Origin of the sequence: Nocardia sp. NPDC058633 (genome assembly GCF_042717045.1) — a bacterium.
In the GTDB taxonomy this organism is placed as follows: domain Bacteria; phylum Actinomycetota; class Actinomycetes; order Mycobacteriales; family Mycobacteriaceae; genus Nocardia.
The window spans coordinates 1-57,671 of sequence record NZ_JBHXRA010000002.1; the positions used below are offsets into that span (position 1 = coordinate 1).

At 67.2% G+C, this 57,671-nt stretch carries 44 protein-coding genes and 1 pseudogene (1 of these 45 running past the window's edge); 19 read left to right on the forward strand and 26 right to left on the reverse strand.

Going from position 1 to position 57,671, the window contains the following annotated elements; translation table 11 throughout:
• Positions 1-522 (forward strand): diiron oxygenase (locus ACFWUR_RS02255; protein ID WP_378900591.1); only part of this gene is annotated, 522 nt, incomplete at its 5' end.
• A gap of 73 nt (positions 523-595) precedes the next feature.
• Here ACFWUR_RS02255 and ACFWUR_RS02260 read toward each other — a convergent pair.
• Together ACFWUR_RS02260 and ACFWUR_RS02265 are read right to left on the reverse strand one after the other, a co-directional pair.
• The gene (locus ACFWUR_RS02260; RefSeq protein WP_378900594.1) at positions 596-1,396 is read right to left on the reverse strand and encodes a SigB/SigF/SigG family RNA polymerase sigma factor; all 801 of its coding nucleotides are present in this window, start codon (positions 1,394-1,396) and stop codon (positions 596-598) included.
• A 49-nt stretch (positions 1,397-1,445) separates the two neighbouring features.
• On the reverse strand, positions 1,446-1,646 hold the full coding sequence (locus ACFWUR_RS02265; protein ID WP_378900597.1) for a hypothetical protein: 201 nt from the start codon (positions 1,644-1,646) through the stop codon (positions 1,446-1,448).
• Positions 1,647-1,991: 345 nt separating this feature from the next.
• On the opposite strand from ACFWUR_RS02265, the gene ACFWUR_RS02270 reads away from it, so the two are divergent.
• The 3 genes from ACFWUR_RS02270 to ACFWUR_RS02280 all read left to right on the forward strand — a co-directional run bounded on the left by ACFWUR_RS02270 (position 1,992) and on the right by ACFWUR_RS02280 (position 4,693).
• Positions 1,992-2,456 (forward strand): pyridoxamine 5'-phosphate oxidase family protein, encoded by a 465-nt coding sequence (locus tag ACFWUR_RS02270; protein ID WP_378900600.1) that lies wholly within the window; start codon positions 1,992-1,994, stop codon positions 2,454-2,456.
• 13 nt (positions 2,457-2,469) lie between these two features.
• Positions 2,470-2,928 carry a hypothetical protein gene (locus ACFWUR_RS02275; RefSeq protein WP_378900603.1) on the forward strand — a complete coding sequence of 153 codons (459 nt, stop codon included), beginning with the start codon at positions 2,470-2,472 and terminating at the stop codon, positions 2,926-2,928.
• A gap of 235 nt (positions 2,929-3,163) precedes the next feature.
• Positions 3,164-4,693: an aldehyde dehydrogenase family protein gene (locus tag ACFWUR_RS02280; protein WP_378900605.1), complete on the forward strand. Its 1,530-nt coding sequence runs from the start codon at positions 3,164-3,166 to the stop codon at positions 4,691-4,693.
• A 72-nt stretch (positions 4,694-4,765) separates the two neighbouring features.
• Here the strand turns inward: ACFWUR_RS02280 and ACFWUR_RS02285 are convergent, their stop codons facing one another.
• From ACFWUR_RS02285 to ACFWUR_RS02305, 5 genes are all read right to left on the reverse strand, one after another.
• On the reverse strand, positions 4,766-5,440 hold the full coding sequence (locus tag ACFWUR_RS02285) for a TetR/AcrR family transcriptional regulator (RefSeq protein WP_378900608.1): 675 nt from the start codon (positions 5,438-5,440) through the stop codon (positions 4,766-4,768).
• A 71-nt stretch (positions 5,441-5,511) separates the two neighbouring features.
• Entirely contained in the window at positions 5,512-6,396 is an 885-nt protein-coding gene (locus tag ACFWUR_RS02290) for an oxygenase MpaB family protein (protein ID WP_378900611.1), read from the reverse strand.
• 159 nt (positions 6,397-6,555) lie between these two features.
• Positions 6,556-8,109 (reverse strand): fatty-acid--CoA ligase FadD5, encoded by a 1,554-nt coding sequence (fadD5, locus tag ACFWUR_RS02295; protein WP_378900614.1) that lies wholly within the window; start codon positions 8,107-8,109, stop codon positions 6,556-6,558.
• Positions 8,106-8,903, reverse strand: coding sequence for an enoyl-CoA hydratase (locus tag ACFWUR_RS02300; RefSeq protein WP_378900617.1), 798 nt, complete (start codon positions 8,901-8,903; stop codon positions 8,106-8,108). The genes fadD5 and ACFWUR_RS02300 overlap by 4 nt, the downstream gene beginning before the upstream one ends.
• On the reverse strand, positions 8,900-9,886 hold the full coding sequence (locus ACFWUR_RS02305; RefSeq protein WP_378900620.1) for an NAD(P)H-dependent flavin oxidoreductase: 987 nt from the start codon (positions 9,884-9,886) through the stop codon (positions 8,900-8,902). The genes ACFWUR_RS02300 and ACFWUR_RS02305 overlap by 4 nt, the downstream gene beginning before the upstream one ends.
• A gap of 230 nt (positions 9,887-10,116) precedes the next feature.
• Between ACFWUR_RS02305 and ACFWUR_RS02310 the strand changes: the two genes are divergently transcribed.
• Positions 10,117-11,262 (forward strand): acyl-CoA dehydrogenase family protein, encoded by a 1,146-nt coding sequence (locus ACFWUR_RS02310; protein ID WP_378900623.1) that lies wholly within the window; start codon positions 10,117-10,119, stop codon positions 11,260-11,262.
• Between the two features lie 52 nt (positions 11,263-11,314).
• Here the strand turns inward: ACFWUR_RS02310 and ACFWUR_RS02315 are convergent, their stop codons facing one another.
• Positions 11,315-12,817, reverse strand: coding sequence for a flavin-containing monooxygenase (locus ACFWUR_RS02315; protein WP_378900626.1), 1,503 nt, complete (start codon positions 12,815-12,817; stop codon positions 11,315-11,317).
• A gap of 131 nt (positions 12,818-12,948) precedes the next feature.
• On the opposite strand from ACFWUR_RS02315, the gene ACFWUR_RS02320 reads away from it, so the two are divergent.
• On the forward strand, positions 12,949-13,983 hold the full coding sequence (locus ACFWUR_RS02320) for an AraC family transcriptional regulator (RefSeq protein ID WP_378900629.1): 1,035 nt from the start codon (positions 12,949-12,951) through the stop codon (positions 13,981-13,983).
• 102 nt (positions 13,984-14,085) lie between these two features.
• Positions 14,086-15,234 carry an acyl-CoA dehydrogenase family protein gene (locus tag ACFWUR_RS02325; RefSeq protein WP_378900632.1) on the forward strand — a complete coding sequence of 383 codons (1,149 nt, stop codon included), beginning with the start codon at positions 14,086-14,088 and terminating at the stop codon, positions 15,232-15,234.
• Between the two features lie 71 nt (positions 15,235-15,305).
• Here the strand turns inward: ACFWUR_RS02325 and ACFWUR_RS02330 are convergent, their stop codons facing one another.
• The gene (locus ACFWUR_RS02330; RefSeq protein WP_378900635.1) at positions 15,306-17,471 is read right to left on the reverse strand and encodes a 3-hydroxyacyl-CoA dehydrogenase NAD-binding domain-containing protein; all 2,166 of its coding nucleotides are present in this window, start codon (positions 17,469-17,471) and stop codon (positions 15,306-15,308) included.
• Between the two features lie 29 nt (positions 17,472-17,500).
• Positions 17,501-18,715 (reverse strand): acetyl-CoA C-acetyltransferase, encoded by a 1,215-nt coding sequence (locus ACFWUR_RS02335; protein ID WP_378901539.1) that lies wholly within the window; start codon positions 18,713-18,715, stop codon positions 17,501-17,503.
• A 76-nt stretch (positions 18,716-18,791) separates the two neighbouring features.
• Here ACFWUR_RS02335 and ACFWUR_RS02340 point away from each other — a divergent pair, with 76 nt between their 5' ends.
• The 6 genes from ACFWUR_RS02340 (at position 18,792) to ACFWUR_RS02365 (ending at position 24,970) form a co-directional block, all read left to right on the forward strand.
• A complete protein-coding gene (locus tag ACFWUR_RS02340) occupies positions 18,792-19,460 on the forward strand; it encodes a TetR/AcrR family transcriptional regulator (protein ID WP_378900638.1) in 669 nt (222 codons plus the stop codon).
• Positions 19,461-19,647: 187 nt separating this feature from the next.
• Complete coding sequence (gene hpnE, locus ACFWUR_RS02345; protein WP_378900641.1) at positions 19,648-21,057, forward strand: hydroxysqualene dehydroxylase HpnE; 1,410 nt, start codon at positions 19,648-19,650, stop codon at positions 21,055-21,057.
• Between the two features lie 124 nt (positions 21,058-21,181).
• A complete protein-coding gene (locus ACFWUR_RS02350) occupies positions 21,182-22,411 on the forward strand; it encodes an acyl-CoA dehydrogenase family protein (protein WP_378900644.1) in 1,230 nt (409 codons plus the stop codon).
• Positions 22,411-23,559, forward strand: a complete 1,149-nt coding sequence (locus ACFWUR_RS02355; RefSeq protein WP_378900647.1) for an acyl-CoA dehydrogenase family protein — start codon at positions 22,411-22,413, stop codon at positions 23,557-23,559. Before ACFWUR_RS02350 ends, ACFWUR_RS02355 begins: the two co-directional genes overlap by 1 nt.
• A gap of 2 nt (positions 23,560-23,561) precedes the next feature.
• A complete protein-coding gene (locus tag ACFWUR_RS02360; RefSeq protein ID WP_378900650.1) occupies positions 23,562-24,131 on the forward strand; it encodes a QsdR family transcriptional regulator in 570 nt (189 codons plus the stop codon).
• Between the two features lie 14 nt (positions 24,132-24,145).
• Positions 24,146-24,970: an enoyl-CoA hydratase-related protein gene (locus ACFWUR_RS02365; RefSeq protein ID WP_378900653.1), complete on the forward strand. Its 825-nt coding sequence runs from the start codon at positions 24,146-24,148 to the stop codon at positions 24,968-24,970.
• 41 nt (positions 24,971-25,011) lie between these two features.
• Here the strand turns inward: ACFWUR_RS02365 and ACFWUR_RS02370 are convergent, their stop codons facing one another.
• Complete coding sequence (locus ACFWUR_RS02370) at positions 25,012-26,202, reverse strand: MFS transporter (protein ID WP_378900656.1); 1,191 nt, start codon at positions 26,200-26,202, stop codon at positions 25,012-25,014.
• Between the two features lie 231 nt (positions 26,203-26,433).
• Here ACFWUR_RS02370 and ACFWUR_RS02375 point away from each other — a divergent pair, with 231 nt between their 5' ends.
• From ACFWUR_RS02375 to ACFWUR_RS02385, 3 genes are all read left to right on the forward strand, one after another.
• A complete protein-coding gene (locus ACFWUR_RS02375) occupies positions 26,434-27,354 on the forward strand; it encodes a LysR family transcriptional regulator (protein ID WP_378900659.1) in 921 nt (306 codons plus the stop codon).
• Positions 27,355-27,557: 203 nt separating this feature from the next.
• Positions 27,558-28,493: a hypothetical protein gene (locus ACFWUR_RS02380; RefSeq protein ID WP_378900662.1), complete on the forward strand. Its 936-nt coding sequence runs from the start codon at positions 27,558-27,560 to the stop codon at positions 28,491-28,493.
• A 260-nt stretch (positions 28,494-28,753) separates the two neighbouring features.
• Positions 28,754-29,590 carry a metal-dependent hydrolase gene (locus ACFWUR_RS02385; RefSeq protein WP_378900665.1) on the forward strand — a complete coding sequence of 279 codons (837 nt, stop codon included), beginning with the start codon at positions 28,754-28,756 and terminating at the stop codon, positions 29,588-29,590.
• A 7-nt stretch (positions 29,591-29,597) separates the two neighbouring features.
• On the opposite strand, the gene ACFWUR_RS02390 is transcribed toward ACFWUR_RS02385, so the two are convergent.
• The 8 genes and pseudogenes from ACFWUR_RS02390 to ACFWUR_RS02425 form a co-directional block, all read right to left on the reverse strand.
• Positions 29,598-29,894 (reverse strand): transposase, encoded by a 297-nt coding sequence (locus ACFWUR_RS02390; protein WP_378901542.1) that lies wholly within the window; start codon positions 29,892-29,894, stop codon positions 29,598-29,600.
• Between the two features lie 53 nt (positions 29,895-29,947).
• Complete coding sequence (locus tag ACFWUR_RS02395) at positions 29,948-30,739, reverse strand: ABC transporter permease (protein ID WP_378900668.1); 792 nt, start codon at positions 30,737-30,739, stop codon at positions 29,948-29,950.
• On the reverse strand, positions 30,736-31,548 hold the full coding sequence (locus ACFWUR_RS02400) for an ABC transporter permease (protein WP_378900671.1): 813 nt from the start codon (positions 31,546-31,548) through the stop codon (positions 30,736-30,738). Before ACFWUR_RS02400 ends, ACFWUR_RS02395 begins: the two co-directional genes overlap by 4 nt.
• Positions 31,545-32,495 (reverse strand): ATP-binding cassette domain-containing protein, encoded by a 951-nt coding sequence (locus ACFWUR_RS02405; RefSeq protein WP_378900674.1) that lies wholly within the window; start codon positions 32,493-32,495, stop codon positions 31,545-31,547. The genes ACFWUR_RS02400 and ACFWUR_RS02405 overlap by 4 nt, the downstream gene beginning before the upstream one ends.
• A gap of 80 nt (positions 32,496-32,575) precedes the next feature.
• A complete protein-coding gene (locus ACFWUR_RS02410) occupies positions 32,576-38,494 on the reverse strand; it encodes an amino acid adenylation domain-containing protein (RefSeq protein WP_378900677.1) in 5,919 nt (1,972 codons plus the stop codon).
• A gap of 74 nt (positions 38,495-38,568) precedes the next feature.
• Positions 38,569-39,510, reverse strand: coding sequence for a methionyl-tRNA formyltransferase (locus ACFWUR_RS02415; protein ID WP_378900680.1), 942 nt, complete (start codon positions 39,508-39,510; stop codon positions 38,569-38,571).
• A gap of 168 nt (positions 39,511-39,678) precedes the next feature.
• Positions 39,679-39,931 (reverse strand): annotated as a pseudogene (locus ACFWUR_RS02420) (rhodanese-like domain-containing protein); the annotation flags it as partial.
• Positions 39,932-39,943: 12 nt separating this feature from the next.
• Positions 39,944-40,594: a TetR/AcrR family transcriptional regulator gene (locus ACFWUR_RS02425; protein WP_378900683.1), complete on the reverse strand. Its 651-nt coding sequence runs from the start codon at positions 40,592-40,594 to the stop codon at positions 39,944-39,946.
• A 110-nt stretch (positions 40,595-40,704) separates the two neighbouring features.
• On the opposite strand from ACFWUR_RS02425, the gene ACFWUR_RS02430 reads away from it, so the two are divergent.
• Entirely contained in the window at positions 40,705-42,132 is a 1,428-nt protein-coding gene (locus ACFWUR_RS02430; RefSeq protein ID WP_378900686.1) for a cytochrome P450, read from the forward strand.
• Positions 42,129-42,320, forward strand: coding sequence for a ferredoxin (locus tag ACFWUR_RS02435; protein ID WP_378900689.1), 192 nt, complete (start codon positions 42,129-42,131; stop codon positions 42,318-42,320). Before ACFWUR_RS02430 ends, ACFWUR_RS02435 begins: the two co-directional genes overlap by 4 nt.
• A gap of 244 nt (positions 42,321-42,564) precedes the next feature.
• Here ACFWUR_RS02435 and ACFWUR_RS02440 read toward each other — a convergent pair whose 3' ends face one another.
• The 6 genes from ACFWUR_RS02440 to ACFWUR_RS02465 all read right to left on the reverse strand — a co-directional run bounded on the left by ACFWUR_RS02440 (position 42,565) and on the right by ACFWUR_RS02465 (position 48,909).
• On the reverse strand, positions 42,565-42,765 hold the full coding sequence (locus ACFWUR_RS02440) for a hypothetical protein (RefSeq protein WP_378900692.1): 201 nt from the start codon (positions 42,763-42,765) through the stop codon (positions 42,565-42,567).
• An 82-nt stretch (positions 42,766-42,847) separates the two neighbouring features.
• Complete coding sequence (locus ACFWUR_RS02445) at positions 42,848-43,657, reverse strand: ESX secretion-associated protein EspG (protein WP_378900695.1); 810 nt, start codon at positions 43,655-43,657, stop codon at positions 42,848-42,850.
• A complete protein-coding gene (locus ACFWUR_RS02450) occupies positions 43,654-46,128 on the reverse strand; it encodes a hypothetical protein (RefSeq protein WP_378900698.1) in 2,475 nt (824 codons plus the stop codon). The genes ACFWUR_RS02445 and ACFWUR_RS02450 overlap by 4 nt, the downstream gene beginning before the upstream one ends.
• A gap of 62 nt (positions 46,129-46,190) precedes the next feature.
• Entirely contained in the window at positions 46,191-46,664 is a 474-nt protein-coding gene (locus ACFWUR_RS02455; protein WP_378900701.1) for a YbaB/EbfC family nucleoid-associated protein, read from the reverse strand.
• A 7-nt stretch (positions 46,665-46,671) separates the two neighbouring features.
• A complete protein-coding gene (locus ACFWUR_RS02460) occupies positions 46,672-47,013 on the reverse strand; it encodes a hypothetical protein (RefSeq protein WP_378900704.1) in 342 nt (113 codons plus the stop codon).
• A gap of 27 nt (positions 47,014-47,040) precedes the next feature.
• On the reverse strand, positions 47,041-48,909 hold the full coding sequence (locus ACFWUR_RS02465) for a hypothetical protein (RefSeq protein ID WP_378900707.1): 1,869 nt from the start codon (positions 48,907-48,909) through the stop codon (positions 47,041-47,043).
• Between the two features lie 232 nt (positions 48,910-49,141).
• On the opposite strand from ACFWUR_RS02465, the gene ACFWUR_RS02470 reads away from it, so the two are divergent.
• Positions 49,142-50,278: a hypothetical protein gene (locus tag ACFWUR_RS02470; protein WP_378900710.1), complete on the forward strand. Its 1,137-nt coding sequence runs from the start codon at positions 49,142-49,144 to the stop codon at positions 50,276-50,278.
• An 84-nt stretch (positions 50,279-50,362) separates the two neighbouring features.
• Here ACFWUR_RS02470 and ACFWUR_RS02475 read toward each other — a convergent pair whose 3' ends face one another.
• A protein-coding gene (locus ACFWUR_RS02475) for a non-ribosomal peptide synthase/polyketide synthase (protein WP_378900712.1) crosses the window boundary here: on the reverse strand, positions 50,363-57,671 show its final stretch. Its footprint extends 13,436 nt past the window's final position; 7,309 of the gene's 20,745 nt are visible here — the last part of the coding sequence; its start codon lies beyond the right edge, outside the window; it ends in the stop codon at positions 50,363-50,365.

A 57,671-nucleotide genomic window follows, 5' to 3' on the forward strand; every position in this document is an offset into this window, starting at 1 on the left:
GCCCCGGTCGGCGCGCTCATGCCGAACCTGTTCTTCATGGCCGTGCTCGCCGGTGAGGAGCCGATCGACCACATCCAGAAGGACATCCTGCGCTCGGGCGACGACATCCACCCGATCATGCGCGGCGTGATGGCGATCCACGTGGCCGAGGAAGCTCGCCACATCTCCTTCGCCCACGAGTTCCTGAAGAAGAACGTGCCCGCCCAGCCGGCGCTCAACAAGGCTGTGCTCTCGATCGCCATGCCGATCGTGATGTTCATCCTCGGTCGCGCCATCGCGACGCCGCCGAAGACGTTCTTCAAGCAGTTCGACATGCCCGCCGAGGTGCGTAAGGACCTGTTCTACGGTTCCAAGGAATCCAAGCGGACCTTCGCCGACTACTACGTCGACGTGCGCGCGTTGGCCGAGGAGATCGGTTTGATGAACCCGGTCGCGCGCAAGGTGTGGAAGCTGCTCGGGATCGACGGCCCGTCCAGCCGGTACCGTTCGGAGCCTAAGCGCTCCGCGAAGCACGCCGACTGATTCGAAGGGTCGGCAGGGATAGCAGTGGCCCGGTACCCCGTTCGGGGGTACCGGGCCACTGCCATAGCAAGAGTCAGGCCGCGACCGCGCGTTTGTCGTCGGCGGTCTGTGCCCGCAGGTTGTTCAACAGTCTGGTGAGCTTGCGCGACACGCTCATCTGGGAGACGCCGAGTCGTTCGGCGATCTCACCTTGCGAGAGGGTGTCGTAGAACCGCCAGATCAGCAGCTGCTGGTCCTCCGAAGACAGTTGCGCGAGTAGGGGTGCGACGGTGATCGTGTCTTCGGTGAGGCGGTAATGCGGGTCTTCGGCGCCGAAGGTCTCGGCCACGGTCATGCCGGGGTCGCCGTCGTTGTCGCGGGCCGGGGTGTCGAGACTGCGCGTCTGGAACGCGTTGGCCGCGACCAGGGTTCGGGCGATGTCGGTGACCGGAACATCGAGTTCGGTGGCGAGTTCCTGAGCGGTGGGAGCGCGCTGGAGCCGACGGCTCAGCTCTTCGGTCGCCGCCCTGACCTTGCCCTGCAATTCCTTCTCGCGACGCGGCACGTGCACCGGCCAGATGTGGTCGCGGAAGTGCCTGCGTACCTCACCCATGATGGTGGGGACAGCGAAGCCCAGGAACGGTGACCCGGTGGTGACGTCGTAGCGGTCGACCGCCATGACCACGCCCAGGCGCGCGGTCTGGAGCAGGTCCTCGAAAACCTCACCGCGCCCGGCGTATTTGCGCGCGATGTGCTCGGCGAGCGGGAGGCAGATCTCGATGATCTCCTCGCGCAGGGCTTCGTGTTCGGGGCTCCCGGGATCGGTCAGCCCCAACTGCTCGAACAAGGGTTCGGCATGTTCATAGGTGGTGCGGGCGGCGGTGGTGGTGGACATACGGATCAGCTCCTGGCGTTCGACGTGCTCAACGGTGGGAGGAGGTGAACTACAGGGCGTTCAAGCCCAGCATTTTCGAGGACAACATCATCGCCGCACCCAAGCTGACGGCGCCGAAGAGGGCGGCAGGCAGCGACCCCGTCAGGGCGGCCAGACCGAACAGAAAGAACACGCAGGTGACCAACACAATCGCTGCGCTGGTCAGATCCGCGCTCGGAGCGCTCGGCGCCCGATGATCTGAGTCGGTCATAGCTCCAAGGTTGACCACCGCGGAGCGGATTAAACCGGAATCATCTGAAAAATTCGTACGGCAAGACGGATCGGCGAACACGTAGCTGAGCGTGCCGCATCCGTTCGTCACCGACGGATCTCGCTCTGTCCGTTGCCAGTTGGCCGTCGTCGGTCGACGAGGACTACACACTGATCCGGCCTTCGGCCCACGGTGCGTAAAGCTGCCCTTCTGCCAGTGACCGATGACGCCGTCTCACATCACTGTGGCAATCGTGCCGAGCAGGGAGCGCCGCCGGACACGAACGGACAGCGCGGAGGAGGATGAGCGGACAGAGGTTGATGTCCACGACAGGAAGGCGCAGAAATGGGAAGCGACGATCCGACCGTCGAAGAACTCGCCGGCCACGAATGCTGGGCGCTACTTCGCACCGAGGAGGTAGGGCGCCTCGCCGTGTGGGTGGACGACCATCCGGAAATCTTCCCCCTCAATTACGCGGTCGATCACGGAACCATCGTGTTTCGATCCGCGCGAGGCACCAAGGTATCCGCCGCGTTGTCGGATGCGGCCGTCGCCCTGGAAGTCGACGGCTACCTCGCTTCGTCGCACGAAGCCTGGAGCGTGGTGATCAAGGGACGTGCCGAAGCGGTCCGCGAGATAGCGGAGTTGATGGATACCGTCGATATCCCGCTCTTTCCATGGCAGGGCGGGACGAAGAATGTCTTCATCCGGCTCGTGCCCACCATGGTGACCGGGCGTCGGTTTCCTGTTGTCGACCCGGCCGCCTGGCTGACTCCCTTCTCGAATGTGCGACGGTCTCCTCCCGAGTAATTACACTGCTCCCATGGCTGTCGGCTGGATCGTCGTCCTGGTCATCGCCATCGTGACGGTGACACTTGCGGTCATCATGCTCATCGCCCGATTCACCCTGCGCGCCGTTCGCCGAACAGCCGAGACGGCCATCGCGGAGAACTTCGCCCCCGGAGAAGCCGTGCGCAGCGACCCCGTCGCCAATTACTTCGGCCGAGCCTCGAAAGGCGGGCGGCAGGTGCGCGGCAACGGCGCGCTCGTACTGACCGAGACGCGACTGTGGTTTCGCAGAGCGGGATCGGACGAGCCACTGCAGATTCCACTCGCTTCGATCACATCAGTGGACCTGGTGAGCTCCCACGCGGGCACCACGATCGGTCGCCCGCTGATCAGCGTGAGCTTCGACGATGACAGCGCCGCGTGGTACGTGCGCGATCCGAGACAGTGGCGCGACGACATCCTGGTCAGGTGCCCGACAGCTACCGACAGGTGAGTCGACCACCGCACAGCGCGGACCGCCTCACAGGCGATCGCGATGGTCTACGGATACCCCACCTTCCTTCGGCGCGGGCGGAGCGGTCGCTACGGCCCCCGTGAGAAGCACTCCCTCGACCGAGAATACTCGGTAACATAAGCCTGCGGATCACGACTGCCTGAAAGAGTGATATACAAAACATCTCACTCTCTCTAAGCTGGTGGGAGACCGATACGGCTATCCAGGAGAAAATGTGTCTGATTCCGCAACACCCACCGTCGATGCCACTGAACTGATCGTTCGCAACCCGGCGTCCGGAGAACTGGTCGGCACCGTCGCCGTGTCGACCCCGCAGGAGGTAGCCGACGCCGCGGCCGCGCTGCGCAAGGCTCAGCCGCGGTGGGCTTCGATCAGCGCGTCCGGACGCAAGCAGTGGCTGCTCAAGCTGCAGGATTGGGTGCTCGACCACACCGACGAGCTGGCGGACTCGATTCAGGACGAGTCGGGAAAGCCCCGGGTGGAGGCCGAGGTCGAGGTCGCGTTCACCGTCGATCTCCTGGGTTACTACGCACGAAACGCCGCGAAGTTTCTCGCCGATACCGCCGTGAGCCCCCACACCCCATTGATGCGGATCAAGAAGTTGACCACCACCTACACGCCGTATCCGGTGGTCGGCATCATCACGCCGTGGAACTTTCCACTCGCCATGCCCGCTTCCGATCTCGTACCGGCGCTCGCCGCGGGTGCCGCCGTGCTGCTCAAGCCCTCGGAAGTGACCCCGCTGACCCCGCTCGCGCTCGCCCGCGGCTGGGCCGAGATCGGCGCACCGCCGGTGTTCACGGTGGTCTCCGGCGCCGGCGCCGCCGGTGCCGCGGTCGTCGAGAACGCGGATTTCATCCAGTTCACCGGCTCCGGCAACACCGGGCGCCGCATCGCCGTGGCCTGCGCGGAACGCACGCTGCCCTACAGCCTCGAGATGGGCGGCAAGGACCCGGCGATCGTGCTCGCCGACGCCGACCTCGACCGCGCGGCCAACGGCATCGCCTTCGGCGCGCTGACCAACGCCGGCCAACTGTGTGTATCGGTGGAGCGGGTGTATGTCGAAGCCCCGGTGTACGACGAGTTCGTGGACAAGCTGGTCACCCACGTCAAGTCGCTGAGGCTCGGCCGCGACGACCGCAGCGGAAACATCGATGTCGGGCCGCTGGCCAACCAGGCACAGCTCGACATCGTCACCCGCCACGTCGACGAAGCGCTCGCCCGCGGCGCCCGCGCTCTCACCGGCGGCAAAGCGACGGGCGAGGGCAACTTCTTCGAACCGACCGTGCTGGTCGACGTCGACCATTCGATGTCGTGCATCACCGAGGAGACCTTCGGTCCGACCATCCCGGTCATCAAGGTCGCCGATGCCAACGAGGCGATCCGGTTGGCCAACGACTCCGAGTACGGACTGTCCGCGTCGGTGTGGACGGGCAACAAGTCCCGTGGGCAGTCGATCGCGCGGCGATTGACCGTCGGCGCGGTGAACATCAACGACGCCACCATCAACCTGTTCAACTTCGCGCTCCCCCACGGTGGTTGGGGACAGTCCGGCACCGGATACCGATTCGGCGGCGCGGACGGCGTGCGCAAGTACTGCCGTAAACAGGCGATCACAGCACCGGCGCTGCCGACGCAGAAGTCCGAACTCGTCTGGTACCCGTACAGCCTGAAGAACTTCGGGTTCATGCGTAACGCGATGCGCGCGGCCGGTGCTCGCGGCCGACGCCGTTTCGGCAGGTGAGTGGGACTCGCCTCGGGTGGATGCGGGACACCTCCACCCGAGGCGGGCGGTGATACCCGCCCCGCGAGGGAACTAGCCGAGTCCGGGGCGGGCCTCATCAGCCGCGGCGCGCGCATCCAGCGGACGGAACCCGGGTGCGATGTGATCGCGGGCGAACCGGCGTGCTGCGGCCTCGTCGTCGAGCGGGATGACCGTCGGCTTGGTCAGCACCAGCGACAGCGCGGTGCGAGCCACCAACTCGGCAACGGGGAGCGGGTCGTAGGCGGGGAGCTTGCCCGCCTCCTGTAGGCGGGTGATGAACTCGGCCAAGAAGTCACGACCGAGCTCGATCACCGGCGCCCCACCGGTGGTGAGGTAGGGCAACACGCTGGCGGCGTCGGTGGCGAGCAGGCGGTCGAGCAGCGGGTTCTCCCGTAGGCCGAGGGCGAAGACGACGAACAGTTCGACGATCTGGTCTTCGGCGCTGGCACCCTCCTCCGCCTGCCGACGCATGGAAGCGTCGGCCTGCTCCAGCAGGTGACGCACCTGCCAGAGCCCCACCGCCTGGACGACGTCGGTCTTGCCACCGAACCGTCGGTACAGGGTCGCCAAGGACAGCCCGCCACGGCGGGCCACCTCCCCCATGCTGGTGCGCTTGATCCCGAAGTCCAGAAACGCGGCCAAGGCTCCGTTCAGGACCTCGGCGTTCTCGCGTTCGACACCGCCGTGTCCGCGAATCCGGGCCAGCAACCTGATCGACTCGGCCATATCCCATTCCCCTCAGCTGACAAGAGCCCGAACATAATGTGGTCTGCCGGTGGCCCGCAACCTCGCTGTTCTCACACCAACGGGCGCCCGAGTCGATGGCGCCGCCGCATGTCCCGGAGCAGGGCCGAGTACGGTTCGATCCGCGCGCGCACGGGTAGCAGTCCGTAAACGGCTCCGATGGCTCTGAACAGCAGCCGATGCCGGCGCTCCTGCCCGTCGGTCCACGGAAGGTAGAGCTGCGCGCGCATGGCTTCGGGCAGCAGACCGGTGACGGCGAATCGATGAAAATCGGCCAGCGCGCGCGGCCTTGGCACATTGCGCAAGCCGACCAGCTTGCGCAGGTATTCGGCGACTACATCGTCGATCTGCATGCTCGCCAGCCCGGCTTCGAAATAGCTTTCGAAAGCCGCCAGGTCGGTCGGCCACATACCGGGCTTCATCTGCAATCCGGTGCCGAACTTGGCCCCGTACTGCACGAAGACCTCCTTGGTGGCCTTGTCCAATGGCCCGTAGAGACGTTCGTGGGTGTCCATCACTCCCCAGCACAGGCAGACCGCGACCCACTTCTGCAGCTCGGGATCGAACGCGTTGTACTTCACCTCGGCGCCCGGCGCCGAACGCACGCGTCGATGCACGCTACCGACGGCCTGTCGATACACGTCGCGGTCGTCCTCGGTACCCAGCATCGCCACCGCGATGTAGGTCAGCGTGGTGCGCAGCCGCTTCCACGGATGGACATCGGCGCGGCCGGATTCGACGGTGCTCTCGACAACGCCGTACCCCACCGGCCGGTTCGCCAGCTGGACGATGACATTCGCCCCGGCCCCCGCGAAGGCGCCGATCCCGTCGAGAAATCGCTCGATGTCGAAATCCTCGACAGTGCCGTATCGACACCGCAGGACCTCGCCGAGATCGTCGACCATGACGGGATCGCTCACCGTTGAAACTTCACGCATAGTCCTGCGTCTCCTTCTTCTGAGCCACGAAGGCGCTGATATATTGAGATGATATTCGACTAATCAACTCAGGGGAACCTTTCGGCGGGTACCCGTTACGCACCGACGCCCCGTAGCGCCGAGGCGCTACGGGGCGTCGTGGTTCCCGCGGGATCTCGATCAGGCGTGTTCCTTGCGCAGCAGGTGCTTGATCACCTTGCCGCCCGCGTTGCGCGGCAGTTCATCGACGATGATCAGGTCCTTGGGGTGCTTGTACCTGGCCAGATTGGCGTCGAAATGCGGAGCGAGGGTACCGAGGGTGAGCTCGGCGTCGGACTCGGCGACGACCACCGCGATGGCGACCTCACCCCATTTGTCGTCCGCGCGCCCGATGACCGCGGCCTCGCGCACGGCGGGGTGGGCGAACAGGACGTTCTCCACTTCGGCGCAGTAGATGTTCTCACCGCCGGAGATGATCATGTCCTTCTTCCGGTCGACGACGTAGACGAACCCCTCCTCGTCTCGGCGGACGAGGTCACCGGAATGGAACCAGCCACCGTCGAACGCTTCGGCGGTCGCCTCCGGCTTGTTCCAGTACTCGCGCATCATGGTCGGGCCGCGGTAGACGATCTCGCCGATCTCGCCGGGGGCGACGTCGTTCATCTCGTCGTCGACGACGCGGGCGGCGATGGTCGGGATCGGCTGCCCCACGGAGCCGAGTTTGCGAATCGCGTCCTTGCCCTCGAGGACGCAGGTGATCGGCGACATCTCGGTCTGTCCGAAGACCGCGATGTTCAACGCGTCGGGGAACGTATCGGCCATCGCTTGCAAGACAGTGTCGGAGGCCGGGGCCGCGCCCCAGCTGATCACCCGCAGGCGCAGATCACGCTCGCGCACCGTGGGATCGGCGCACACCATCTGCCACTGCGCCGGTACCAGGAACACCGAGGTGGCCTTCTCGCGCTCCCATGCGTCGAGTACCTGACCGGTGTCGAAGGCGAGCAGCGGATGCAGGACGGTGAGCGTGCCGAGCACGAAACACGGTGCCATACTGCCCAATCCGGCGATATGGAACAGTGGAGCCGCGCAGAAGGCGACGTCCTCGGTGGTGTACTGCATCGCGCGGATACAGGTGAGCGCTTGGGCCTGCATATTGGTGTGGGTCAGGACCGCGCCCTTGGGGCTGCCGGTGGTCCCCGAGGTGTACATGATCAGCGCGGCCGAGTCCTCGCTGACGTCGACCGCGGGGTGGGGCGCACCCTCCTCGGCCAGCAGTTGCTCGTAACCCTGTGTGCCGTCACCGGTTTCGCCGCCGACGACGACGCAGGTGGTCAGCGCGTCGGTCTGCGCGCGCACCGCCGCGACGAGGGGGGCCAAGGCGGTGTCGGTCACGATCACCTCGGCGCCGCTGTCGGCGATCAGGTAGAGGATCTCGGGCGGGGTGAGCCGGAAGTTCACCGGCACCGCGATGGCGCCCAAGGTATTGATCCCGAAGACAGCCTCGAGGTATTCGGTGTTGTTGAGCATCAACACCAGGACGCGGTCACCGAAGCCGACACCGCGCCGGGCGAGCGCGTCGGCGAAGGCTTCGGATCGCTCGTGCAGCTGCCGCCAGCTCGTGTCGACCCCGCGAAAGCGCACGGCGGTGGCGTCGGGTTTGACCGTCGCGTGCAGGGCGACCTGGTTCATCCAATGGTTGCGGCGCGAACGGATCGGTTCCACGTCGAGGTTCATTCGTTTCCTTGCGGTGCGTCGGTGAATCGGGGAGCACGCTTGCCGAGCATGGCCATGGTGCCTTCGTAGAAGTCGGGTGAGACGAGCAATTCGATCTGGGCGGCTGCCTCACGGTCGAATGCCGGTTCGAGTCGGCTCAGGGACGCGGCGTTCACCGCGGCCTTGGTCAGCTCCAGTGCGCGGCGTGGCCCGGCGGCGAGGCGGGCGGCGATGGCGTTCACGTGTTGGGTCAGCTCGGCGTCGGGCACCGCCGCGGTGATCAGACCGGCCGCGGCGGCCTCGCAGGCGGGCAGCCGGTTGCCGAGCAGGGCCATCTCCATCGCGCGGGCGCGGCCCATCCCGGCGGGAACCAGAGCGGTGGCACCGCCGTCGGGCAGCAGCCCGATGGCGGTGAAAGGCAGGAGAAGATAGGTGCTTTCGGCCGCGTAGTGCAGATCGGCGGCCAGGGCCAGCGACGCGCCGACGCCCGCGGCGGGACCGTTGATCTGGGCGATGACCGGGATGGGCGCGTGGACGACCGCGCGGATCATGCGCGCGGCTTCTGCCATCACCGTCTCCGGGCTCGCCTCGTTGCCGCCGGACGCGGCGGCCGCCGCGAGATCGGCGCCCGTGCAGAACGCACGCCCCTCGCCGGTCAGCACGATCACCCGGATGGCCGAATCCGCCGCGGCGCCGGCGATGACGTCGGCCAATTCGCTCATGGTCGCGAGGTCGATCGCATTGAGCCGGGCGGGCCGATCGATGCGGATCCGCAGTACGCCGCCCGCGAGCGTGGTCTGCACCGAGTCGCTCATGAGGCCACTGCCGTCACGACCGCCCCGGCCAGCGATTCGGTGATCAGGGCCCGCGCGTCGGCCATGATGTTCGCGATCAGGTCGGCACAGGTGGGGATGTCGTGGATCAGGCCCTGGCACTGCCCGACACTCCAGATACCGGCGTCCACGTCGCCGTCCTCGTACACCTTGCGCCCGCGCGCACCGGACACGAGATCACGCACATCGTCGAAAGTGCCGCCGTTGCGCTCGATTTCGACGACCTGGCGGCTGACCGCGTTGTCGGCGACCCGCGCGGTGTTGTGCAGCGTCCGGAAGATCAGCTTGGTGTCGAGCTCGGTATTGGCCACGATCTGTTGCTTGACCACGTGCGCGATCGGCGACTCGACAGTGCACAGGAATCGTGTGCCCATATTGACCCCGTGCGCGCCGAGCGCCAGTGCCGCGACCAGTCCACGACCGTCCGCGAAACCGCCCGAGGCGATCATCGGGATCTCGATCTCCCTGGCCGCCGCGGGAATCAGCACCAGGCCCGGGGTGTCGTTCTCGCCGGGATGCCCGGCACATTCGAAGCCGTCGATGCTGATTCCGTCCACTCCGACCTGTTGCGCCTTGAGCGCGTGTTTGACGCTGGTGCACTTGTGCAGCACCTTGATGCCCGCGTCCTTGAAAAAGGGCAGGTGGGTGGCCGGGTTACCACCCGCGATCTCGACGATCTTCACCCCGCTGTCGATGATCGCCTGCCGGTATTCCGCGTAGGGCGGTGGCGTGATCGAGGGCAGGATCGTGAGGTTGACCCCGAACGGCTTGTCGGTGAGGTCGCGGGTCCGGGCGATCTCGTTGCGCAGCTCGGCCGGGGTCGGCTGAGTCAGGCCGGTGATGATGCCGAGCCCGCCCGCGTTGGACACCGCGGCGGCCAACGGGGCGCGGCCGACCCACATCATGCCGCCCTGGACGATCGGGTGCTCGACACCGAATGCCTCGGTGAATCTGGTGCGCAGCATGGAGCCTCTCTCCGCTCGGGAGTTCCGCGCCGGCCGAAGAGAAACCCTGGGGCCTCTTTGCTTCCGGCGAGAATGGTGATTAACTTAACGAGAATTGCAGTTAACTTATCCGGGTCGGGGCGGCTGTGTCAACGGCCACACTCCCGCCTCGAGCGAGTGGATCCCGCGTCCGCGCTGTCGCGCGAGCGACCTGGCTCTCATCTGACCGAGAATCGAAGGAGAACATTGCTATGGGCGTCGAATTCAGCCCGGAACAGCAGGATTTCGCGGCGGCGGTCGCCGCGTTCGCCAAGCGCGAGGCGGGTACCAGGGAAAAGCGCGACGCGCTGACCGACCACGACGCCGAGCAGCACAACGCCGGGGTCTACGCCAAGATGGCCGAGCTCGGCTGGCTCGGGCTCACGGTGCCCGAGGAGTACGGCGGCTCGGACGCGTCGATGGTCGACATGTGCATCCTGCTCGAGGAGAGCATGCGTGGCATGCTCCCCATCGGCGCGATCGGACCGACGCTGATCACCGGTGGCGCCTACGCCAAGTTCGGCACCGACGCCCACAAGGACACCGTGCTGCGCGGCATCGTGCGTGGTGCGTCGCAGTCGATCTCGATGTCGGAGCCCGAAGCCGGGTCCGACGTCGGCAACCTCAGCACCCGTGCCGAGAAGACCAACGACGGTTGGTTGATCAACGGCCAGAAGACCTGGTGTTCCAACGCCCACATCTCCGAGAACATCCTGCTCGTGGCCCGCACCGATCGCAGTGGCGGAAAGCACGAGGGCCTGACCATGTTTCATGTGCCCGCCGGCACGCCGGGGCTGAAGATCAACCCGATCGAGCTGATGGGCAACCAGAAGGAGACCAACGACCTGTACTTCACCGACTGCGTGCTCCCCGACGACGCGGTGGTCGGCGAGGTCGGCAACGGGTGGCGTCAGTTGATGACCGGGTTGAATTTCGAACGGCTCATCCTGGCCGCGATGAGCCTCGGCGCGGCCGAGCGCGCCTTCGACGACACCCTGCAGTTCATCTCCGAACGCAAGCAGTTCGGCAGGCCGATCGGAACCTTCCAGGCGCTACGACACCGAGTCGCCGACCTCGCGACCGAGATCGAGTGCACCAAGCTGCTGGTCTACAGCGTCGCCGCCGCGGTGGACGCCAACCCGACCAGGACCTTCGCCCGCGAGGCGTCGATGGCCAAGCTCAAGGCCACCGAAACGTCCAAGCAGGTGGCACTGGCCGGCATGCAGATGATGGGCGGCTACGGCTACGCGCGCGAGTTCGATATGGAAAAGCACGTCCGTGGCGCGCTGGTCTCCACCATCTTCGGTGGCACGAGCGAGATCCAGCGCGACATCATCGGCAAGACCTACGGCCTGTGACACCTCGGGCGCCCGACCGATCGGTCGGGCGCCCCGCGTGCGGGAAGACGGTTCACCGGATCCGGTCAGGACCGACCGCGGGCGGAGTTGTCGTGCGGGGGTTGCGGTGATAGTGCTCGGGGCGCAGCGTTCGGGTCTGCAGCCGATAGCTCACGACCGGGCCCGGCCAGTTGTTGGTGATCCGGCCCGCGGCGTTGCGGTACCAGCTCGAGCACAGACCCCACGGCGTACGGTCCAGCCGAGCTTGCAGCCTCACGTCGTATTCCTCGGCCACCGCACGCCGGACATCGAGGGTGTGCGCCGGCTTGCGCGACAGTTCCCGCAGCGCCTGGCGGATATAGCGGGCCTGCGATTCGATCATGTAGACGATCGAGCCGACACCCAGGTTCGTATTGGGCCCGTAGACCATGAACATATTCGGGAAGCCCGGCACCGACATGCCGTGATAGGCGCGAGCACCGCCCTGCCATTCATCCTCGAGCTCGCGTCCGTTCGCACCGCGGATCTTCATCGGCCACAGGAATTCGGTGCCCTTGAACCCGGTTCCGTAGACGATCACGTCGACCTCGTGCAACACACCGTCGGCGGTTCTCACCCCGGTCGGGGTGATCTCGGCGATCTCGATCGTCTCCACCCGCACGTTCGGCTGGGTCAGCGCCGGGAAGTAGTTGTTGGAGAACAGCCCACGCTTGCAGCCCGCCGCGTAGTCGGGCGTCAGTTTCGCGCGCAGCTGCGGGTCGGCCACCTGCTTGCGCAGATGATTCACCGCGATCCTGGTGACGAGGCCCCGGATCGCGGGGACATCGGCGATGCCCAGCGACAGGAACTCACACAGCGCCCAGACCGCGAACCGCTCGGCCAGCCGGACCGGCGGCACCGCCGCGAACATCCGGTGATGCCACGACTTGTACTCGACATCGGGCTTGGGCAGCACCCACGCCGCCGAGCGCTGGAACAGGGTCAACGCCGCCACCTGCGGCTGGATCGCGGGGACGAACTGGATCGCGCTGGCACCGGTACCGACAACGGCTACCCGCTTGCCCGTCAGGTCGACGCTGTGGTCCCACTCCGCGGAGTGGAACGCGGGTCCGGCGAACGAGCCGATACCCGCGATGGCGGGCAGCGCGGGCCGCGACAGCTGGCCGACCGCGGAAATCAGCACGTCGGCGCTCACCTCGTAACCGTCGGCGGTCCGCACCGTCCACGTCCCGCTCGCATCGTCGAACTCGGCTTCGGTCACCTCGGACTCGAACCGGATCCGCGCGAGCAGACCGTTGTCGTGCGCCACGTCGCGCAGATAGGCGTGAATATCGGACTGTCCCGAAAAACGTTTGGGCCAATCGGATTTCGGCTCATAGGAATACGAGTAGAGCGGGGAGGGAATGTCACACCCAGCGCCAGGGTAGGTGTTCTCCCGCCATACACCACCCACATCCGAGGCCCGCTCCAGGATGACGAGGTCATCGAAACCATGGCGCAGCAGTTCCATCGCCATGCCGAGTCCGCCGAACCCGGTGCCGATGATGACCGCGGACGGCGTTGTCCGAGTGCGCATAGAACTCCTCATGTCGGTGTTGTCTCCGGTCAACGGTAGGTCGCCGTCGAGGCCGCGACGAGGATGCTCGCGGACAGAAAATTGACATTTCAGGCCATACTGAGGACATGCGCGCACGGCAGGAGCCAGCGGTGGGCACGTGGGACTTTCCACGGGGCGTCGCCAGCGTCGCCGTGATGCATCGGTTCGCGGTCGAGCGCGGAGCCGCCACCACCTCGATCCTGGCCGGTACCGGCCTGTCCGTCGCCGACCTGGACTCCGCCGACCGCCAGATCGATGCCCGCACGGAACTGCTGGTGGTTCGCAATCTGCTGCGCGAACTCGCGACCCTGCCTGCCCTCGGCATCGAGGTGGGGCGTAGTTATCGCATCAGCGCCTTCGGCATCTACGGCTACGCCTGGATCACCAGTCCCACCCTCGGCGAGGCGATCTCCCTCGCGCTGAGCTATTTTCAGTTGAGCTTCGCGTTCTGCACTCCGGTCGTGGAAGTCGACGACCAGCAGATGATCGCCCGGATCCGACACGATCGGATACCTGATGACGTCCGGCAATTCCTCGTCGAACGCGACACCTTCGCGATGCATCGGGTGCTCGGTGACCTACTCGGCCGACCGGTCGATATCGACCATGCGCGGTTCACGTTCGCAGAACCCGCCTATGGGGACCATATCGCCGCGATCCTGGGCGTACACCCCCGATACGGGCAGGCCGAAACCAGCATCTCGATCACCGCCGAGACCCTGAACCAGCCACTGCCGCAGGCGAATCAGGCCACGTTGGCGCTGTGCCTGGCGCAGTGCCGGGAGCTGATCGACCGCCGGGCCGCCCGCACCGGGATCGCGGCCGATGTTCGCGACCATCTGCTGGCAGGCAGCGGTAGCGCGGGGATCGCGATACCGCCGTCGCTGGACGCGGTCGCCCACGACCTCGGCGTCACCGGCCGCACCTTACGTCGACATCTCGCCGCGGACGGGACCAGCTACCGCATCCTGCTCGACGAGGCGCGCCGCGGCCTGGCCGAGGACATGCTGGCCGCCACCGCACTCTCGGTCGAGGAGGTCGCCGCGCGGCTCGGCTACACCGAGGCAGGCCCCTTCATCCGCGCCTTCAAACGCTGGACGGCCACCACGCCGGCCGCCTACCGGCGCACCCGAGGTCGCCGCTGAGCACGACGGCCCGCCCGCTGACACCGCGCTATTGACGTTCTGCCAATATATCTGACAAGCTGTTTTCGCAGATTGAGGTAGACGGCGTCCTGGGAGGCACTGATGACCGCACAAGCGGGCTGGGTAGACGACGAGATCGTGGCTGTTCGCGAACTCGCGACGAAGTTCTTCGACAAGGAGGTGCTTCCTGGTGCCGAGCGGTACAAACAGCAGGGCCACCCCGACCGTGACCTGTACCGCAAGGCGGGCAAGCTCGGGTTGCTCGCCCCGTCGGTACCGGAAGAGTACGGCGGCGGGGGCGGCACGTTCGCCCATGAAGCGGCGATCATCGAGGCCCAATCGCGGGCGGGCGATACGTCCATGGGCCTCGCGATCCACTCCGGGATCATCGCGCCCTATCTCGTCGAGTTCGCCTCCGAGGAGCTCAAGGGGCGCATTCTGCCCGAGGTGACCAGCGGCGAGTGCCTGCTCTCGATCGCGATGACCGAACCGGGTACGGGCTCGGACCTGCAGAACATCCAGACCAGGGCGGTGCGCGACGGCGACGAGTACGTCATCACCGGTTCGAAGATGTTCATCAGTAACGGCGCGCTCTGCGATGGGGTGATCATCGCCGCGAAGACCGACCCCGACAAAGGGGCCGCGGGGGTCTCGCTCATCTTCGCGGAGGTCGGTGACGACACCCCCGGCTTCACGCGCGGGCGGACCCTGTCCAAGATCGGCGGCACCGGCCAGGACACCGCCGAGCTGTTCTTCGACGGCTTGCGGGTGCCGGTCGGCAACCTGCTCGGCGAGGCCGAGGGGCAAGGCTTCTATCAGATGATGACGCTGCTCCAGCAGGAGCGACTCGTCTGCGCGGTGATGGCGGTGGCGTCGATGGAGGCCGCGGTGGCGATGACCGTCGCGTACACCAAGGATCGGCAGGCCTTCGGAAAGCCGCTGCTCGGCTTCCAGAACACCAAGTTCGAGCTCGCCGAGTGCGCCACCATCGCCCGAATCAGTCGCGTCTTCCTCGACGACTGCCTCACCCGACACCTGGCGGGCGAACTCGATGTGGCCACGGCGTCGATGGCGAAATACTGGCTCACCGATCAGTTGAGTGTGGTGGCCGACCGGTGCCTGCAGTTGTTCGGCGGATACGGATTCATGACCGAATACCCGATCTCGGAGATCTTCACCAGTGCGCGAGTGCTTCGCATTCTCGCGGGAACGAACGAGATCATGAAGGAACTCATCGCCCGTTCCCTGTAGCCGCTCCGACACAGAACCCCCCGTCGCCCGGGGATACCGGGCGACGGGGGGTTCTGTTCGTCGGAGGACGGTCAGCCGAGCGTTTCCCCGGCAGCGGCCTTGACCCGCAACGACTCCGGGACCTCGAACCGCTCGCCGTAGGCGGCCCGCAGTTCATCGGCTCGCGCGACGAATCCGGCCAGGCCGCCCGCGTACTGGTTGATGTACTGGATCACGCCGCCGGTCCAGGCCGGGAACCCGATGCCGAAGATCGACCCGATGTTCGCGTCCGGAACGGTGCGCAACACACCCTCGTCGAAACACCGCACGGTGTCGAGGGATTCGGCGAACAGCATCCGTTCCTGCATGTCGATGAACGCGATGCCGTGATCGTCGCGGGTGTACTTGTCGACCAGTCCCGGCCACAGGCCGAGCTTCTTGCCGTCGGCGTCGTATTCGTAGAAGCCGCGGCCCTCGAGTCGACCCGGACGATCGAAGTCGTCGACCATCGCGTCGACGAGCGGGTAAGCCTTCGAGTCGACCCACTCCTTGCCTTCGGCGAGCAGGTTCTCCTTCAGGCTGCGCCGGATCTTCTGCGCCAGCTTCATATTGATCTCGTCGGCCAATGCCAACGCACCCACCGGGTAGCCGGCCTGCGTGGCAGCCTGCTCGACCGAAGCCGGGTGCACGCCCTCGGCGACCAGCGCGATGGCCTCGTCCATGAACTGGCCGATGACCCGGCTGGTGAAGAAGCCGCGGCTGTCGTTGACCACGATCGGCGTCTTCTTGATCGCCAGGGTGTAGTCGATGGCACGGGCGATGGCTTCGTCGCTGGTCTCGTCGCCGACGACGATCTCGACCAGTGGCATCTTGTCCACCGGGGAGAAGAAGTGCAGACCGATGAAGTCCTTCGGCCGCTTCACGCCGGTGGACAGGTCGGTGATCGGCAGGGTGGAGGTGTTGGACCCGAGCAGGGCATCGGAGTTCACCAGGTGCTCGATCTCGCCGAACACCTTCTTCTTCAGGCTCGGATCCTCGAACACCGCCTCGACCACGAAGTCACAGCCCGCGGCGTCGGCGGGATCGGCGGACGGGTGGATTCGACCGAGGATCTCGTCGTATTTGTCCTGCGTGATCGCGCCCTTGCGCAGCGCCTTGTCGAGCAGCTTGCGCGAGTAATCCTTTCCGCGCTCGGCCGCCTCGATGGTGACGTCCTTCAACACGACCTGCATGCCGGCGCGGGCCTGCACATAGGCGATGCCCGCGCCCATCATGCCCGCGCCGAGCACGAGGACCTTCTCCGGAGTGCGCACGGGGAAGCCTGCGGGGCGGCTGCCGCCCTTGTTGATCGTGCCCAGATCGAAGAACAGGGACTTGATCATGTTCGTCGAGACCTGGCCACAGATCAGGTTGGTGCAGTATCGGGTCTCGATCGCGAACGCGGTGTCGATGTCGACCTGCGCGCCCTCCACCGCGGTGGCGAGTACCGCGATCGGTGCGGGCATGGGCGAGCCCTTGAGCTGCTTGCGCACGTTGGCCGGGAACGCGGGCAGATTCGCCGCCACCGCCGGGCTCGACGGGATGCCGCCGGGGATCTTGTAGCCCTTCACGTCCCACGGCTGCGCGGCCTCGGGGTTGTCCGCGATCCAGGTGCGGGCCTGGGCGAACATCTCCTCGCGGGTGGCGGCGACCTCGTGGATGATCCCGACACTCAACGCCTTGGCCGGCTTCATCCGCTGGCCCTGCCCGACGACGTTGAGCACCGCGTTGGTGATACCGAGCAGCCGCACAGTCCTGGTGACACCACCCGCGCCGGGCAGCAGCCCGAAGGTGACCTCCGGCAAGCCGAGCAGGCTGCCCTTCGCGTCGAGCGCGATCCGGTGGTGGGTGGCGAGCGCGACCTCGAAGCCGCCGCCGAGCGCGGTGCCGTTGATCGCGGCGACCACCGGCTTGCCCAGCGTCTCCAGCCGACGGAACGCGGCCTTGTAGGTGTCGAGGCCGAGCGCGATCTGCGGTGCGGTCTCCGGTGTCGCGTTCATCAGCAGGTTCAGGTCACCACCGGCGAAGAAGGTGTCCTTGCCCGAGGTGAGGATGACGCCGTCGAAGCTTTCCTTCTCGGCTTCGAGCCGGTCGACGGTCGCGGTGAGATCGCGGGCGAACGCCTCGGTCATCGTGTTGGTGGACTGGTTCGGGTCGTCGATGGTGAGCACGAGCACCCGGTCGGCGCCGAGTTCCCAGGCAATCATGTTGTCGGTCATGGTCTTTCCTCTGTATCCGGGTCCGGCGCTCAGACGCGCTCGATGATGGTGGCGATGCCCATGCCGCCGCCGATGCACAGCGTGATCAGCGCGCGACGCGCCCCCCGACGCTCGAGCTCGTCGACCATGGTTCCGGTGATCATGGCGCCGGTCGCGCCGAGCGGGTGGCCCATGGCGATGGCGCCGCCGTTGACGTTGAGCTTTTCGTCGGGGATGTTCAGCTTCTTCTGGAAGTTGAGCACCACCGACGCGAAGGCCTCGTTGAGTTCGAACAGGTCGATGTCATCGACGGTGAGCCCTGCCAGCGCCAACACCTTTTCGGTCGCCGGGACCGGCCCGGTCAGCATGATCGTGGAATCGGCACCACTCACCGCGGAGGCGACCACCCGGGCGCGCGGCGTGAGGCCCGCGGCGACACCGGCGGATTCACTGCCGATCAGGACCAGGGCCGAACCGTCGACGATGCCGGAGGAATTGCCGGCGTGGTGGACGTGGTCGATCTTCTCGACGTGGTGGTAGCGCTGCAGGGCGACGGCGTCGAAGCCACCCATCTCCCCCATCGCCGCGAACGACGGGGGCAGCCCGGCCAGGCTGTCCACCGTGGTGTTCGGCCGCATGAACTCGTCGTGCTCGAGCAGCACCGTGCCGTTGATATCACGCACCGGGACAATGGATTTGGCGAAATAGCCGCCGGACCAGGCCGCGGCCGCTTTCTGCTGCGACCGCACCGCGAAGGCGTCGACGTCCGCGCGGCTGAAGCCCTCGATCGTGGCGATCAGATCGGCACCGATGCCCTGCGGCACGAAGTAGGTGCTGTAGTTGGTGAGGGGGTCCATCGCCCACGCGCCACCGTCGGAACCCAGCGGAATCCGCGACATCGACTCCACACCGCCGGCGATGACGAGTTGCTCCCAGCCCGACCGGACCTTCTGGGCGGCGGTGTTGACGGCCTCGAGGCCCGAGCCGCAGAACCGGTTGAGCTGCACACCGGCGACGGTATCGGGCAACCCCGCCGCCAATGCGGCGGTCTTGGCGATATCGGCGCCCTGATCGCCCACCGGCGACACCACACCGAGCACGATGTCGTCGATCGCCGCGGGGTCGAGTCCGGGGTGGCGAGTCTTCAGTTCGTCGATGAGCCCGACCACCAGGTCGAGCGGCTTGACGCCGTGCAGGGCGCCGTTCTTCTTGCCGCGCCCGCGCGGGGTGCGGATCGCCTCGTAGATGAATGCCTCGGTCATGATTCTCTCCTCGCTCAAATCTGACAACAGGATGCCGCAGATTGAGAATTCTGACAAGGCTTTGTGGCAGACTCGGCACATGGCGAAGGATCGTGCGTATGCGGGTGTGCCCGCCGAGCAGCGACGCGCACAGCGTCGGATCACGTTCTTGGAGGCCGCCCGGGAGATCGTCGGCACCCAGGGTTCGGCTCGACTCACCGTCGGCGGCCTCTGCCGCCAGGCCGGACTGACCGAGCGGTACTTCTACGAGAATTTCACCAACCTGGACGCCGTGGTCACCGAGGTCTACGACCAGGTGATCGGTGAACTGACCGCGCTGATCGCCGACCGGGTGCGCGCCGCTCCCGATCCCCTGCGCGACAAGGTGCACGCGGCCATCGCCGCGGGCCTGCAAGCGGTCGCCGACGATCCGCGGGTGATCCGTATCGCTTTCACCGAAGCCCAGCTCAATCCCGTCCTCAACGAACGCCGCACCGCCACGATCCGCAGTTTCGCCGCCCTCGTGTTGGCGACGGTGAACAAGCGACTCAGCCCCGAGAGCACCGCGACCGCGGGGGCATATGGCGAGCTCGCCGCGATGCACCTCGTCGGCGGGCTGTACGAGACCGTCTACGGCTGGCTCAACGGAACACTCGACCTGACCAGAGACGAACTCGTCGACGAGTCGACCGAGATCTTCCTCGCGGTCGTCGAACAGATTCTGGGACCCGACAGTCTCCTGCGGCGTCGGCGCGTAGCCCGACCCTGATCAACCGGGCCCCCTCGAGCTGATCTCGCCCGCACGAGAGCGTCCCACACCCGGTCACGACCGATGACGAGGCGAGTTCCGTTCTGCACGAGCGGGTTCCGCCCTGTACGTACATGCCGACGCTGTGCGAGTATGACGTGAATATTCTCTCATTCATTCTCGCATTCATCGTTTGTCGGAGGTACCGATGGGGCAGCAGGAATCCCCGCACATCCTGGTCGCGGGCGCGGGCCTGGCCGGATTGGCCACGGCGGTCTGGCTCGCGGAGGCAGGTCACCGGGTCACCCTCGTCGAGAAGCGGGGGCGGCTCGGCGGTCGCACGATCTCGTTCGAGGTCCCCGGCATCGAAGGCCGGGTCGACAACGGTCAGCACCTGTTCGCCGGTTGCTACGACGCGCTGCTGCGCTACGTCGACACCATCGGCACGCGCCATCAGCTCTTCTGGGACGCACCGCCTTTCGCAATCAGGACCGGACCCGACCAGCTGCTCACCCTGCGCGCGCCCACCTGGCTGCCCGGCACGCTGCGCCGTGCCGTCGGGCTGTCCTGGATGGCCTGGCCGCCGATCCCGCTGCGCGAGCGGCCCGCCGCCCTGCGCACCTGGGCACGAATCGCCCGCGCCGCGCTGCGCCCGGCACCGGAACTCGACGATCTGACCGTCGATCGCTGGTTCAGGCAGATCGGTGCGCCGCAATCGTTGCGCGCGTTGGTGCTCGATCAGTTCGTCATCGGCCTGCTCAACGAGAGGACCGAACGGGTGTCGGCCTCCCTGTTCGTCCAGACCCTGCACTGGATCGGCAAGCGCGCGTTGTCGGGCAATGCCAGGGCCGGCGACGCGGTCTGGCCGCGGGTGAGCCTGCACGAGTTGTTCGTCGAGCCTGCCGAGCGTTACCTGCGGGCGCACGGTGGCGAGATCATCGTCGGCGCCGGTGTCACCGATATCGAGATCGTCGACGACGGGCTCACCGGCGTGCGGCTCTCCGACGGGCGTGTCATCGAGGTGGACGCGGCGGTTCTCACGTTGCCGCCGTGGTCGCTGACAACGCTGCTCGACCGCGGCGAGCTCGGGCAGTACGAGCACTTCACCCCCGTGCGCAAGATCGAGCCGGCTCCGATCTCGAGCGTCTACGTATGGCTGGATCGTCCGCTGAGGATGCGCAGGCTCGCGGAGAATCTGCGTAACACCACCATCGAGTGGGTTTTCGACACCACGGGCATGCACGGCGGCGAGACCGAGGCAGGGCACTGCTATTCGCTGGCCGTCAGCGCCTCGTGGGATGTCGTGCATCTGCCCAACGCCGAATTCACCGCGGCGGCGCTGGAATCGCTGGCACAGCACTACCCCGAGTTCGCCGAGGCCGAGGTGCTGCGCACCCACGTCATCCACCAACCGCAAGCGACCTTTTCGGCGCAGCCCGGATTCGACGAGCTGCGCCTGCCGCAGCGGACGCCGATCGAGGGCCTGTTCCTCGCGGGCGACTGGACCGAGACCGGAATGCCCTCGACGATGGAAGCCGCTGCCGAGAGCGCGGTCCGCGCTGTCGCCGCCGTTCGCGAATACGTCGGCGGCCGGAGCGACGCAGCCAGACCTATGTGACTCATGATTCTAGCGCCTTGTGCCTCTGCGCCGGTTGATTCCACGCTGAGACATAAGTACATTCTGTCTCACACTGCCGCAGGTCTACACGGACGCAACGGCGCACATCCCTCCAGGAGGGCTGATGGATTACAACTGGTCAGAGGCTGATATGGCCTTTCGCGACGAAGTTCGAGATTTCCTCGACGAAAAGCTGACACCCGAACTACGCCGCGCCGGACACCTGGCAACGAGTGTCTATCCGGATCACGACGCCAGCATGAAGTGGCAGCACATTCTTCACGATCGAGGCTGGGCGGCACCCGCCTGGCCGGTCGAGTACGGCGGCTGCGACTGGAGCCTCACCCAGCACTACATCTTCGGCCGGGAGTTGATGCAGGCCGGCGCGCCCGCGCTGTCGCCGATGGGCATCAGGATGGTCGCGCCCGCGATCGTCGCCTTCGGAACGGCCGAGCAGAAGGCGTACTACCTGCCACGGATCCTCACCGGTGAGGTGTTCTTCTGCCAGGGGTATTCGGAGCCGGAATCCGGATCGGATCTGGCCTCGCTGACGATGGCCGCCGTCGACGACGGTGCAGATTTCGTGTGCACCGGAAGCAAGATCTGGACCACCCACGCGACGGAGGCGAACTGGATCTTCTGCCTGGTCCGCACGTCGCGCGAAGGAAAGAAGCAGCAGGGCATCACCTTCCTGCTCATCGATATGACCTCGCCGGGTATCGAGATCCGCCCGCTGGTCATGACCTCCGGCGAGCAGGTGCAGAACCAGGTCTTCTTCGACGGCGTCCGAGTGCCGAAAACCAATGTGCTCGGCCGGATCGACGACGGCTGGACCGTGGCGAAGTACCTGCTCGTCCACGAACGTGGCGGGGCTCTGTCGCCGATGTTGCAGGTGATGGCCCAGGAAGTCGCCACCGCGGCAGCCGGGCAGGCCGGCCCGGACGGCAACCCGCTCATCGATGACGCCATCTTCGCGGCCAAGTTGGCCGAGGCGCGGATTCGCACCGAAGTACTCGAGATCCTCGAGTACCGAACGCTGTCGGTGCTGGCACAGGGCAAGGATCCCGGCCCCGCCTCGTCGATGCTGAAGATCCTGGCCACCGAACTGAGCCAGAAGATCACCGAACTGGCGCTCGAGGCGGCGGGTCCGCGCGGTCGGGTGTACCAACCGCATGCGACGAAACCCGGTGGGCCGATCGCCGAGTTCCAGCCACCGGCCGACGGCTACCGCAGCGGTGAGCAGTGGCAGGCCGTCGCGCCGCTGCGCTACTTCAACGACCGTGCAGGCTCGATCTACGCGGGCAGCAACGAAATTCAGCGAAATATCCTCGCCAAGGCAGCATTGGGGCTCTGATGGACTTCACCTTCACCAAAGAGCAGGAACTCCTGCGTGATTCGGTGGCCCGATTCCTCGGTGCCCGCTACGACCTGGAGAACAGTCGCGGCGCGGTCAAGTCCGCCGCGGGGTGGCAACCCGCGGTGTGGCGCGGTTTCGCCGAGGAACTGGGCATTCTCGGTGCGACCCTGCCCGAGGATGTCGACGGCATGGGCGGTGGGCCGATCGAAATGATGGTCGTCGCCGAGGAACTCGGGCGCGCGCTCGTCGTCGAACCGTATGTCGACACGGTCATAGTCGGGGCGGGGCTGCTGAAACGCTCCGGTGGTGCGGCCGCCGATGCCCTGCTGCGGCAGATCGTGGCCGGTACCGCGCGCACCGCGTTCGCCGCACTGGAGCCGATGTCCGGTCATGCGATGCACGATCTGTCGACGACCGCGCGCCGCGACGGTGACTCGTGGGTGATCGACGGCAGCAAGACCGTCGTGACCAGTGCGCCGCTGGCGACCCATCTGATCATCAGCGCACGCACCTGCGGCGTTCGGCGCGACGAATCCGGTATCTCGTTGTTCCTCACCGAATTCGATGCGGCGAATCCGCCGGCCGGGGTGGAGATCCACTCTTACCGGACGATCGACGATCGGGTCGCTTCCGATATCACCTTCACCGAATTCCGCTTGCCCGCCGCCGCGCTGCTCGGCCCGGAAGGTGACGCATGGTCTTCGATCGCGGCGACCACCGATGAGGCGATCGCGGCGATCGCCTCGGAAGCGGTCGGATGTATGCGCAAGGTGCTGGCCGATACCGTCGAATACGCCAAGCAACGCCGGCAATTCGGTCAGCCGATCGGCAGCTTCCAAGTTCTGCAACACCGCATGGTCGATATGTACATGGAACTGGAGCAGGCTGTCGCCGCGACATATTTGGCGATCCACTCACTGAACGCGGCACCGACGGTGCGGGCGCGGGCGACATCGGCGGCCAAGGTCACCGTCAGCCGTGCCGCTCGATTCATCGGCCAGAGCTCCGTCCAACTGCACGGCGCGATGGGCATGACGGAGGAACTCGCTATCGGTCACTACTTCAAGCGGCTGACCGCGATCGAGCACGAATTCGGATCCAGCGACCACCACCTCGCCCGCTATGCCGAGCTGACGAGGCCGTAGTCGTGACCAGCGGCGCGGTGCGTGAGGCCGTCATCGACCTCGCGCACCGGTGGTTTCTCGAAGGCCGCCGCATCGATATGCAACAGCTGGCCCGCGAATCGGGGATCGGCCGCGCCACGCTGTATCGCTGGTGGGGTAGCCGGGAAGTGGTCATAGGTGAGGTGGTGTGGCGGATCATCGCGGAGGCGATCGGTCGCGTCGAGGCCCGTGGGCCCAGCGTGTCCGCTGATCGCGCCGGGCGCTTCGTCCGCAACTTCGGCACACTCGCGGATACGGTCCGCACCTTCGAACCGCTGACCCGATTCGTCGCCGACGACCCGGAATACGGCTTGCGCGTGCTGACTTCGGGCTACTCCGTCGTCCAGGGCCGAATGATCGACTGGGTCGCCTCGCGGCTGACCGACCTGCCCGATCTCGATCCGCGCATCGAAGTCCGCGATCTCGCCTACGCGATCGTGCGCGTCGGCGAAGCTTTCGTCTGGAGCGACATCATCACCGGTGACCCGCCACAGTCCGGCAAGGCCACCGCCATGGTCGAGTTGCTCGTTCGCGCCGCATCCGGCACACGCTGAACCAAGGAGTCGACATGACTTATGAAACCATCGTTTACAGCGTCGACGCGGCCGTTGCCACCATCACGCTGAGCCGTCCCGAGGCCCGCAACGGTTTCACCACCGAGATGGCCGACGAGCTCGGCGCTGCCTTCATCGCAGCCGACCGCGACGACGATGTTCGCGTGGTGATCTTCGCCGCCGCGGGGAAAGACTTCTGCGTGGGTATGGATCTGACATCGGGTGGATCCGACGAGGACGTCACCGCCCCGGATTGGGTCGAATGGTCCACCCGGGTCGTGCGCCCGATGACCGACCTGAACAAACCGGTCATCGTCGCCATGCAGGGCGCTGCCATCGGCGTCGGCCTGTCCATGACCCTCGCCGCCGACTTCCGGCTCGCCGCCACCGATTCCCGCTTCGGTTTCGTCTTCGCCCGCCGGGGGCTGTTTCCCGAGGGTGGTTCGCTCTGGTTCCTGCCCCGCATCGTCGGCCTGGCCAAAGCCAAGGAATGGATGATCACCGGCCGCGTTTTCGGTGCCGACGAAGCCCTGGCCGCGGGCCTGATCACCAGCCTGCACGCCACCGACGACCTCCTGCCCGCCGCCCGGGCCCTTGCCGCCGAACTGGCCACCCAGGTCTCCCCCGTCTCCGTCGCCGCGATCCGCCGCGGCCTGGTCGCCATGTCCGGCGACAAAACACCCGACGACGTCTTCACCCTCGACGCCCGCCTCATCTCCTACGCCTTCTCCAGCGCCGACCTGCGCGAAGGCATCATGTCCTTCCTCCAGAAGCGTCCACCCCGGTTCACCGGCACAGTAGCCACCGAACTCCCCCACCTCGACGATTGGCTGGCCTGAACGGCCGTCCGATGGCCGGCCGGCGACAGTGGCCATCCCGTCTAACCGGATTCCGGGGTGATATCTCGGTGCGAGCCGAGTGCGGACAGCAGCGCGGCACCGGTGAGCGCGATGCCGAGCCAGACCGCGGCCGAGACACCGAAATTGTTGGCGAACAAGCCACCGAGCAATGCGCCGAGCGCGATCGCGATGTTGTAGCCCATGGTGTTGAGCGACATGGCGGCCTCGAATGTGTCCGGCGCGGCCGCGAGCATCATGTTGACCTGGCACAGGTTGGCGGCGCCGAACGAGACACCCCACAGCACCACCGCCACGCCAAGGCCGACTGCCGTGTCACCGACGGCGAGCAGCAACAGCAGCGATCCGACGAGTCCCGCGCAGGCGACGATGAAGGTGGTCTTCATGTTCCTGTTCACGGTGTTTCCGGCGATGAAGTTGCCGATCGCGCCGCCGACACCGAAGACGATCAGCAGAGCGGTGATGAGCGCCGACGAGACCGCCGCGCTCTGCTCCATGAACGGGCGAATGAAGGTGTAGGCCCCGAAGTGGCCGAGTACGTACAGCACGACGGTGAACAGCACCATCCTCAGCCGCCCGTTCTCGAGCGGGAGTTGGAAGACCTCCCTGACGGGAACCGCGTTCGTCGACGGCAACGACGGGACAGCGGCAGCGACGGCGACGAACACCAGCGCCGCCAACCCGCTCCAGATCAGGAATGTCATCCGCCAATCGGTGAGGCTCTCCACCAGCGTGCCGAGGGGTACGCCGACCACGGTCGCGACCGACATCCCGGACAGCGCGACCGCGGCGGCCTTACTGGCCTGGTGCTCGGGAACCAGTCGCATCGCCATACTCACGCCGATCGCCCAGAACACTCCGTGCGCGAATCCCATGATCAGCCGGATGGCGAGCACGAGGCCGAAGTCGGGCGAAATCGCTGTGAAGAGGTTACCGAGAGCCAGAATTACGAGAATGCCGCACAGGAGCACCCGGCGATTGACTCGCCTGGTCCAGGCAACGATGAACGGAACACCCACGCCCGCGGAAATGCCGTAGAGGGTGACCATCATTCCGGCGAACCCCACGGATACGGTCAGGCTCGCGCTCACCGGCGTGAGTAGACCGATCGGCATGAGTTCGGTCGTGACGAAGACGAACAGGCTCGCGGTGATGGCGGCTACTCCGAGCCAGGCCCGGAAAGTGGAATGAGTAATGTCGACTTGCGCAGTCACGGGCTGAATTTCCTATTTCCTTGACGTCGATTTCGGATCTGTTGTCGCGTGAATTCCGCAGCGCTGATTCTCGGAAGTCCGAGGTTGGGTCCAGCGCTGGAAAAGTGGGGCGACATGCTGGACGGGAATTCCGTATGGCGGCGATCGGCTCACACGGAAAGTCTCGCCGGGCGACATCCATGCGTCCAACACATGTTTGTCATCCGAACGATCGCGAGACAAGATTGATCCGTGGAACTCCAGCAGATGCGGTACGTGATCGCCGTCGCCGAGACCAACAGCTTCACCCGAGGAGCCGAGCGGTGCCTGGTCGTGCAGTCCGCGCTCAGTCACCAGATCGCACGGCTGGAGCGCGAACTGGGAGCTCGGTTGTTCGAACGCACAAGCAGGCGCGTGCGACTGACGGCCGCCGGCGAGGCGTTCCTGCCCGCGGCCCGTCAGTGCCTCAACGCCGCCGAGCGGGTCACGGCCGAAGTCGCCGCCGCGGTCGGCGAGGTCAGAGGGCGTCTGTCGCTCGGCATAATTCCGACGGTCGCCGCGGCGGATATCCCAGGCACCTTGTCCAGATTTCGCCGGCGGTATCCGGACGTGCAGGTCAGCCTTCGTGTCGGCGCGAGCGAGGACCTCATCGACCAGGTCAAGGAAGGGATCCTCGAAGTAGCCTTCCTCGGCCTACCCACGACAAAGCTTCTCGACGGGGTGAACGTGCGCGAACTCTGCCGCGACCACCTCGTCGCCGTCGTCGCGCCGGACCACCCCTTGGCCGACGAGACGGTGGTCGATCTCCAGCGGCTGTGCTCGGAAGTGTTCGTGGATCTGCCGCCCAGAACGGCGGGGCGTGAGCAGTCTGATCAGGCGTTCGCCGCAGCGGGTCTCACCCGTGAGGTCGCGTTCGAAGTGACCACCGCCGATTTCATGATGGCGCGTCTGGTTCGGCAGGGTCTGTGCATCGCGATGCTCCCGTCTCGGTACGTTCCGCAGCTGACCGGCGTCGTCGCCGTCGAGGTCACCGGCGCACCGACCCGGGTCGAGAACGTCATCTGGAGCCGCGCTGGCCTCACCCCCGCCGCGACCGCATTCCTTCGAATGCTCGACCTGCCCGAGCACTGGTTCGGCAGCGACCGCGCAGAGTGGGACGCACAGTCCGATTAGATCCACCGAGTCCCTTTTCGACAGGGGCGTCCCGTCGGGCACGAGTAGTTCGAGCGGACACTCGCGGGCGTCGACCGAGGACACTTCGCGGGCGAGCCGCCGATTCTCGGCGAGGCAGTGCGTAACGCGGAGGCGGCCGGATCCGACCGAATGGTGTGAGCTGGGCAAGCGGACGGGACGGAATACGCGTGACAGTCGGTCGGGTGAGCCGAGCAGCCGTGGTGGCCGGGGCCGCGGGTGTCCTCGGTCTCCTCGGTTACGGCGGGTCTGCGGCTGCCCAGCCGACCATCGCTGCCAGCGATAAGATCGCCGTCGCCGGGAGACTCGGCTCCACCGACATCCCCGGTGGCGACGGATTCGGCGGCGCAACCCGTTTCGTCGCGGGTCCGGAAGACAACGGCAATGGTGGAAACAACGGGAACTCGGACCCGGGCAGCGGTAACGGCAACCAGGGCAACGGCGGCGGCAACGAGAGCAACAACGGAAACCAGAACCCCGGCAGCGGCAACGGCAACCAAGGCAACGGCGGCGGCAACGAGAGCAACAACGGAAACCAGAACCCCGGCAGCGGCAACGGCAACCAAGGCAACGGCGGCGGCAACCAAGGCAACAACGGAAACCAGAACCCCGGCAGCGGCAACGGCAACCAAGGCAACAACGGAAACCAGAACCCCGGCATTGCACCCGAGCCGCAGGCACCTGCCCCGGCTCCCGGCGCACCGCCCGAGCCGGCACCGCCCGAGCCCGCACCGCCCGAGCCGGACACCGCTCAGCCGGACCGCGCTGAACCCGGCGGTGCACCGGGCAGCGACTCACCCGGCGGTGCCAACGCCACACCACCCGCCGGATCCGCTCCCGGCGGAGCCGGCGAATCACCCGATGCACCGCCCCCCGGCGGAGCAGAGGATTCACCCGTCACACCCGTACCCAGCGGCGGTGCGGCGGAACCGGCCCACGAGGTCGCACCCACCAGCGACATGGGCATTCTTCCCGAGCCGAATCTCCTCTCGGTGATCGGCGGTCTCCTCGCCCTGGGGCTCGCCGGTGGCGGATCGGCCGCGGTCAGTTTCCAAGGCGCCGCCCAAGCGCAGGCACGCATCGATGCCGCCCGAGCCGAATTCTTCGGACCGCGTGCGTGATCGTGGACATCGCCGCATCGTTCGGACCGGACAACCAGCGCGATGCACCGATCAGAGCGCGGCCACGTCACTCCCGCCGACCGTTCGATCACGCCGTCTTTTTCCGCGGGGAATCCGGGTACCGACCGCCCTGATCGTGGCGGTGCCGCCCGAGCCGGTCGAGTGCAGCTCGGCCCGGTCGTTTTCCACCTGTGGGTGGATGTGGGGAGGAGTGCGCGCCGCTACCCTCCATGGACCACTGTCATAGATTGGTTTCGATCATGGTCAAGCACGAGATCCCCGTACGGCGCATCCGGTTCGGTTACCCGGAGGCCAGTTCGGACCGGCATTTCGTCGACGGCGATCTGGTGATGAGCCATGCTGTCGCGTTCCTGTCCTCGGTATTTCCCGAGGGTGAGGATTTCTTCGTACGGTCGGTGCGGGAGTTCGACGCGCAGATCACCGATCCCGAACTGCGGCAACGCGTGAAGGGCTTCATCGGCCAGGAAGTCACCCATGGCCGCGAACACTCCGCGCTCAACGATCGGCTGCGCGACATGGGCTACCCGATCGGTCGAGGCGAGCGGGCCACGCGTCGCTTCAACGCGGTGCTGGGCCGTCGGTCACCACACGCGCGCCTCGCCGTGACCGCCGCACTAGAGCACTTCACCGCCGTACTCGCCGAAACCCTACTGGCCGAACCACGTGCTCGCGCGCTCCTCGGCACCGGCGATGCGCGGCCGATCCTGCTGTGGCACGCGCTCGAGGAGTCCGAGCACCGCAGTGTCGCCTTCGATGTCTATCGTGCCGTTGGGGGTTCGGAGCGGATCCGGATCCGGGCGATGCGAGTCCTGATGTTCACTTTCACGTTCAACACGGCCGCGCACACCCTCCTCTCCCTCGCCGGCGACCGCGCGGCATACAACCCGCGCCGCCTTTTCGCCAGCCTGGCCGCGCTGCGCCACTCACCCTTTCTCGCGGCCGCCGTCCGCAGCCGCCTACTCGACTACCTGCGCCCCGGCTTCCACCCCGACGACGTCGACAACACCGCGTTGCTCGCCGACTGGAACCTCCGCCTCTTCGGCCCGGACGGCGAACTCACCCCGTTGACTCGCTAGTGCCGCGTCAAGCGACGTGGGATAGGTAATCCGGTCGCCGGATCTTCGAGCCGACCGCGAAGTCGCGGATAGGTCCGTGCTGGTTACGCCAGCGGATGTAGCCACCGATCGCCGAGTCCTGCTCGGCGTGGCTGCGGTGGTCGGTCCCGTTCAGCGTGAAGTACCGCAGCGCGGCGAACTCGCACTCGATGCGGTTGAGCCACGAATACGTCGGCAGGAACTCCAACTCGACGTCGTTCTCCGCGCACCACGCTCGGACCTCGGCTCGCGTGTGGACCGAGTAGTTGTCGCAGATCGGATACAGTTTCTCGCCCGGCCAGCGAGCCCGCGACGAAGCAGTCTCCTACGGCCCGTGGTTCAGCGGCGGCGGTATCCGCGAATCGCGAGCGTCGCGAACACCACGGTCAGCGCCACCGTCCACGCGAGCGCGCGCCCAATGGGCGATGCGATCGGTCCGGATGCCGCCATCGCGCGCATCGCCTCGACCACCGACGACACCGGGTTGGCGGCGGCGACGGGCTGGATCCACGACGGAAGATCCTGGCGTGGTACGAATCCGGTCGACAGGAACGAGGCCACCAGCAGGATCGCGTTGAGCGCCGAACCCACCGCTTCGCCGGACTTCGCGTGGACCGCGATCGCCACCATCATCCAGGCGACCCCGGTGCCGAAGATCAACGGCAGTACGAGGAAACCGAGCACGCCGAGCACGCCGCCCGTGAAACGGAATCCGAGCAGATAGCCGACCCCGATCACCGCGAGCAAGGTGATCAGGTTGCGCACCGCATCGCCGGCGATGCGCCCGATCAGCGGGGCCGCTCGCGCGATCGGCATCGCCCGTAGTCGACGGTCGAATCCTGATTGCAGATCGTCGTAGGTCGTCATGGCGGTGCCGAGCCCGGCGAACGCGATGCCCATGACGGCGAACAGCGGCAGGCTGAAGTTCACGTAGTCGGCCCGGCTGCCGCCGGGGACGACCAGCGAGCCGAACGACACCGTCATCAGCACCAACAGGATGAGGGGGAAGAACGTCGCCATCATCAGCAGGACAGGGTTGCGCAGCGTCACCCGGATGGCGCGGACGGTGAGCGCCCATCCGTCGACGAGCACATGCGGGCGGGGTCCCGTCGCGGTGCGGGTTTCGTTCACAGTGACCTCCGATATGCCCTGGCCGCGACCGCGACACACACGACGAACCCGCCGCTCAACCACAGCAGGGCTGTCGTGACCGGCCCGGCGATGGCTGCCTCCGGGGCGGCCAGTGCACGCAGCGCGTCGGCGGTGCAACTGAGGGGCTGATTGGCGACGAACGGCTGCAGCCAGTCCGGGAACGCTTCGGTCGGCGTGAAGGCGTTCGACACGAGCAGGAACGGAAAGAAGATGACATTGGTGATCACCTGTACCGAGTCCACCTTGCCCACCGCGAAACCGATCGCGATGAACCCGGTGCACACCACTGCGGCGAAAAACAGTGCGATGAGCACGAATCCGATCGATGCGAGAACACCACCTTCGAGGTGGAAGCCCATGACGGCGCCGGCGGGCAGCAGGACCGCGATCGTCAGCACCGCGCGGGTCAGCTCCGCGCCGACCAGTCCCAGTACCGGGGCGATGGGCGAGACCGCCATGGAACGGAGCCTGCGGATCATGCCGCCGGTCACGTCCTCGACCGACAGAATGGCCGCCGACATAGCCGTGAACAGCATCGCCTGCAGAATCACCGCGGGCAGCAGATATTGGCCGTAGCCACTGCCGATCCGGCGCTCGACCACGGTGCCGAACACGACGTAGAACATCGTGGCGAAGATCAACGGCAGCACCACGGCGCCGATGACGGAGGCGGGGCGTCTGCTCATCAACCGCAGGTGGCGCCCGGCCAGGATCGCGGTGTCGGCCCCTATCGACGGATGCGGACGGGTCGGCGCGGCATCGGTTTTCGATGCGGCGATGGTCCTCACGGGGCATCCTCGAGTTCGCCGGGAACGCTGGGATGCCCGGTCAGGCGGAAGAACACGTCATCGAGGGTCGGGCGGCGCAGGGCGATGTCGTCGACGGCGATCTCGGCGGCATCGAGCCTGCGCACGACATCGATCAGCGTCGCGGCGCCCGACGCGGCGACGGCGACGCCGTCGCTCAACTGGGCGAGCCCGGTCATGTCCGCCAGCGCGGCCGCGATCCGGGGGCGGTCGCTCTCGGCCGCGGTGACGTGGCAGACCGAACCGCCTGCCTGGTCCTTGAGCTCGTCGGCGGTGCCGTCCGCGATCACTCGGCCGTGGTCGACCACGACGATCCGGTCGGCCAGTTCGTCTGCCTCGTCCAGGTATTGGGTGGTGAGCAGGATGGTCATACCGTCGTCGCGTAGGTCGCGGACCACGTCCCACAGCACCGCGCGGCTGCGCGGGTCGAGACCGGTGGTCGGTTCGTCGAGGAAGAGCACTTCCGGTTCGCCGATCAACGATGCCGCGAGGTCGAGCCGTCGTCGCATGCCGCCGGAGAAGGTACCGCTGCGCCGATCGGCGGCATCGGTGAGATCGAAGCGGTGCAGCAGTTCCTCGGCGCGCTCGGCCGCGCGCCGCCGTCCCAGTTTCAGCAGCCGCCCGAACAGGGCGAGGTTCTCGCGCGCGGTGAGGTTCTCGTCCAGGGCGACGAACTGCCCGGTCAGACCGATCACCGACCGGACCGCTCCCGGGTCGGCCACCACATCGTGACCGGCTACCCGCGCGCGACCCGCGTCGGGAACCAGCAAGGTGGTCAGTACGTCGATTGTTGTCGTCTTTCCCGCCCCGTTCGGTCCGAGCACCCCCGCGATCGTGCCCCGTTCCACCGCGAAACCGAGCCCGTCCAGCGCGGTAACCCCGCCGAATCGTTTGACGAGACCCTCCGCCTCGACCGCATAGTCAACCATAGACGTTAACTTATCCTAACCTAACTAAAAAGGGGTGGGCTGCAACGGCATACAGCACTCGGACCGGCGCCCTCGTACACCTAGCGGACCTCGGACGGGTCGGCGACCGGGGTCGGCAACAGACCCGCGGTGATGAAACCGTCGACATAACGCTGTAGGACAACGGCATCGATTGCCGCACAACGCACCCCGGATCGAGCCAGTACCGCTCGGGTGTTGGTGTCGTCGACGATCAGGGCGTCGCCCCCGCCGTTGAGGTAGTTGTCGGCGACGAGTGCCGCGCGCATGAGGTCGGCGTGCTGCGCGATCCGCCCGGCCAATCGCTCGGCGGCATCGGCCACCGACACGATCTCGATGGGAAAACCGGTGCGGCGCAGGGTATTGAGGATATCCCCGACATTGGTGGACGCACTGTTGACCAGGTGATAGATCTCGGTGTCGGGCTGCCGCCCGGTGGCGAGCGTGACCAGCGCCCGTGCCACGTAGTCGACCGGCGCCAAGGTGACGTCGGCGGATTCGATGTCGGGTGCGACCCCGAGATGGGCGGCCGACCGGATGAGCGTCCAGAACGCGTCGTCAGCACTGTTGGCGCCGCTGCTGATCGATCCGGCGACCAGGCCGGGCCGGTGCACCGCGACCGGCAACCCGCGTTCGGCTGCCGCGAGGACCAACTGCTCGGCCACCCATTTGGTGGCCAGATACCCGTTGCGGGGTACCTGGTCGGCGGTGATCGCCGTGCGCTCGGTGACTGTTCCGGTGTGCCCGACGCCGACAGCGGCTGACACGGTGGAGACGAAATGCAGGGCCTTCACCCTGGTGTCGACCGCCAGTCGCAGGATCTCGACGGTTCCGGCGATATTGGCCGGGCGTAGGGCGGCATAGGATTCCAGATGATTCACGCGGGCGCCGTTGTGGTAGATCACCTCGATCCGTGCCGCCAACCCGGCCCAGGTGTCGGCGGCGAGCCCGAAGCGCGGCGCGGCGAGGTCGCCGGGCACCGGCACGACCCGATCCGCGAGGCCCTCGGTCCCGAGTCCGTAGCGCCGCAGGGTTGTTTCGAGTCGGCGGCGCACGTCGTCGGCGTCCTCGGCGCGGACCAGGCACCACACGCGCGATGCGGTGCGGTCGAGCAGTTCGCGCAGCAGATGGATGCCGACGAAGCCGGTGGCTCCGGTCAGAAACACATCGTCGGCCGACGTCGGTGGTGCCGCGAACTCCGCCGGCACCGTGATCGTGGGATCGAGGCGCGCATCGGCGATCAGCATGTCGGTCCAGTGCCCGGCCGCCGCCGCGCCGGACTCCGCCGTCACCGCCGCTGTCACCGCACGCGGCGTCGGCGCTTCGAACAGCATGCGTGGGTCGGCATCGATACCGAGCCGGGTCCGCAGCTCCGACCGGAGTGTGAAGACCAACAGCGAGGTGCCACCGAGTTCGAAGAAACTGTCGTCGATCGCGACCGAATCTCGTTCCAGCACATCGGCGAACACCTGGGCCACGGCGAGCTCGCGCACGGTCGCCGGCTCGCCGCCACCGGCCGAAGCTCCGGAGACGGCGTCGCCTTCCGGCGCCGAGCGCTCGGGAAGACCGAGGCCGGGCGTGACCGTGTCGGACAGCTGCGCGACAGTCACCTCGGGATGTGCGGTGATCGCTGTCAGGATGTCATGGAACCGCGTCGCGAACCCGGCCACCGACGCCGCGTCGTAGAGGTCGGTGGCGTAACGCAGGCTTCCCGTCAGGCCGCCGGTTCCGGGGCGTTCGCGCAGGGTGAGGCTGAGATCGAAATGTGTTATTTCCCAAGGGAGATCGAGGGCGGATACGGTCAGTCCACCGAGATCGAGCGAGGGCGAGGCGGGTAGGTTCTCGTAGGAGAACACCGCCTCGAACAGGGGGTGCCGGGTGTTGTCGCGTGGTGGATTCACCGCTTCGACGATGTGATCGAAGGGGACGTCGGCGTTGCCGAGCGCGGCGAGCGAGACCTCCCTGGCGCGCGCCACCAGCGCGGTGAAGTGTTCCTGCGGATCGAGAGTCAGGCGCAGGGGCAGGGTGTTCACGAACATGCCGACCAAGCGGTCGAGGGCGGGGTGTCCGCGGCCCGCGACGGGGGTTCCGATCGTCACGTCCGCGCTACCGGCCAGGTCACCGAGAAGAACGGTGAAGGCCGCGTAACCGACCATGAAGGGAGTCGCGTTGTGCCGTCGAGCCAGCTCGGCCAGCGCGGTCGCGACATCGTCGCCGATCTCGAACTCGACCACCGCGCCGGCGCCGCCCGGCCTGCCGGAGCCAGGAGCACGGACTCGATCGGTCGGTAGCGGCAGCCGGTCGGGCGCGCCGTCCAGCGTGCGCACCCAGTGCGCGAGCTGACCGGCGGCACGCGAGAGCGGGTCGTGCCGATCACCGAGCCGCCGGTGCTGCCACAGTGTGTAGTCGGCGTACTGCAGCGGCAGCGGTTCCCACCGCGGTGGCCGTCGGGCAGCCCGCGCGGTGTACGCCGCTGACAGATCGGCCACGAGCGGACCGTGCGACCAGCCGTCGGCGGCGATGTGATGTGCCACCAGCGCGAGCACGTGGTCGTCGGAACCGAGATTCCACAGGGCGAGCCGGATCGGCGCGTCGGTGGTGACGTCGAAGGGCGCGGCGACCGTCACCGCGAGTTCGGCGTCCAGATCGGCCGCGTCGAGAGCGCGCGCGGTCAGCGGTGTGCCGCCCAGAGCCGCGTCGACGGTCAGGAGGCGCACCTGTGGCCCGGCATCGGCCGCGGGGTACACCGTGCGCAGGACCTCGTGCCGGTCCACCACATCCCGCACCGCGGCATCGAGGGCCGCCACATCGAGAGATCCGGTCAGGCGCAACGCGATCGGCAGGTGGTACGCCGACGAATCCCGGTACAGCTGATTGAGCAGCCACATCCGCAGCTGCGCCGGGGCGGGCGCCAACTGTTCGGGCCGGGCTTGCGGCACCGGTGCGTCCTCGGCCGGGTCGGCGTCGTCGAGTCGCAGCGCCAGCGCCGCGACGGTCGGTGCGTCGAAGACGGTGCGCACGCCGATGCCGAGCCGCCCCGCGAGCGCGGTGGCGGTGAGCGAGGTCCCGCCGAGTTCGAAGAAGTCGCTCTCGGCCCCGGCCACCTCGATTGCGAGAACGTCGGCGAAGGCCGCCGCCACCGTCCGCTCCGAGTCCGTCGAGACGGGCCGGGAACCGTGGTGACCGAACACCGGCGCGGGCAGGCGACGGGTGTCGAGTTTGCCGTTGGGAGTCAGCGGCAAGGTGTCGAGTACGTGATAGGCGCTCGGTCGCAGATACGCGGGCAGCTGCTCGGCGATCTGACGCCGCACCTGCTCCACGTCGAGTGGACCGTCCGGCACCAGGTAGGCCACCAGATGGGTACCCCTGGAGTCCTGATGGGCGGTGACGGCGGCCCGGCCGACGCCGGGCACACCGGTGAGCGTGGTCTCGATCTCGCCCGGCTCGATGCGGTGACCGCGCACCTTGATCTGGAAGTCGCTGCGGCCGTGGTAGATCAGTTCGGGCTCGGCCCCGGCGGTGAGCGTGACCAGGTCACCGGTGCGGTACACGCGCCCGCCGGGCGGGCCGAACGGATCAGCGACGAATCGGGCGGCGGTCAACGAGTGCCGTCCGTGGTAGCCGCGGGCCAGTGCCGGGCCGCCGAGGTAGAGCTCGCCGAGGACACCGGGTGGCACCGGTCGCAGCCTGGCATCCAGCACCAGTGCGTGGAATCCGCGCAAGGGCGCGCCGATTGTCACTGGTCGGTCCGGCGTCAGCTCGGCGATGGTGGCGATATCGGTGGCCTCGGTGGGGCCGTATCCGTTGCGCATCAACCGGGTTCGCGACCAGGCCGCGACCAGGTCGGAGCGGATCGCCTCCCCACCGACACCCAGGACGCGCAGGTCGGGCAGGGTCTCGGGGTCGAGGGTGGCCAGCACCGCCGGGGTGATGATGGCGTTGGTCACCCGCTCGCGCCGCATGAGCTCGGCCAGATCCGGCCCCGCCATCACATAGCGCGAGGCCACCACCAGCGTCGCCGCACCGGCCAGTCCACACAGGATCTCGCCGACCGCCATGTCGAAACCCGGGGAGGCGTGGTGCAGGGTCCGGGCTCCGGGGCGCAGCGCGTATCGGTCGCGGCGCTCGGCCGCAAGGTTCGCGAGCCCCCCGTGGGTCACCAGCACGCCCTTGGGGATACCGGTCGACCCGGAGGTGTAGATGAGGTACGCGGGGTGCTCGGGCCGCGCGGCAACGGGTCGCAGCTTTGCCTCCGGCACCGTATCGGGGTCGACGATCGTCCAGCGGACCGATCCGGGCAGATCCGCCGGGTGCTCCACGCCGGTGACACCGAGGGTGGCACCACAGTCACCGAGGATGTGCGCGATGCGCTCGGCCGGGTATCCCCCGTCGATCGGCACGAAACCCGCCCCGGTCTTGGCGATCGCCCAGACCGCGCCGACCGAGGCCGCGCAACGTTCCATGACCATCGCGACCAAGGTCTCGGGGCCGGCACCCGCGGCCTGCAGCGCACCGGCGAGGCGGTCGGTCCACGCGTCGAATTCGCGGTAGGTCCAGCGCTTCTCGCCGTAGACGACGGCGATGCCGTCCGGGTTCGCCGCGACGGCGGCGGCGATCAGCTCACCCAGCGTGGCCGGTGCACCCGCCGTCGGCCCGCACCAGGGGACGAGCAGGCCCGCCTCGGCGTCGGTGAGGACCGGCAACCGGTCGATCGAAACAGCGTCGTCAGCGGCCGCGAACGCCGTCAGAAAGCCGACGAACCGATCCAGATGCGCGGTGACCTCGGCCTCGGTGTAGCGATGACGGTTGGCTTCGAACTCGACCCGCAACCCGGAACCGGTCACCGGATACACGTTGAGCGCGAGGTCCTCGACCGGCCCGGTGGACAGCAGTTCGATGACGCCGCGCGCCGGACCCAGCATCAGTTCGGTGTGAAAGTTCATGATGTTGACCGCCGGTCCGAAACCCAGCGACTCGGCCCGGCGCCCACTGTCGCGAACCATCTCGGCACCGCGATAGCGCTGGTGGCGCAGTGCTCCGCTCAGTTCGGCACGCGCGCAGGCGATGGCCGCGCCGACGGTGCGGCCCGAGCAGTGCAGTGGCACGATATTCGATGTCATGGCACCGCATTCACGCATCGCGGCGACGGTGCGCGCGGTGACCGGCAGGCTCAGCGCCACCGACTCGCTGTCGGTGAGCCTGCCGAGGAACGCGGCGAACGCCGCCACCAGCACAGGAGCGATGCCGGGGAAGTCAGCCCGCGCCCGCAACCGCTCGACCAGCGATTCCCCCAGCTCGGCGCGGGCGTGGATCGGCAGCGGATCGGGGGCACCGGGCCGCGTCGCGAGGGTAACCGGGCCAGGCAGCGCGGCGAGCTGCTCGCGCCAGTATTCGCGATCGGTTCCATACCGCCGCGAGCCCAGGTAGCTTTCCTCCGCGGCGGTGAGCACAGCCGTCGAATCGACTGCGGCCGACGGCAGTTCGTTGCCCTCCAGCAGGGCCGTGTAGTGACCGCTCAGCAGGTGCTGCATGCGGACGGCGCCGGAGCCGTCGAGCGCCAGGTGATGGGCACGGGTGTAGAGCAGGTGATGCTGCGAGCTCAGCCGCAGGACCGTGGTCACGATGGGCGGATCGGCGATCAGATCGAACGGCGCGCCCAGATCAGCCCGCATCCACGCTCGGGCGGCGGCCTCCGGGTCGGATTCCCCGCTGCAGTCGACGACGGCGATGTGGTCGTCGATGCCCTCGTCGTGCACCTGTCCCGGCTCCCCGTCGACGACGGTGAAGCGCACATAGGCGCCCAGATCACGCGCGGCCAGGTGGGCCGCGCGACGGTATGCCGCGAGGTCGAGCGGTCCGCGCAGGTCGACATATTGGGCGATGGCGAGCGACACCGGTCCGAGCAATTGCTGTGCGAACCACACCTCGCGTTGTGCCGCGGTGAGCGGGCGGACAGCAGGGATCGAACCGTGGGGAATCATGGTGCCTCAGAAGCTGGGAGCGAAGGTGGAAGTCAGCGCCCGTGCCGTCGGCCGGGCGCTGCGGAACCGAAAACTCAGGCGGGGCAGTCGGTGAGATAGCCGCCGCGAGCGAAGAACTCGGCACCGTCGTGCTCGGTCCCCGCCGCGCTACGGACGCGGGTGATCACCAACGCGTGGTTGCCGCCCCGGTGCGGCTGGGCGCCACACACGACCGCGCCGCCACCTTCCTGCACGATCACCCGACCCGCGGTGCCGCCGTAACGGGCCTCGGAGATCACCGCGTCGAGAATCTCGATGCGCTCGCCACGGTAGTACGAGTAGGCGCGCGGATACGGCGCGGACAGCGCCCGCACGAACCGTTCGGATTCGGTCGCGTCCAGCGACCAGTCGATCCGGCTGTCGCGATCGGACCGCTTGTGGAAGTAGGTGCGCTCGGCCTTGTTCTGGGGCGTCCACACCGCGGTGCCGTTCTCGAGTGCCCCGAGGGCCTCGTGTACCGCACCGGGAATCAACTCCATGCCGGCGAGGACGAGTTCGGTGCCGGTGGCGCCGGGCGGGATCGGCAGGCGCTTCTGGACCAGGATGTCGCCGGTGTCGAGTTGTTCGTCCATACGGTGCACCGTGAGGCCGAATTCCTCGGCGCCGCTGATCAGCGCCCACAGCACGGGTGAGAACCCGGTGAATTTCGGCAGCAGCGAATCGTGCAGGTTCAAGGTGCCGTGGGTCGGCATGTCGTACAGCTCCGCGGGCATCCAGGTGTACCAGCTGTTGACCACGATCACATCGGGTTCGGCCCGCTTGACCAGATCGATGGTCTCGGCGTCGGCACGTTCGGTGAGGTGCACCGGAATGCCGTGTTCGGTGGCCAGTTCCTCGACCGAATCGTTCCAGATCGCCTTGTAGGCGGAATCCGCGGCCGGGTGGGTGACCGCCAGGACCACCTCGTGCTCCGAGTCGATCAGGGCCTGCAGGGTCTTGCGACCCCAGGTTTGGAAACCGAACGACACGATACGCATGGAACTGCCCTACTTTCGTCTATGTGTAGGCTTACCTTACATAGATGGAAATATGCCCGTGCGCGCGGCCGCGACGATTTTCGCGCCGATACGCCGATCGCTGTCCGTCTGCGTATCCAGCGTGAGGCTCCCCGCTCAGGCAGCGGCAACGGTCGCGCGAACTCGACCTCACGGGGTGAGCGGCCCACCGGCAGCGCGCCAGTCGATCAGGCCACGGCTCATATTGACGGCTTCGAAGCCGTTCTCGACCAGCAGGTTCGCCGCGCCCGCGGAGCGAAAGCCGCCGGTACAGAAGGTGATGAGCAGCCGGTCCTCGGAGAGTTCCAGACATCGCGCGGGGGAGCATCTAGAGCGGCATGTGCACGGCACCCGGGATGCGTACTCGATTCCAGTCGACGTCACGGCGGACGTCCACGGCGACCGGTGCGCGCCTTCACCGCGCCAATCGGGTGGCCATCATAGTCAGGTTGTCGGCAAAGGTCAGCACGAATTCGACGCACAGGTTGATCAGTTCGTCGCGGCTGATGTCCATACCGCCGTCGAGCCAGGCCAGGACCAATTCGGCGGCACCTCCGGTGATCATCAGAGAGACCGCGCGGACCAGGGTTTCGCTACCGGCCGGCGGATTCAACAGTGCGCGTTCCTGTTCGGCGACGACGTCGGCGATGGTGCGCATGGCGGCGGCGCGGCGGCGCATCAGCGTTTCGCTGCCGTGCGCCTCGGCGAAAGCCACGCGGGCGCGACGGGGGTCGTCGACGACGGAATTGAGGATGGCGGTGACGGCGGCCCGCGTTTTGGCGGCGATGTCGTCCGGGGCGGCGGCGAGCGCGTCCAGTGAGCTGCGGAGCGCGGTGTCGATGATCTCGTCGTGTACGGCGCCGGCGAGTGCGTCGAGGTCGGAGAAGCTCTCGTAGAAGAACCGCGGACCGACCTTGGCCTGTTCGCAGACTCCGCGCACGGTGGTCGCGGCCCAGCCGTGGGTGCCGATGATGTCGAGGGCAGCGTCCATCAGACGCCGGCGGCGTTCGTCGCGTCGCTGTTCGGCCGAGGTGCCGCGATAGATGCCTGTCGCCGCCCGTGTCACAAGCCTCAGTATGCCGCATCAGAAACAGGAATCGATCGTTTACGGAAACGGTTGATTCCTGTATGGTCCACATCACACCACAGAGCAACGGTGCGAGAGGGACAACGAACATGAAGTCGACCCTGAGCCGACGGGCCAAAACCGCCGTATCCGCTGTTGCCGAACGGTTTCCCTCGCGAACCCGCGCGCTGGCAGACCCGCTGCCCGACAGCGGATTACGGCCGATCATGGGCGACTACGGTGTCCCGCTCATCGGGCACGCCATCCCCGCGATGAGCGACAGCCTCGATTTCGCCCGCCGCCGCTTCGACAAGTACGGGCCGGTGCACTGGGCCGGACTCGTCGGACGACGCGTCGTCATGGTCGCCGGACCGGAAGCCACCGAAGAGGTACTCGCCGACCGAGACAAGGTGTATTCCGCGCAGCGCGGCTACGCCTTCTTCATCGGCCCGTTCTTCCACGGCGGCATCCTGCTGCGCGACTTCGAAGAACACCGCTACCACCGTCGGATTCTGCAGCAGGCCTTCACCCGGCCGCGGTTGGTCGGCTATCTCGATATCACCAGCCCGGCCATCGAGCGCGGGATGCGCGACTGGACACCGAACCGCGATTTCCAGCTCTATCCAGCAGCGAAACGCCTGCTGCTCAGCTTGTCCTCGGAAGTGTTCATGGGGGCGAATCTCGGGTCGGAGGCCGCCGGGCTGGAGCGGGCGTTCATCGATGCGGTGCGCGGTGGCCAGGCGCTGGTGCGCACGAATCTGCCCGGCGGTCTGTGGGCACGCGGACTGCGCGGGCGCGCGGTGCTGGAGGATTACTGTCGGCGCGAGCTGCCTGCCAAACGCGCGGGAAACGGCGAGGATCTGTTCAGCGTGCTGTGCCGCACCGCGTCCGAGGAGGGCCATACGTTCACCGACCAGGACATCGTCGACCACCTGATCTTCGTCCTGCTCGGCGCGCACGACACCAGCACGATCGCGGTGTCGATGATGGGGTATCAGCTCGGATTGCACCCTGAATGGCAGGACCGGCTGCGCGCCGAATCGCAGGCGCTGGGCAAGGAATCACTCGACTACGCCGATCTGGACCGGCTGCCAACCCTTGATCTGGTCTTCAAAGAGATTTTGCGGATGTACTCCCCTGTCGGGCAGCAGATTCGCGAAACCGTGCGGGATACCGCGATTCAGGGGCAATTCGTCCCCGCCGACACCTTGGTGATGATCACCTCGTACTCGGCCATGCGTCAGGCCCACTGGTGGAACGACCCCGACGTGTTCGATCCCGAACGGTTCACCGCCGAACGGCACGAGGACAAGGTTCACCGCTACACCTGGGCACCCTTCGGCGGTGGCGCACACAAATGCATCGGACTCTATTTCGGCGCAATGACAGTCAAGGCGATCATGCACCGCATGCTGTTGCGCTACCGCTGGACCGTTCCCGCCGACTACACGCCGCCGATGGGCTGGGCGACCGGCCCCGTCCCCCTCGATGGCCTACCCGTCCGACTCGAACGCCTCGGCGCCTCGGTGTCGGCATGAAGATCGCCGCCGACCGCACCCGTTGCGAGGGCCACGGTATGTGCGAAGCATTGCTACCCGACATCTTTCAAGTCGACGACGAAGGCAACGTGACGGTGCTGACCGACCAGGTACCCGAAGCCGAACTCGACGACGTGCGACTGGCCGTCGACAGCTGCCCGGTGGAGGCTTTGCGTCTGTCCGGCTGAAGCACACTCGCGCCGGGGTGTCGACAGTGTCGCCGAAGAGGTCCTGGTCGCGTTCAGGTCTCGCACTCCCCTGCCGCTACTCCCAACCCCCAAACCGTCACTGTGACAATAAACTCCCGGGGTGTTTTTAAGGACTGATCGCAACACAACCGGGCGGGCGACCCGGGGTCCGAGGACACGTTTCGAGGGCGGGGTGTGGATGCGGGTCGACAGGTCGCGGATGCGGGTCGCTTCCCCGGCGAACTCATCGTCGAACCGACGAGGACCAGGTGGCGACGGTCTCGGGGAGGGCCATCATGGCGCCGTCGAAGTAGTCGGCGCCATGACCGGCGGCCCAGGCCGCCAGGTCACGGGCGTGGTCGGGGTGCTGTAGCAAGGTGACCAGAGTGCGGCACCTTCTCGATCCGGCGGGCGTGGTCGGGGCGCCGTGGCCGACACTCGACATCGTGGTCACCTCGCCTCTCACCCGCCGCACGATGGTCTGACCTCCTACCCGATCTCCGATAGTTCGCCGAGCCGGGTTCTGCTCATTCCTCGGTTTCCCTGTGCGATTCCATCCGGGTGAGAATTTCCTCGATCCGGTCACGCATCCAGAGGGCCAGCCGGTCGCTGCTCATGGCGGTGGCGATCGGGGCAGGGTCGTCCAGCGGGATCACGTAACGCCCGTCGTCGGGAAGGTCGCGCCACAACAGGCCTGCCTCGATCCGCCCGCGGGGTCCATATTTGGAGCGGCCTTGCAGCACTTTGACAATGCCGGTGCTGAGAGCGGGGGTGGCGAAGAACCCGGCGCTGCGAGCGGGGTGGTCGCCGAGGTCGTCATCGTCGTCGTCATCGGCGATGCTGGATACCGGGCGGTTGCGCTCCTGTGTGGGTTCGGTGTCGGGCAGTGACAACGCGATGTCGGCAAGCTTGCCTGCGCCGCAGCGTGGGAGTAATCCGATCACGGTGTCGGCCAGGGAATACGGATCGCATTCGACGGCGTCGAAACCGCCGCTGTGCGCGAGGGTTTCACCCGGGCGCTGGGTGATCACATAGCCGCGTGCTCGATGCCGGATCGCGTGCACCCGGATTCGCGCCTCGGGATTTGCGAAATCCTGGTCGTTCCACGCGTGCGCGACGACGAAGACGTCAGGTTTGGCGATCGCGCCCGCCAGGACGTCGAGATCGTGGTCGAGTCGGCGTCGCAACCGCTGGCGGACCTGAGATTTCTCCAGCTCGTAGTCCTCTTCGAGGCGGGTGCGGCTGGTGAAGATGAACGGTGCGGGCAGTTCGCCCCGCCGGACATCCTCGCAGAGGAGATTGAACTCCAGGTCGGTGAATTCCCAGGTTCGGCTCATGACTCGGCCACCGGTCGCACTCGGTCGGGCGTCGGGCCGAGGGCTTCGTCGAGGTGCACTCTCGACTGCAGGTATCTGGCGGGCTTGTGCCCGCCGCCTGCGTTCTGTCCCGCGCCACCGGCGGCGGCGGGTGACATCATGGGCGAACCGCCAGGCATGGAGTCGGTGCGCGCACCGGCCGCCGCGGCGGGATAGATCGGCTGTTCGGCACCGGGCAGCCCTGCGCGCGGGTACAGCGTGCTGGATTGTTGGGTCGGAGAATCCAGTGAAGCGGCACCGACTCCACCGCCGCCTGCCCCCGCACCGCCCGCGCCAGCACCCCCCGCACCGGCGCCATCGGCGGGGGAAAGCCCCGCCGCCGCCAACGCGTTCGGATCGAACTGCCGCAGCAGATCTTGCATCTGCTGCGCGCCCGGTAGTGCGCTACCGAGCTGGGTGAGCGAATCCAGCCCCTGGGTCAGCGCTTTCCCTATCTGACCGAGGAAGTCGCTACCCGCGGAAGCCAGTGAACCCGCCATCCCCCCGGCGCCCGATGCCGCGTCCTGCGAGGCGATCCCGGCCCCGGACGACGACAAGCCGTTCGGGCCACCGGTCGCCGCCGCGAGCGCTTGCTCGTCCAACGCCGCCGGAAGATTCTCCAGCACCGAGCGCACGCCCGCCGGGTCCACACCGCTGAGCTCGGCGAGCGCTTTTTCGTCGACCACGTCGGGGATGCTGTCCAGAATCGACCGCACCTGTTCCGGTGGCAGTCCGGACAGCGACGACAGGGCGTCCTCGTCGAGCAGTCCAGGGAGGTTGTCGAGGACCGACTTCACCTGCGCGGGGTCCCCACCCACCGCGGTGGCGAGGGAATCCTCGAGGGACGACGCGCCCGAACCGGAACCCTTGCTGTCCGATTTCGACGGTTTTCCGCCCGATGCCCCACCCGCACCGGAAGCCCCCCGCGGCAGCGGAGCCGAACCGAGAGAGGACACCGATGGCATACCTGCACCTGCGGCGGATGCCACCTCTTCGGCGGACGGCAAGCTGCTGCGGGGAAAGGGCGAACTTCCCGATCCGCCTGCCGATCGCGTGGGCGTCGCGCCGCCCCCGCCGAGCCCGCCTCCACCCGTGGACCCTCCACCCGTGGGTCCTCCACTCGCTGCGCTCCCGCCCGTCGTATCCGCGCCGCTGCCCCCACCCGCGGCTTCGTAGCCCGCAGCCAGGGTTTCGGCTCCGGGCAGACCTGCCCCTGACCCGGCACCGCCATTTGTCTGCTGGCCCGGCAGGGTTTGGTCGCGATAGTTGTCGTCGTATCCCTGCGAGCCATATCCTGAGGGGCCATACCCTTGGCCGCTATTTGCCTGGCCTCCATACCCTTCGCCGCCGTACCCTTGGCCGCCGTAACCTTGGCCGCCGTAACCCAGGCCCGAGGGATCGGAGCCGGGGGCGCCCTGCTGTCCGCCACCCTGCCCGTACTCACCACCGCCCGGCACATTCTGCCCCTGACCAGGGGTGGGCTGTGGGGTGGCGATCGGCCCGTCGACTGCCGGAATCACCGACACCGTGTTCTTCATGCCTTCGCCGTAATGCTTCTGCCACTCGTCGCGATACCGCCTGGTCACCCGCCCGGGGCAGCAATCGCCGGCATCCGACGTCGCGGGCATGCTCAGTTTGGTGAGATACAGCCATTGCGCGGTGTAGTCGAGGTTCTGGCTCATCGCGATCATCGAATTGACCAGCGGTTGCACACCGTTGGAGTAGTTCGTGACCGCGGTCGCGGCCGCGGTCGCGCCCTGGCCCTCCCAACCATCGGTACCCGCCGAGATCACTGTGACGAAGTTGTTCAGCCTGCTGAGCAGGTCGGTGGACAGGGAGTGCCAGGTTCCCGCGGCCGCGAGCACCGGTTGCGGATCGAGGTCGCGCCCCAGCTCGTACATCTCGGTGAAGCTGAGACTGTCCTTGTTCTCGATGCTGGCCGTGGCGCCGGTATCCTTCGCGCCTTGGTAGTCCTTCAACGACGACGGGAAACTCTCGGCTTTGAAGGGCGACGGATTGCCGAAGGTGGCATCCGGGCCACCCGGGGCCGCGGTGCCCGGTTTGTACGGGGTCGCCGCGGTCGGCATCTTCAGTTCGCCGAGCGCCTTGATGTTGTCTCTGGAGTTGTCGTCGGTGCTCACGTACGTCTTGCCCGCGGCGATGTAGGTTTCGCCCATATCGGTGACGATCTTCGCGTGGTCATTGAGGATGGTGTACAGGCGGGAACCCTTGTTGCTGAACGCCATCGCCAGCTGAGTACCGGAGGTCAGGGTGCCGATGGGCGCGAAATTGTTCAGGCGCAGATCGGTCACCGCGGCGCTCATCCCGAGTAGATCGTCGACCAGATCGGCGCAGGCTTTGGCCGCGGCCAGCGCCTTGGCCGGGTCGAACGCGAGATATCCCGCCTTCGCCTGGTTCTCCAGGCCGGACCACGTGTTCGGTTCGAGGGCCATCGTCGCCTTTCTTCGCCGGGAATCGGGTTCCCGCCTCGTTCGAATATCCGCGTGCGGGTGTGTCAGTCGTCGTTGTCGGCGACCGCGGAGCGGGGGCCGTGGATGCCGGACCCGTCCGTCGGCCACCGGGTGTGATCGGTCGCAACCGTCGGCGGGGCAGGCGCGGTCGGTAGCATCGCGCCCAGATCGGGTGCGCCCTCGATGATCTCGGAGAGTTTCGGCAGCGCGTCGCGCCGTTCGAGTAGCGGCGTCATCAGTTCCCTGCTGCGACCGGCTACGTCGGCGGCCGCGGACTGGACGGCCGCCGTCAGGTTCGCGGCGATCTCCTCGAGGCTCAGCTCGAGGACGTCATCGGCGAATTTCGTGGCGATCAGGAGGCCGTCGGCGTTCACTGTCACTTCGATGCGCTTGTCGCACGCGGTCACTGTGGCCGTGAGGAGCGCGCGCTGCTTCTGCAGTTCGGCGATCCCGCGGAACTGTTCGCCGAGGCCGTCGAGCATCGTCGCCATATCTGCGCGCAAGCGGTCGTTCAACATGGGGCGCTCACGCCTTCCCTGGGCCGAGGTGCTCGCCGGAGGCCTGGTCGGTGCCGGTGAGCGAGTCCGCTGCCTCGCGCTGACCCTTCGCCATATCGCTCAGGGTCTGCGCGGCCCCGGTGGCACCTTCGAGCAAGTTCTTGCGCGCCGCCATGTAGCCCGTGGGGCCATCGGCGAATTTCTTACCACGCTTGTCGTTTCCCCACGGAAGAAAGGTGAGGTCGGCTTCTACTCCGGCGAGCGCGCCGCGGAGTTTGTCGGCGGCTGCGGTAACTTTCGTCGACAGCTCCTCGGTCAATTCCGATGCCTTGCGCAGTTTCTGGGGGTCGATCTCGACGTTTCCGGCCATGGCACACTCCTTTCGATATCGGTGGGTCTAGAGGGTGAAAGGAACATCGACGTCCGCTTCGGCCGGGCCGGGATCCGCGCTCGTCCAATCGCTGGGCTCCGAAGCGCCTGCGGGGGGCGGCGTGTACGGCCCGGGCAGCGGCTCCACCGAAGGCACCTGCTTCGGGCGGGGCTTGCCGCGCACGTCTTTGCCCTCGCCCAGAAACGGCTCGTCGGACCCGGCCCGGTGGTGACCGGCGCCGTCCGGAGTTGGTAGGACATCCGGGATCGGTGGTGGGGCGGCGACCGGGGTTGGCGGTTCGCTACCGACCGGGGGCGGCAGCTGCCCACCCCCGACCAGTCCGGTGTTGCCGTGCGGCGGCTGTCCGGTCGGGCCCCAGCCGTCCACCGACGACTCGAACGAGGTCGGTGGCCTGCCTTGGTAGACCGTCTCGGGTGTGTCGGGGCGAGGGGCGGGTCCGCTCGACGCATCGTGATACACCGACTCCGGCGTACCGGGGCGAGAGGGTGGTCCGCTCGACGCATCGTGATACACCGACTCGGGCGTGCCCGGGCGAGAGGCGGGCCCGCTCGACGCATCGTGATACACCGACTCCGGCGTGCCCGGGCGTGAACCGAGCCCGCCCGCTTCGTCGCCGCGCACAGAGGATCCCGAACTCGAGCTGCCGGAGTACGAACCACCGTCACCGCGCCCGGAGTACGTCCCGGCGACGCTGCCACCGCTGAACTCCGAACCGGGGCGCGGCGGGGCGACACCGGCGCCGGACGAGGAGCTGGTGGACGATCCACTGGTGGACGATCCATCGGTGACCGGCGGACCGCCGGTGGCCGGTGGTCCGCCGGTGCCGCCCACCGCGGGTTTCGGCATCCACACGTAGGAGCGAATGTCCCCGCGCCCCGGAGGAATCGGAGTTCCCAGGGCGAATCCGCCTCGCGCCCCGCCGACGGCGGCACCGCGCGCGATGCCGCCGGTCCAGCCCGCACCGGACGCGAACGAGGTCCAATCGCCGGTGGCCGCGCCCACCGCCAGGTTTCCGAAAGCGGTGCCGACGCCACCGGACACACCGCCGATCACGACGCCTCGGCCCACTCGCCCCATGGCGTTGTCCAGCTGCTTGCCTGCGACTTTGTCGATGCCCTTGCCGAGGTACCGACCGACCTCCCGGCCGGGAATCATTCCGGCAACGCCCGCGAGGACCGACAACCCGAACTCGCGGCCGTTGAAGTGCCGGCGCTTACCATCCGCGATCTGGCCGACTTGCACCCCGCCGTTGATGGCGCCGACGATGGCCGCGGCCTCGATCGCCCGCGCACCGTAGACGCCGTAACCCTTGGCGGTGGGCAGTACCGGCTTCAGCCGCACCGCCTGGGACCAGAAGTGCCGTTGGACTGTCGGGGCGCCGAGTCGGGCGGCGATCGCAGTAATGATCTTTTGCACGAAGTCCTCGAACACCTTGAGGAAGGACCGGGTCGTGGTGATCGCGGCCGCCTCGACCGCGGGCGCGGTCGGCGGAAACACCCAGGCCCACAGGATTTCCAGCGCCAGCCAGACCAGGGTCACAATGACGGTGATCTTGGTCGCCTGGATTTCGGTGCCCATGTCGAACGCGCTGTCGGAGATCGTCTGCATCAGTTCGGCCAGCGCCTCCACGGACTGATCCCCGGTGCGCAGGATGTCGTAGCGGCTGCCCATCGCGGTGCCGCCTTCACCTTGCGGATAGGCCGCCACGGTGGTCGCCTTGGCCTCGTCGATGCCCGCGAGCAGCGCCTCGATTTCCGCGCTCGCGGTCTTCCATGCCTCCGCGACATCCCAGCACGCGTCCTCGTCTCCCTCCGGCCACGCCGTGCCTGCGACCCAGGCCAGCCATTTCAACCCGTCCGGCATGATGAGGGTCACGACTGCTCCGCGGTGCACCGAAGCACTCTTGGTTCGCTCGGCACAGCGGTCCTCCTCGGCGTTCGATGTCCTCGGATTAGACCGCAAGAAGTTGAACCCGCGTCGACCTGGAGACGAATTCTGCTCGTGCACAGCATGTGTCGATCGGCAGAGAGCGAAATTCCTGTTTCGGCAACACCATTCGTTGCCCGCCTGGTGGTAGCGTGCGCGGCGATCGAGGAGGTGCCCTATCGTGACCGGAACCGAGGACCCGACCCAGGCCGGACCGCCACCGCCGGATGCGGCGAGCCGTCGCATCGCCGCACTGCTGACCGGGCTCGGGCCGGAGCGTGGCGGGCAGATCCACGCGATATTCGTGGTGACGGTCGCCGCTGAACTGGCCTCGGTTGTCGCCACCGACGAGCAGGGCCACGCGGTCCAGATCCTGCCGCCGGAGGAGGTCATGGCCCTGGTCCGCGTGCACCGGGAGGCGTCTGCGGTCCAGCCCGACGGCCCCTGGTGGCGCTACCTGCTCGTGGTCTCGGAATCGGGCGAGGTGCGAACGGACTACGACTTCGGCGAGCAACCATTTCCCGACGAACACCTATTTCCGGCCGAGGTCTATCGGGCCGATCTCGAAGCCTTCCCGCGTCGTCGACTTCCGGTGTGGCTCGCCGCCCATATCGGGCACGCCGACAGGCAGTCACGCCCCGCCGAGATGGCGGCGAGGGCCGAGCCGGTCGTGGCGGCCGTGGCGCACGACCTGCCTGCGCTGCCGCTACTGGTGGCACGGTGGGCGGTGCTGTCCGCGGCTTTCGTTGCGGTCGACTCACCGTGGGGGCCACGGGTGCTGCCCTCGCTCAGCTTGTTCGAGGGGATCGAGCGCAGCGGCTCCTCGCTCTGGCTCATGCCCGGTGACCGCGCCGTCCTGTCCGGCGGCGTGTGGAACGATCCCGTTCTCGACGCCGTCTACAACGGTGAAGCGCCGATGCCGGACCTCTACGCGGGCGCGCCGCCGTGGGTGGCGAACGCGACGCTGAACCCGCGCGCCGGCGTCGGCCTGCTGTCCTTCTGCTATTGGTGGGATGGGGGCCGGTGGTATCGCGCGCCCGGTCCTGTCACGGGCGACATCACCGCAGCTGTACCCGGTGTATGGAGCGTGGAGAGTGCCGCGGCCATCGTGGCCGCGCTGATGGCGGAGGAACCGGACGCCCACACCCACGAGGCGGCGCTCGGTCTGGTCCGCGCCGCCGATCGCGGGGAGGTCGGACGCGGCCTACTCGCAGAGGTTTTCGGCGAGGGCGCCATCGACGACGCCTATCTCCAATTGACCATGGCGGGGATATCCACACCCCGTTCGGCGTCGACGGCGTCGTCTCGGCCGGTGTGAAGCGAGGACGACGGGCTCTACCCGTGCAGAACGGAATCCGACAGACCGCCGGGTATTTCCCCCGTCCGCAGATCTCGCCGTTCCTCACAAGAAGCCGCCCAGGATGCGGCCCACCAGACCCATGTTCTCCGGGCGGTCGAAGTCCCCGTGTGCGCAGTCCACGTCGAAGATGTCCATGCGTCCCCGGATGTACGGTCGCCAGGCCTGCTCAAGCTCGCTCTTGGCATCGACCGGCCGGTTGCCCTCCACGTCGACGGCCGCGGCGAAGATGGTTGCGCCGCCGTCATATACGGGCGTGGAGAACTCGGCCAGCAGGGTGCTGTTGTTGATCAGTACCTTTGTCGCCCGCTCCGCCAGACTGTGGACGGCCGGGGAGTCGAGCTGATCGCCGAATCTGTCGACCACCCACGCCGTGATACCGGCCATGGCGTCGTCTTCGGAGACGTCGGGTTCGGGGTCGGTGGTGATCGGCGGTTTGCTGTCCATGATGGCGAGCAGGCCGATCGCCTTTCCGCGCCGAGCGAGTTCGGCCGCCAGCGAATGCGCGACGATGCCGCCGTAGGACCAACCGAGCAGGAAATAGGGCCCGTCCGGTTGGTGAGCGATGATCTGGTCGGTGTAGTCCTGGATCATCTCCGCGAAGGAACTCGCCAACGGGCCACTCTCGAGGCCGCGTGACTGCATGGCGTAGATCGGCCGTTCGGGGAGGTCTCGTCCGAGTTGCTGGTAGAACCAGCCGAGACCGCCGCCGGGGTGAAGGCACCACAGCGGCTGCTGCGATCCGGAACTCTTCAGAACGAGCACCTGGTCGAAATCGCTACCCGCGGTGCCGTCGTCGAGCCGGGTCGCCAGTTCGGCGACGGTGGGAGCGTCGAAGATCACCCGGACGGGCACTTCCACTCCCAAGGTCGCACGGATACGGCTGGTGAGCCGAGTCGCCAGCAGAGAGTGCCCGCCCAAAGCGAAGAAGTCGTCGTTGGTGCCGACCCTGCCGATGCCCAATATCTCGGCGAACAATGCGGCCAAGGCCTGTTCCCGCTCTGTGCGCGGCGCCCGATATTCCCTCGCGGACAACAGTTCCGGGTCGGGTAGCGCCGCGCGATCGAGCTTTCCGCTGGCCGTCAGCGGAACCGACTCCAGCACCAGCACCGCTGCGGGCACCATGAATTCCGGCAACCGTTCGGCCGCCCAGCGACGCACATCGGCGGCCAACAGGCCCGCCTGCGGATTGTTCGCGTACCCGGCGAGACCGCCCCCGGCTCCCGAGGTGAGGTAGACGTCGGTCAACGGACGACCCCGGGCGCAGTCGTGCCCGAGGAATACCGCATCCATGCGTCCCGGCTCTGCGGACCAGGTGACCGCGCTCGTGTAGCCGAGCCGCTGCCCCAGCACATACAGGTCCTCGGGCAACAGACCCACATCCACCCGGTCGGCCATGTCCGGGAGGATCCCCTCGAATCCGGCTGCGAGCGGGCCGGTTCGGTCACGTTCCGATGCGCGCTGCCCCGCTCGGATGCGCTGTGTTGCGGCGATCTGGCCGACGAGCCCGGCATGGGGAATGCCCGTCACACGGATGCCCTCGGGATGGGAGTCCCCCAGGAATTCCGGCAGCGAATCGAGCTCACCGAACGCGACTTGCGGTACATCGGCCACCGAGATCGACGTCAGCGGCGCCTTGTGCAGGACGACGTCGTATCGATACCGGGTCAACTCGTCGACCGAATACCCACGCTTGAGTCGAATATCGACAGCACCGAACCCGATACCGTCACCGCACAACGTTGAGAAGAACTCCGGGGCCAGCAACAATTCCTGCTCGGCGGCGATGTCTCGGCGAACCCGATCGGCCACCACCGCCGGATCATCGTCACCGCCACGGCTCACCTGCACCGCCGTCGCGAACTCTTCCAGCAGCGCGAAGTTGCGCACATCGCCGACGAACACGGCACCGCCCGGAGCCAACAGCCCCGACACCCGTTCCAGAACAGTCCAGAGATAGCCCTGGCTGGGGAAGTACTGGACAACGGAGTTCACGACTACCGTGTCGAAAAAGCCCTCGGGCAGTCCACCGATGTCGTCGGCCGCCTGAGCACGCAACACCACCCGATCGACCCACTCCTGTCCCACACCGGCCAGCTGCTCACCCAAGGACGAAATCGTCGCCCCCGACAAGTCCGTGGCCCAATACTCCCCGCAGTCCGGCGCCACCTGCGACATCAACAACCCCGACCCCACACCGATCTCGAGCACCCGGCCGAGATCCAACTCACGAATCCGATCGACCGTCACCGACCGCCATTCCCGCATCTGCTCCAACGGAATCGGCGCACCGGTGTAGCTACTGTTCCAGCCACCGAAGTCGGAGCCGAACTCGACGTCTTCCGCGGAGCCGGACGGCTCGGTGTCCGCGTTGGTCACACCCGAATACAGGTCGTCGTAGACCCGGCGCCACTGCCCCACCAGTTCGTCTTCGCCGGCGACCGGCCCTGACCTGTCCGCCACCACATAGCCGACCAGTTGCTTACCGCCGGTGTCGACTTCCCGTGCGACCACGATGGCTCGAGAAACCGAAGGATGTTGCGCCAGGACGGTTTCGACCTCGCCGGGCTCGACCCGGAAGCCACGGATCTTGACCTGGTCGTCACTACGGCCCGCGAACTCCAGCTGTCCGTCGGCATTCCAGCGCACCACGTCACCGGTCCGATACAACCGACCGCCACCGGCCGGGTCGAACGGATCAGCGATGAACCGAGCCGCGGTCAGGCCCGCTTTGCCGTGGTACCCCCGCGCCAACTGCGCACCGGCCACATACAACTCACCGGCCACCCCGACAGACACCGGCGCGAGCCACGAATCCAGCACGTACACGCGCATATTGGCGACCGGCGTGCCGATGGGCACCACGGCGCCCGACTGCTCGCCGGGTACCCGCAGCGCTGTCACGTCGACTGTCGCCTCGGTCGGGCCGTAGAGGTTGTCGATGCGAATATCGCCGAAGCGGGCCCGGACCGCGTCGACCAGGGCGGCGGTGAGCGAATCGGCTCCCGTGTTCACCTGCCGCACACTGCGGAAGGGATCGCCGGGCACCGATTCGACGTGATCGACCAGCGCCGACAGCAGCGGCGGGGTCGCGAACATCTTCGTCACCGCCCTGCTCTCGACCAACCGGGTGATCTCGGCTGGATCCGACCGCTGCTCACCGGCGAGCACCACTGTGGCACCACCGCACAACGCGGGCCAGATCTCATAGGTGGAGGCATCGAAGGCGATCGAGGAATGCACCAGCACCCGATCCTCGCTGCCGACCGACCATGCCTGAGCAACCAGGTTCACCACGTTGCGGTGCGTGATTCCCACGCCTTTCGGCACCCCCGTCGAGCCGGAGGTGTAGATGACATAGGCCAGATTCTGCGATCGCGGCGTACCTGGCCGGACACCGTTGCGCGCACCGGGCGACTCCGTGGCGGCATCAAGGAAGAGCCGCGGTGTCGCTGTGTCCTCGGGCAGTACCTGCGCGGTCACCGAGTCGGTGACGATGACGAGCGGCGACGCGTCGGCGAGGACGAAGGCCAGCCGATCCGAGGGATATCCCGGATCGATCGGCAGATACCCGCCGCCGGCCTTCAAGACACCGAGCAGAGCCACGATCAGATCGGCCGACCTGGGCAAGGCGACCGCGACAAGGCCATCGGGCCCGACCCCGTACGAGGCCAAGCTCGCCGCCAGTCGATCAGCGCGACAGGCGAGTTCTCGATAGGAGATCTCGACATCACCGCACACCACGGCGACAGCGTCGGGGGCAGCGTCGACCTGTGCCTGGAACATCGCCACCAGGGTCAGGTTCGCGTCGACGGCGACGGCGGTCTTGTTCCACCGGTGCAGGACCAGTTCTTGTTCGCCGCTGTCGAGGACGTCGATCGACCCCACCGGAGCGCCCGGGTCCGACACCACCCGTCGCAGGATCCGCACCAACCGGGCCGCGATCGACTCCACCGTGGCGCGATCGAACAGGTCTGTCGCGTATTCGACGAAAGCGCCCCAGGGTTGCCCGACCGGCGCATCGGCGATATTGAAGAACAGGTCGAACCGCGCGGAGGCGACGGAGGCGTTGTAGGGCTCGAACTCGACACCCGAGAAGTCGAGTGTGGGCAGGGCATTGTTCTGGAATGCCAGCGACACCTGGAACAGCGGGTGATGGGCCGCCGAGCGCACCGGGTTGAGCATTTCCACCAGCAACTCGAAGGGCGCGTCCTGATTCTCGTAGGCCGCCAAGGACTTCGCCCGGATCTGTTCGACGATCTCACCGAACGTCGCGGCCGGGGCGACGGCGGTGCGCAGCACCCAGGTGTTGACGAAGAAGCCGACCAGGTCGGTCAACGCGTCGTCGGTACGGCCGGCGATCGGGGCGCCGATCGGAATGTCCTCGCCCGCACCGAGTTTGAACAACAGCACGGCCAATGCCGACTGCAACACCATCGACACCGTGGCGCCCGCGTCGGCGGCCATCCGCTCCAACCCGGTCCTGGTCGGGGCGTCGATGGCGAACATCACCAGGTCCCCGCGGTAGCTCGCCACCCGGGGGCGCGGCCGGTCGACGGGCAACCGCAGCTGCTCGGGCACACCGTCGAGTTCGTCTCGCCAGTAGTCGAACTGACGCGTCAGCACGCTGTCTGGCTCGTCGGGCGAACCGAGCAACTCCTGCTGCCACAGCGTGTAATCCACGTACTGCACCGGCAACGGCCGCCAACCCGGCGCCCGATGCTCGAGGCGCGCCGAATACGCCGTAGCCAGGTCCTGCAGCAGGGGCGCCATCGACCAACCGTCCCCGGCGATGTGGTGGATCAACAACACCAGCACACACTCGTCATCGCCGCCGCGGACCACCGTGACCCGGATCGGGATCTGGGTCGACAGATCGAACCCGTACCGCACCGCCGCGTTCACCGCCGGCTCCACGTCAGCGGGGGCCACGTCGATCACCGCGAACGGCACCTCGACGCTGTCGCTCACCCGCTGGGACGGGACACCGTCGACCTCCACGAAGGCCGTCCGCAAGGTCTCGTGCCGGGCCACCACATCGTCGACGGCGACGCGCAAGACCGACACGTCCACCCCGCGCAGCCGCACCGTCAACGGAATGTTGTAAGTGGCGGACGGGCCTTCCAGGCGGTGGATGAACCACAACCGCCGCTGCGCGAACGACAGCGGAACGATCTCCGGGCGCGGCCGAGGCGCCAGCATCGTGCGCACCGCTCCCCCTGGATCGACCCTGCTCGCCAACTGCGCCACCGTCGGTGCGTCGAAGACGGTCCGGATCGGCACCTCGATCCCCAACACCACCCGGATCCGGCTGACCAGCCGGGTGGCCAGCAGCGAGTGTCCGCCCAGCTCGAAGAAGCTGTCGTCTACTCCCACCCGCTGAACTCCGAGGATTTCGCGGAACAGCTCGGTCAGCGCCTTCTCCCGCGTAGTACTCGGCGGCCGAAAGCGCACCGAGGACACCAATTCCGGCTCCGGCAACGCCGCCCGATCCAGTTTCCCGTTGGCGGTCAACGGCACCGACTCGATCACCATCACCACGGCGGGCACCATGAACTCCGGCAACCGGTCGGCGGCGAACAGTCGCACCGCTCGGCCGTCGAGTTCGTCGAGGTGGTCGGGGACCACGTAGCCGATGAGCTGCTTGCCGCCGGTGTCGGTATCGCGTGCCACCACGACCGCCTGGGTCACCGAAGGGTGTTGCGAGAGTGCGTCGGCGACCTCGCCCGGCTCGACCCGGAACCCCCGGATCTTGACCTGATCGTCGAGTCGGCCGAGGAATTCCACCTGGCCGCCACTGGTCCAGCGCACCATGTCGCCGGTCCGATACAGACGACCGCCGGCCGGATCGAACGGGTCGGCGACGAAACGGGCCGCGGTCAAACCGCTCCGACCGTGATAGCCGCGCGCCAACTGCGCGCCCGCCACATACAGCTCACCCGCCACGCCCACCGGTGTCGGCGCCAGCCACGCATCCAACACGTATACCCGCACATTGGCCAGCGCGGATCCGATCGGCACCGAGGCCGCGCCGCCTTCCTCGGCGTCGAACAGCGTCGTGAACACCGTGGTCTCGGTCGGACCGTAGCCATTGGTCACCGTCACGCCATCGATGCGGTCGTGCAGTCGGTCCACCAGTGCCGAGCCGAGTTCCGCACCACCGGCGATCACCTGCTCGACACTCTGGAACACGCCGGCTGGCAATGTATTCGCGTGATCGAGTAGCGCCCACAGCAAACCCGGTGTTCCGAACAGCTTCGTCACCGACCGGTCGGCGATCAGCGCCGCGAGCTCGGCCGGGTCCGAACGCTGCGCCCTCGCGAGCACCACGGCGCCGCCGCTGATCAGCGCGGGCCAGATCTCGTAGGTCGAGACATCGAAAGCGACCGAGGAGTGCACGAGTACCCGTTCCCCGGGGCCGGTCGACCACTTCTGGGAAGCGAGGTTGAGCAGGTTGCGATGGCTCACCGCAACGCCTTTGGGCACACCGGTCGAACCGGAGGTGTAGATCAGGTACGCCACGTTGCCCGGCCGCGCGGCCGCGAACGGTACCTCGTGGTCGCCGGGTTCGAACGTGTTCAGGTAGAGACGAGGTGTGGTGGTGTCGGGGAGTATCTCAGCGGTGACAGGTTCGGTCACAATGACGACCGGGGCGGCGTCGGCGAGAATGAACGTCAGTCGATCCGAGGGATAGGCCGGATCGATCGGCAGATACCCGCCGCCCGCTTTCGACACGGCGAGCAACGCCACGATGAGCTCTACCGACTTGGGCAGCGCCACCGCGACGATCGCGTCGGGACCGACACCCCGCGAGATCAGCTCGCGGGCCAGCCGATCGGTTCGGGTGTCGAGTTCCCGGTAGGTGAGTTCGGTGGCGGCGCAGATGACCGCCACCGCGTCCGGGGCCGCGGCGACCTGTGCGCGAAACCGTTCGACGACGGTGATGTCGGGGATCTCGGTCGCGGTGTCATTCCACTTGTGCAGCACCAGTTCTCGCTCGTCGGTGCCGAGAACATCGATCTCTCGCACCGCGGTGGCGGGGTCGGCCGCGACCTGCCGCAGTATCCGTGTCAACCGTGTCGCCATCGCCTCCACCGCGGGCCGGTCGAACACATCGGTGCGATATTCCAGGTGCAACGTCAGGGCGGGGGTGGCATTGGCGATGAGGGTCAGTGGGTAGTGGGAGGGGGTGTTGGGGCGCGGGTCGGTGATGGCGATGCCGCTGGTGGACACCGCTTCCCCGATCCCGGTGTGATCGACGGGGTAGGACTCGAACGCGATCAGGGTGTCGAACAAGATGTTCAGCCCCACGGCCTGATGAATGTCGCTCAGTCCGATGTGGTGCCAGTCCAGC

Coding starts and splice junctions, on each gene's coding strand:
- ACFWUR_RS02260 (WP_378900594.1), bottom strand. CDS start 1,396: ATGTCCACCACCACCGCCGCCCGCACCACCTATGAACATGCCGAACCC.
- ACFWUR_RS02265 (WP_378900597.1), bottom strand. CDS start 1,646: ATGACCGACTCAGATCATCGGGCGCCGAGCGCTCCGAGCGCGGATCTG.
- ACFWUR_RS02270 (WP_378900600.1), top strand. CDS start 1,992: ATGGGAAGCGACGATCCGACCGTCGAAGAACTCGCCGGCCACGAATGC.
- ACFWUR_RS02275 (WP_378900603.1), top strand. CDS start 2,470: ATGGCTGTCGGCTGGATCGTCGTCCTGGTCATCGCCATCGTGACGGTG.
- ACFWUR_RS02285 (WP_378900608.1), bottom strand. CDS start 5,440: ATGGCCGAGTCGATCAGGTTGCTGGCCCGGATTCGCGGACACGGCGGT.
- ACFWUR_RS02290 (WP_378900611.1), bottom strand. CDS start 6,396: ATGCGTGAAGTTTCAACGGTGAGCGATCCCGTCATGGTCGACGATCTC.
- fadD5 (WP_378900614.1), bottom strand. CDS start 8,109: ATGAACCTCGACGTGGAACCGATCCGTTCGCGCCGCAACCATTGGATG.
- ACFWUR_RS02300 (WP_378900617.1), bottom strand. CDS start 8,903: ATGAGCGACTCGGTGCAGACCACGCTCGCGGGCGGCGTACTGCGGATC.
- ACFWUR_RS02305 (WP_378900620.1), bottom strand. CDS start 9,886: ATGCTGCGCACCAGATTCACCGAGGCATTCGGTGTCGAGCACCCGATC.
- ACFWUR_RS02310 (WP_378900623.1), top strand. CDS start 10,117: ATGGGCGTCGAATTCAGCCCGGAACAGCAGGATTTCGCGGCGGCGGTC.
- ACFWUR_RS02315 (WP_378900626.1), bottom strand. CDS start 12,817: ATGCGCACTCGGACAACGCCGTCCGCGGTCATCATCGGCACCGGGTTC.
- ACFWUR_RS02325 (WP_378900632.1), top strand. CDS start 14,086: ATGACCGCACAAGCGGGCTGGGTAGACGACGAGATCGTGGCTGTTCGC.
- ACFWUR_RS02330 (WP_378900635.1), bottom strand. CDS start 17,471: ATGACCGACAACATGATTGCCTGGGAACTCGGCGCCGACCGGGTGCTC.
- ACFWUR_RS02340 (WP_378900638.1), top strand. CDS start 18,792: ATGGCGAAGGATCGTGCGTATGCGGGTGTGCCCGCCGAGCAGCGACGC.
- hpnE (WP_378900641.1), top strand. CDS start 19,648: ATGGGGCAGCAGGAATCCCCGCACATCCTGGTCGCGGGCGCGGGCCTG.
- ACFWUR_RS02350 (WP_378900644.1), top strand. CDS start 21,182: ATGGATTACAACTGGTCAGAGGCTGATATGGCCTTTCGCGACGAAGTT.
- ACFWUR_RS02355 (WP_378900647.1), top strand. CDS start 22,411: ATGGACTTCACCTTCACCAAAGAGCAGGAACTCCTGCGTGATTCGGTG.
- ACFWUR_RS02365 (WP_378900653.1), top strand. CDS start 24,146: ATGACTTATGAAACCATCGTTTACAGCGTCGACGCGGCCGTTGCCACC.
- ACFWUR_RS02385 (WP_378900665.1), top strand. CDS start 28,754: ATGGTCAAGCACGAGATCCCCGTACGGCGCATCCGGTTCGGTTACCCG.
- ACFWUR_RS02405 (WP_378900674.1), bottom strand. CDS start 32,495: ATGGTTGACTATGCGGTCGAGGCGGAGGGTCTCGTCAAACGATTCGGC.
- ACFWUR_RS02410 (WP_378900677.1), bottom strand. CDS start 38,494: ATGATTCCCCACGGTTCGATCCCTGCTGTCCGCCCGCTCACCGCGGCA.
- ACFWUR_RS02415 (WP_378900680.1), bottom strand. CDS start 39,510: ATGCGTATCGTGTCGTTCGGTTTCCAAACCTGGGGTCGCAAGACCCTG.
- ACFWUR_RS02430 (WP_378900686.1), top strand. CDS start 40,705: ATGAAGTCGACCCTGAGCCGACGGGCCAAAACCGCCGTATCCGCTGTT.
- ACFWUR_RS02435 (WP_378900689.1), top strand. CDS start 42,129: ATGAAGATCGCCGCCGACCGCACCCGTTGCGAGGGCCACGGTATGTGC.
- ACFWUR_RS02440 (WP_378900692.1), bottom strand. CDS start 42,765: ATGTCGAGTGTCGGCCACGGCGCCCCGACCACGCCCGCCGGATCGAGA.
- ACFWUR_RS02445 (WP_378900695.1), bottom strand. CDS start 43,657: ATGAGCCGAACCTGGGAATTCACCGACCTGGAGTTCAATCTCCTCTGC.
- ACFWUR_RS02450 (WP_378900698.1), bottom strand. CDS start 46,128: ATGGCCCTCGAACCGAACACGTGGTCCGGCCTGGAGAACCAGGCGAAG.
- ACFWUR_RS02455 (WP_378900701.1), bottom strand. CDS start 46,664: ATGTTGAACGACCGCTTGCGCGCAGATATGGCGACGATGCTCGACGGC.
- ACFWUR_RS02460 (WP_378900704.1), bottom strand. CDS start 47,013: ATGGCCGGAAACGTCGAGATCGACCCCCAGAAACTGCGCAAGGCATCG.